The following is a 53,140-nucleotide window of genomic DNA, read 5'->3' as shown; positions in this document are numbered from 1 at the left end:
TAAGCTCTCTAGCGCTGATGGTACTTGGTGGGAAACTGCCTGGGAGAGTAGGACGTAGCCACGTAATCTTTTTTTGTGTAAATTTATAAAAAATAAAAAATTTTTATTTTTTGTGTTTAGACATGGCAAATTTGGGACATAATATAATTGTAAAACTTAATAGCAAAAATAAATTACTCAATCTCCCCCACTTAAAGGCCTCTATCCCCCATAGAGGTCTTTTTTATTATGTCTAATTTTCTATATCCGTTATTTTATTTATTTTCATTCTATCTTATAGTCAGTATATTTATTTAAGTTTAGTATAATTTAACAGAAAATATATGTGATTTAACATTTATTTTAATAAATTTACTATATGTTCACTTTGACTTAATATATCCTTTACAAATAAAGAGTATTATTAATTTATAAGTAAATCGTATAACTAAACAAAGTATTTTGAGGAGGATAAAAAATGGCAGATATAAGACTAGAAAATGTCACAAAATCTTATGATAAAAAGAACACTGTTATAGAAAACTTGAACCTTACTATAGAAGATGGTTCTTTTACGGTATTGGTAGGCCCAAGTGGTTGTGGAAAATCTACTACACTAAGAATGATTGCTGGGCTTGAAGATATAACTTCAGGCAATTTGAAAATTGAAGAAAATGATGTAACAAGAACTGATGCAAGTAAGAGAGATATAGCTATGGTATTTCAGAATTATGCATTATATTCGCATATGACTGTTAGAGAAAATATAGAATTTGGTCTAAAGAATAAAAAAGTTCCAAAAGAAAAGAGAGAAGAACTTATAACAGAGGTTATTGATATAGTTGGATTACAAGAATATTTAAATGTAAAGCCAGGAAATTTGTCTGGAGGACAAAGACAGAGAGTAGCATTGGCTAGAGCGATGGTTAAAAATCCAAAGGTATTTTTAATGGATGAACCATTATCAAATTTGGATGCAAAACTAAGAAATCAGATGAGAACAGAATTAATACAGTTACATCAAAAGTTAAAATCTACATTTGTTTATGTAACTCATGACCAAGTTGAAGCAATGTCAATGGCGGATAAGATAGTTATAATGAATAAAGGAGAGATAATGCAAATAGGTTCTCCAAAGAAAATATATCAAGACCCTAAAAATTTGTTTGTGGCACAATTTATCGGAAATCCTTGTATGAACATATTAAATATGAAGGATAATATCAAACTTGGATTTAGACCTGAAAAAGCGGTACTAGAAAGTATAAATATAGATATAAAAAATGATGATGCTTTTAATTTGTTTGGAAAGGTTATAACTAAAGAAGTATTAGGAAACGAAACTATATACTGTTTATCTGTTCTTAACAGTGAAGTAAGGGTTAAAACAGAAAATGATATATTTGATATAGGGAAGACTTTGAAAGTAACTGTATTAGAAAAGGATTTATATTATTTTGATAAAGATGGGCAAAGAATAGATGATATAAAAGAATGTAAGAATATGTATTCTAAAATCAAAGGAGATATTTATGAAAAAGCAATTTAATAAAGCATATTTGTACATAACACCTGCAATTATAGGAACTTTACTGTTTATAGTATATCCAATACTTAAGACAATATCACTGAGTTTCAAATCAGGAAGTCTTCTTAGTTCAACTTTTGAAAATGTAGGATTAAACAATTACACAGAGCTTTTAAAAAATCCAGAGTTTATACAAACTATAACAAATACAGCAATTTATACTTTTTTTATGGTAATTATATCTATATCACTAGCTATAGTACTTGCTACTTGGTTAAACAAAAACTCTATAATACACAATTTAACACAAAGTATAATCTTTACACCACATGTAATTTCACTTGTATCTGTGGCTGTATTATGGCTTTGGATTATGGAACCTCAATATGGTTTTTTAAACTGGGTACTGTCAGTATTACACTTACCAACATCAAAATGGCTTTCAAGTGAAAGTTCAGCATTGATGTCATTGATTTTAATAGGCATATGGAAAACTCTGGGATATAATATTTTAATAGTTTTATCAGGTCTTAAATCGATACCAAATTATATATATGAGGCATCTAAGCTAGACAATGCAAACAAGATAACTAATTTCTTTAAGGTAACATTACCACTATTATCGCCAACAATATTTTTTCTCATGATAACAACAACAACAGCATCATTTCAAGTATTTGATGAAATAAGCATAATGACACAAGGTGGTCCATTAGGTTCAACCAACATGTTATCTTATTATATATATGAGTCTGGATTTATATATTACGATATAGGGCAAGCAAGTGCAGCAAGTATGTTTTTATTAGCTATAGTTATGATTGCTACATATGCTAATTTCAGACTATTATCAAAAAAAGTTCATTATCAATAAAGAAAAATATATATTATGAGGCGTATTAAAAAGGAGGACAAAATGGATATTATAAGACCTATTAAAAAAGATAAAGCTGATATAAAGAAAATAGTATCAAAATCAATAGAAGTATTAATTCTAGTACTTTTATCTGCAATATTTATATTCCCTTTTATATGGATGTTGTCGACATCTTTTAAAAACCCACAAGAAATGATGCAACTACCACCTACAATAATACCAAATGATATAGTACTAGGAAATTATACTACAGCATGGAATTCAGGGCCATTTTTTAGATATTTATTAAATAGTATCTTTGTGACAGGTAGTATTTTAATCATACAGTTTTTAGTGATGGTTCCTGCAGCTTATGCATTTTCTAAGATTAAATTTAGAGGTGAAAAGGTATTGTTTGGACTATTACTCATAGGACTTATGATTCCTCCACAAGTAACTTTTTTACCTGTATATATGATGATGAGTAAATTTGGATTTATAAATACATATGTGCCACTTATAATTCCATTTATGACATCTTCATTTGGTATATTTTTGCTTAGACAAAATTTTATGCAGATATCAGATGAGATTATTGAAGCAGCTAAATTAGACAATACTTCGGACTTAAAAATAATGTTTAAAATAATGGTTCCTATGGCAAAACCAGCAGTAATAACATTTATATTATTTAATTTTATATATCACTGGAATAACTATTTCTGGCCTTTAGTAATGACAAATACAGATGCAATAAGAACTTTACCAATCGGAGTAGCTCTTCTTAAATCTTCAGAAGGAATTACTGCATGGAATGTAATAATGGCAGGAAATATAATTTTAATTTTACCAATAATTCTTGTTTATATATTTGCAAATAAAAAAGTAAAAGAAGCTTTTATGTATTCAGGAATAAAATAAAAAGTCAAAAACTAAATTTGGAGGATGGAAATGAAGCTTAAAAGAAAATTAGCAACAGGATTAGCAATAACATTATTAGTAGGTTCTTTAGTTGGGTGTTCAAATTCTAATGACTCAAATACATCTAAAGGAGAAAAGACAGATAGCAATATTACAAAGATAGATTTCTGGGCACCTTTGGGTGGAACTAATGGTGAAACTGCACAAAAAATGGTTGACCAGTTTAATAGTGAGCATAAAGATATACAAGTGAATATGCTAAAACAAAAAGATTACTATGAAAATGCAACAAAATTACAAGCTGCATTAACTTCTAAAGACCAACCAGATGTAACATTATTAGAAATAACTCAAACAGGTACATTTGCATCAGCAGGAGCTTTAGTAGATATGAGTAAATACTTTGATAAGGCATACCAAGAAAGATTCTTTTCTGGTCTTCTAACAAATTCATATTATGAAAATAAATTTGTTGGGATGCCATTTAATAGAAGCACACCGATATTATACATAAATAAAGACATGGCAGTTAAAGCAGGTCTTGACCCTTCAGGGCCAAAGTCATGGGAAGAACTTAAAACATATGCTAGTAAAATGACAAATAAATCAGAAGATACTTATGGATTTGAAACTCCAATAGATATTTGGTTCTATGAAGCGATGGTAATGCAAAGTGGAGGAGAAATAACTGATGGAAAAAAAGTAGCATTTAATAATGAAGCAGGTCAAGCACCAGTTAAATTCTGGCAAGATATGATGAAATCTGGAGTAATGAAAATGCCACCTGGTGAAGATTATAATGCTTGGGATGTAGCAAAGCAAGATTTTGTAAATGGTAAAGTTGGTATGATATTTACATCGACAGCAGATTTAGCAGGTCTTATGCAACAAACAGATGGTAAGTTTGAAATATCAACAGCATTTTTACCAAAAAATCAAAAATATGCAACTCCTACAGGTGGAGCAAACTTAGTTATGCTTGAAGGTGGAACAGATAAAGAGAAAGATGCAAGTGCAGAATTTATAGAATGGATGACTCAAACAGATAAAATAGTTCAATTTAGTTCATCAACAGGATATCTACCAACAACTGAAGATGCAACTAAATCAGAAAAATTACAAACATTGTATAAAGAAAAGCCACAATATAAAGTTGCAACTGACCAATTACAATATGCTGTTGCCCTTCCAATGCTAAATGGATATAAAGAAGCAACTGACAAGTTAATGGATGAGATTAAAAAAGGTCTTACTGATTTAAATGTGGCGCCAAAAGATGCAGTAAATAAAGGAACTTCTGCAATGCAAGCAGTAATAGACAAGACTAATAAATAATTATAGAGATGTATAAAATGTTGATAAAATATTATTTGTAACATATATAGATTATAGCTTGATTGAAAGTATTCAATAATATATGAATGAAGAGGTAATGTAAATGACAAAAGTTATAGTATTATCAGTAGATTCTTTATTTGAAAAAGATTTAGAATTTGTAAAGAATCTACCAAATTTTAAATCTATCTTAGAAAATTGTTCTATGGTGAAAAATATAAATTGTGTATATCCAACTTTAACATATCCTTGTCATACAAGTATGGTCACAGGGGTATATCCTAAAAAACATGGAATATATCATAATGAAAAATTTGACCCAAATAAAGAAAATAAAGATTGGTATTGGCATTCAAAAGATATAAAAGTAAAGACAATTATAGATGTAGCAAAGGAAAATAATTTGACCACTTCTAGTATCTTATGGCCTGTAATGGGTGCAAATCCAAATATAGATTATAACATTGCAGAGATATGGGCTCCTAATAGAGAAGATGACCCAAGAGAAACCTTTGAAAAAAGTTCAAGTAAGGTTATAATGGATAGTATTTATGATAGACATTGCCATTATATTGATTGGAAATTAGAGCCTAATATGGATTTATTTGGAGTAAATTGTGCGGTAGATGTAATAAAAGAATATAATCCAGATTTAATGTTAATACATCTAGCAACTTTGGACCATACACGACATAATCATGGTTTGTTTAATGAAGAAGTAAATGAAGCCCTGAAAATGAATGATAAATGGTTAGGAGATATAATTCAGGCTACAAAGGATGCGGGTACATATGAAGATACCAATTTTATAATACTTGGAGACCATGGCCATCTTAGAGTTGATAAAGTCGTAAATCCAAATGTTTTACTTAAATCACATGGATTTATAACAGTAGAAAATGATGAGGTTAAGAATTTTGATGCCTATGTAAATTCATCAGGCATATCAGCACAGATAATAGTAAATAACTCAAATAGACTAGAAGAGTTAAGAGCATTGCTTGAAGAGTTTAAAGAAGAATTATTTATAGAGAATATATTTACCAGAGAAGAAGCATCCAATCTTGGACTTGAAGGCGATTTTGAACTGGTAATTGAAGGAATTGAAGGAATTTCATTTGGAAATGATTTAGAAGGAAATATTATAAAGGATTCCGATATAAAAGATTACAAGTTTGCTGTGGCTACACATGGTCATTTACCTACTAAGGGTAATAGACCTCCATTTATAGCTTTTGGACCTAAAATAAAAACAGGTGTAGTAGAGGAAGAAGGCGACTTAAGAGCTCATGCAGCAACTATATTAAAACTATTCAATTTGAAACTAGACGGAGTTGAAAAAGAAGCATTTGACTTCATTATATAAACTTGATAAAGTATTTATTTTCCATTACTTATAGACTTCTATTATAAAGATAGAAGTCTTTTTTTATATTTTAGATTTAAGTAAAATTTAAATGGGTAAAATATTTAAAATAACTGAAACAATTCTAGAAAGGTATGATATAATAATACATGTTAGGAACTAATGTTCGAAAAGAAGGAGTGATACTATGGATTTTAAACTAAAGTCAGACTTCAAACCAACAGGTGACCAACCAGAAGCTATTAAATCAATAGTGGATTCTATAAATAGAAATGAAAAATTTTCGACATTGTTAGGTGTAACGGGTTCAGGAAAAACATTCACAATGGCAAATATAATACAACAAGTTAAAAAACCTACCCTAATAATGGCTCATAATAAAACACTAGCAGCACAACTTTATAGTGAGTTTAAAGAATTTTTCCCAGACAATGCAGTTGAATATTTTGTAAGTTACTATGATTACTATCAACCAGAGGCATATGTAGCTCACAGTGACACTTATATAGAAAAAGATGCAAGTATAAATGACGAAATAGACAAACTTCGACATTCTGCTACAGCATCTATTTTAGAGAGAAGAGATACAATAATAATATCTTCAGTATCTTGTATATATGGTTTGGGAGACCCAAAAGATTATAAAGAACTTATGTTATCTATAAGACCTGGTATGCAAAGAGATAGAGATGATGTAATAAAAAAGTTAATAGAGATACAATATGAAAGAAATGATATAAATTTTACAAGAGGGACTTTTAGGGTTAGAGGGGATATATTAGAAATATTTCCAGCTAGTAATGATGAAAAAGCAATAAGAATAGAGTTTTTTGGTGATGAGATAGATAGAATAACAGAAATTGATTATGTAACAGGAAAGATTGTTGGGACAAGAAATCATGTTGTTATCTTCCCCGCATCTCACTATGTAACAACACCAGAAAGAATTGAAAACGCAATTGTTCAAATTGAAGATGAACTTCAACAACAAATCGAGAATTTTAAAGAAAATGATAGACTTTTAGAAGCTCAAAGAATTGAGCAAAGAACAAAGTATGATATAGAAATGTTAAAGGAAATAGGATTTTGTCAGGGAATAGAAAACTATTCAAGACATATTACTGGAAGAGAAGAAGGAGAAAGACCATATACACTAATGGATTTCTTTCCAGATGATTATTTGATAATTGTGGATGAAGCACATGTTACTATTCCACAGGTAAGAGGAATGTATGCAGGAGATAGGTCAAGAAAAACTTCTCTTATAGAAAATGGATTCAGATTACCTTCTGCACTTGATAACAGACCACTAAATTTTCAAGAATTTGAAGGAAATATAAATCAAATGTTGTTTGTAAGTGCTACACCAGGTCCTTATGAAATTCAACATTCCGAAACTATAGCAGAACAAATAATAAGACCAACAGGTCTTTTAGATCCAATTATAGAAGTAAGACCTATAAATAATCAGATAGACAATTTGGTAGGAGAAATAACTAAAATAATAGAAAAAAATGAAAGAGTGCTTATAACCACTTTGACTAAAAAAATGAGTGAAGACTTAACTAATTACCTTAAAGAAATAGGAATAAAAGTTAAATATCTACATTCAGATATAGTTACATTAGAAAGAACAGAGATAATAAGAGACTTAAGACTAGGAAAATTTGATGTACTTGTAGGAATAAATTTACTTAGAGAAGGTCTAGATATACCAGAGGTTTCACTTATAGCGATTTTAGATGCAGATAAAGAAGGTTTCTTACGTTCCGAAACAGCGTTAATACAAACTATTGGACGTGCAGCTAGAAATGAAAATGGAAGAGTTATTATGTATGCTGATAGGATAACTGATTCAATGCAAAATGCTATTGATGAGACAAAAAGAAGAAGAGCTATACAGAATTTATATAATGAAGAACACAACATAACTCCTAAGACTATACAAAAAAGTGTAAGAGATAGTATAGAGGCAACTAAGGTAGCAGAGGAAGAAGTTGTATATGGAATAACTGATACAGATGATAAAGAAGAGATAAAAGATAATATAGAAAAATTAAAATCAGAGATGATGGAAGCTGCTCAAAACTTACAATTTGAGAGAGCGGCCGAATTAAGAGATAAGGTAAAACAGTTGGAAGAAAAATTGGAAAAATAGAAAGGTAAAAACAAGGTTATGGAAGATAAAATTATAATAAGAGGAGCAAAAGAGCATAATTTAAAAAATGTAGATTTAGATTTACCAAGAGATAAGTTTATAGTTTTTACAGGATTGTCTGGTTCTGGAAAGTCATCTTTGGCGTTTGATACGATATATGCAGAAGGCCAAAGAAGATATGTAGAGAGTTTGTCTGCTTATGCTAGACAGTTTTTAGGGCAAATGGAAAAGCCAAATGTAGAGTATATTGAAGGTTTATCACCAGCTATTTCAATAGACCAGAAGACTACTTCAAAGAATCCACGTTCTACAGTTGGAACAGTAACAGAAATATATGATTATTTGAGATTATTATTTGCAAGAGTAGGTGATGTGTATTGTCCTACTTGTGGTGAAAAAATAAGTCAAATGACTATTCAAGAAATAGTTGATAAAATGCTAGATTTTCCAGATAGAACGAAGCTGCAAATACTTTCACCAATTGTTAGAGGTCAAAAAGGTACACATAAAAAGGTCTTAGATAATATTAAAAAAGAAGGATTTGTAAGAGTTAGAGTTGATGGCGAAAACTATGAAGTAAGTGATGATATTGTTTTAACTAAAAACCAAAAACACAGTATAGAAGTAGTAGTAGATAGAATAGTAGTTAAAGATGGAATAGAATCTAGACTTGCAGATTCAATTGAAACTGCGGTTAAACTATCTGATGGTCTTGTAATAGCTCAGATAATAGATGGAGAAGAGATTCTTTTCTCAACTAAATTTGCATGTCCAGAACATGGAATTGGGATAGAAGAATTATCTCCAAGAATGTTTTCATTTAATGCTCCTTTTGGTGCTTGTGATGTTTGTAATGGTCTTGGAGAAAGTAAAGAAGTTGACCCAGAACTAGTTGTACCAAATAAAGATTTATCAATAAAACAAGGTGCAGTGGCTGCATGGGGCTCAACAGGTGTCAACGACGATACTTATTATAGCAAAATGATAAAAAGTTTAGCAGAGCATTTTAATGTATCTTTGACAACTCCATTTAAAGATTTACCAGAAGATTTTGTTCAAGAGTTACTTTATGGTAAGGATAATATAATGGTAGAGTTTGTTTATGAATCAAAATTTGGAGGAACTAGAAATTATAAATCATATTTTGAAGGTGTAGTAGTAAACTTAGAGAGAAGATACAAAGAAACTAACTCAGAGTATATGAGAGATAAAATTGAAGAGTATATGGCAGAAAGACCTTGTCCAAAATGTAAGGGATTGAGACTTAAAAAAGAGGTTTTATCTGTTTTAGTTGATGGAAAAAATATAATGGAAGTAACAAACTTATCTGTTAATGAATTGATAGATTTTATGGAAAATATAACTCTTACAGAAAAGCAAAGATTTATAGCTCATGAGATTATAAAAGAGATAAAGGGAAGAGCTAAGTTTTTAAGAGATGTTGGTCTTGATTATTTGAATTTATCAAGAAAAGCTGGAACACTTTCAGGAGGAGAAGCACAACGTATAAGGTTAGCAACTCAAATAGGTTCAGCATTAGTTGGAGTGTTATATGTGCTTGATGAGCCAAGTATAGGTCTTCATCAAAGAGATAATGACAGACTCATAGGCACTCTTAGACATCTAACAGATTTAGGAAATACTTTAATTGTCGTAGAACATGATGAAGATACAATGAGAGAAGCTGATTATGTCATAGATATTGGTCCTGGTGCAGGTATACATGGTGGTGAGATAGTTGCACAAGGGACTTTAGATGAAATAATAGAAAATGAAAACTCAATAACAGGTCAGTATTTAAGTGGAAAAAAACAAATATTAGTTCCTGAGACTACTAGAGAAGGAAATGGAAGTTTTATAGAAGTAGTCAAAGCATCAGAAAATAACCTAAAAAATATTGATGTAAAATTGCCATTAGGTAAGTTTACATGCATAACAGGTGTTTCAGGTTCTGGGAAAAGTACACTAATAAATGACATACTTTATAAAGGTGTTGCAAGTAAAGTAAATAGACTTAAACAAAGAGCTGGTAAGCACAAAGAAATAAAAGGAATTGAAAATATAGATAAGGTTATAAATATTGACCAAAGTCCAATTGGAAGAACACCTCGTTCAAATCCAGCCACTTATACAGGGGTATTTGACTTTATAAGGGATATCTTTGCAGCTACTAATGAAGCGAAAGCAAGAGGCTATAAAAAAGGAAGATTTAGTTTTAATGTAAAAGGTGGTAGATGTGAAGCTTGTAAAGGTGATGGAATAATAAAAATAGAGATGCACTTTTTACCAGATGTATATGTTCCTTGTGAAGTTTGTAAGGGTGAAAGATACAATAGGGAAACATTACAAGTAAAATACAAAGATAAAACTATATCTGATATACTAGATATGAATGTAGAAGAAGCTGTTGAGTTTTTTGAAAATATACCAAACATAAAAAGAAAACTAGATACATTAATGGATGTAGGTCTTTCATATATTAAATTGGGACAGCCTTCAACTCAATTGTCTGGAGGAGAAGCACAACGTATAAAATTAGCATCAGAACTTAGTAAAAGACCAACAGGAAAGACTTTATATATATTAGATGAACCTACTACAGGACTTCATATGGCAGATGTAGATAAGTTAATTCACGTATTACAAAGATTAGCAGATACAGGAAATACAATTATAGTCATAGAACATAATCTAGATGTTATAAAGACTTGTGATTATGTAATAGACTTAGGGCCAGAGGGTGGAGATAAAGGTGGAACTATAGTTGCAACTGGAACACCAGAAGAAGTATCTAAAGTTGAAGGTTCTTATACAGGTCAATTTTTAAAGAAATATTTCTCTTAGGTTGTACAAACTGTGTAAAATTTTAACTGTAAATATATAAAAATAAATTGTAGATAATTACCAAACATAAAGTCCATATTGTTCTTCGTATTTGAGATTGCTTTTAAATCAATTATAGAAGATGATATGGACTTTAACTTGTGTACAATGCTGGAAATTGAATAACTTTTTAATTTTCATATTTTAGGGTATAATTTTAATATAAAATTTAATGTTTTGGAGGGCGAGATGTTTGATATACAAGACCACTTAAAAAAATTACCTTCTGAGCCTGGCGTATATTTAATGAAGGATAAATACGACCACATAATATATGTGGGAAAAGCTATATCTCTAAAAAATAGAGTAAGGCAGTATTTTCAATCTTCAAAAAACCATACATCTAAAGTCAAATCTATGGTTAAGAATATATATAAATTTGAATATATTATAACGGATTCAGAGTTGGAAGCATTAATACTTGAATGTAATTTAATAAAAAGATATAGACCAAAGTATAATGTGCTACTTAGGGATGATAAAACTTACCCATATATTAAAGTAACTACAAATGAAGATTATCCAAGAATTTTAAAGGTTAGAAGAGTGCTTAAAGATAAAGCAAAGTATTTTGGACCATATACCAATATAACTGCGGTAAATGATACTTTAGACCTTATAAATAGTACCTATCCAATAAGAAGTTGTAAAATAGATATAGAAAAAGCAATAAAAAATAAAACAAGACCTTGTTTAAACTTACACATAAATAAATGCTTGGGGCCTTGTACAGGAAAAGTATCTAAAGAAGAATATGGAAAGATGATAGAAGAAATTATAATGTGTCTATCTGGGAAAGAAGAAAAGTTGATGGAGCTCTTAAAAGAAAAGATGAATGAGAGTTCTATGAATTTTAGATTTGAAGAAGCAGCTATATATAGAGATAAAATAAAGGGTCTTGAAGAAATGATACAAAAACAAAAAATAGATGCTACTGTAACCGATTTAAATCAGGATGTAGTTGCCATGGCAAGAGCTCATAATGAAGCCTGTGTACAAGTATTTTTTATTAGAAATGGTAAGATTGTTGGGAGAGAACACTTTATCCTAGAAGGGGTAATGGATAGTCCAAGAGCTTCTATATTAAGTTCATTTGTAAAACAATTTTACAATGAACAAGAGTATATACCTAAAGAACTAATTATAGAAGATGAGATAGAAGACAGTTGTATATTAGAAGAATGGCTATCGTCTAAAAAAGGACAAAAAGTAACAATAAGAGTACCACAAAAAGGAGAGAAAAAAAGTCTAGTTGAAATGGTTAGAAAAAATGCAGTAGAGTACCTTGAAAAATTTTCTGATATGAACAAAAGAAAATATGAAAAAAGTATTGGAGCATTAGAAGAATTAAAACGATTGTTAAACTTAGAAAAATTGCCGATAAGAATAGAGTCTTTTGATATATCAAATATACAAGGAGTAGATTCAATTGGTTCTATGGTAGTCTATACAAATGCTAAAAAAGATAAAAAAGAGTATAGAAGATATAAAATAAAAACGGTTATTGGACCCAATGATTATGATTCTATGGCTGAAATTGTAGATAGAAGATTGAAACATGGAAATTTACCTGACCTTATATTGTTGGATGGAGGAAAGGGACAGGTTAGTGCTGTAAAAAAAGTATTAGAACTTAATGATGTAGACATACCACTTTGGGGAATGTACAAAGACGATAAGCATAGAACTAAAGGGTTAATATGTAAAGAAAAAGAAATCGAGTTGGATAAAACAACTAGTTTATATAGATTTATTGCTAGTATACAAGAAGAAGTTCATAATTATGCAATAACATATCATAGAAGTCTAAGAAATAAAGCTTTGACAAAATCTATCTTAGATGATATACAAGGGATAGGTGAAAAAAGGAAAAAAGCACTACTGAGTCATTTTAAAGATGTAGAAGCTATAAAAGAAGCTACCTTTGAAGAACTTTTAGAAGTGGAAGGAATGAATAAAAGCATTGCAGAGAATGTTTATAATTTTTTTAGGAAGGAAGAAAATTAATGGAAACTAGCAATAAAGTATCAATAAGAGAAATAATAAAAGATTTAAAACTTAAAGTAGTATACATGCCTGATGATGTAGATTATTATGTCTACTCTCAAGATATAAATAGACCAGGTTTACAATTTGCAGGGTATTTTGATTACTTTGCATATGAGAGAATACAAATAGTTGGAAAGACAGAATATAATTTCTTTGGATTGATGGATAATGAAATTAGAGAAGAGGTACTAAATAGATTTTTTTCATATGAAATACCAGCTTTAATAATTTCTAGAGATTTAGAAATAAAGCCAGATGTAATAGAAAAGGCTAAAAAGTATAAGAGAATACTCTTAAGTACAAACAGAAATACAACTAGACTTATAAATAGATTATCAAATTATTTAGATAATAAGTTAGCACCACATACAACGATTCATGGAGTTTTAGTTGATATTTATGGTATAGGTGTTTTGATAAAGGGAGAGAGTAGTATAGGAAAGTCAGAAACAGCATTAGAATTAATTCAGAGAGGTAATAGATTAGTTGCAGATGATGCTGTAGAAATAAGAAAACTAGATGAAAGTATGTTGATGGGTCAGTCTCCTGAATTAATAAGACATTTCCTAGAGATAAGAGGAATAGGTATAATAGATGTCAGAAGCCTATACGGTGTAGGAGCTATCAAAAATTCTAAAATGATAGATTTAGTAGTACATTTAGAAGCTTGGGATGAAAATAAGTACTATGATAGACTTGGATTAGATAAAGAATATGAAGAAATACTTGGTGTTAATGTAGAGAAGTTAGTTGTTCCTGTCAAGCCTGGAAGAAATACTGCTATGATACTAGAAGTAGCAGCAATGAATTTTAGACAAAGAGGAATGGGGTATGATGCAGCCCAAGAATTTACTAAGAAACTATCAAAACTGATTGATACTAAGTAATAGAAAATGTATATAAAATAAAATTGTATAGAATATTTATAAAATATATATTATATAAACCGAGTTTAAATTAACGTTTAAAGTTATTAGATTAAATTTAATACTATATTTAAATTTATTATATGATAAGGAAGTTGGAGTCTTTATGGGAATAAACTATTTTAGTAAGCTTTTAGAAAGTACTACTGAAAAAGAATTGCTCTTAAATAAAAAATCAAATAATGTAAGTACAGCTAGGTTAATATCTTTTTTAATATTGATAGCAGGATTTGCTATTGGATTTTACAATAAAAATACAATAGGTATTTTTGTTGGAATTGTGGCATTGATTCTATTTATTTCACTTTTAGTTATTCATAATAAAATAAAAGATGAAGAATCGTATTTTAAGAGTAAGGGTGAAGTGCTAGATAAGTATGTTAAAAGATTTGGTGATGAGTGGAAAGAGTTCAAAATAGATGGCAAAGAGTATATACAAGAAGAAAATTCACAAGCAAAAGATTTAGACCTATTTGGAAGAGCATCACTATATCAGTATATTTGTGTGGCTAATACATCCTATGGAAAGCAGTCTTTAGCTAAGTCTTTATGGAATGAAAATCCAGATGATAAGATAATCTTAGAAAGACAAACAGCAGTAAAAGAGCTCTTATCAAAACAGGATTTTTCTATTCATATTCAGACATTAAGTAATATAATTGGTAAAGAGCAAAAAACCAACTCTGATAGAAGTATAGAGTCATTTATAGAGTATGGAGAAGATAAAAATGTATATATACCTAAGTGGATGCATATTTTTACTTGGGGTTTACCTACTGCAACAATATTATCTTTTATATTTTTTATATTAGGTTTTTTGCCTGTGTTACCTGTTTTTTTACTTTTTGTACTTCAGTTAGGATTTGGAGGTTTTGGACATACAAAGCTTATGCAGACCTTATCTCCATTATTCTCGTTTAGTAGAAGTATACAAGTATATGAAAAAATGTTTGAAGTTTTAGAGAAAGAGACATTCGAAAGCCCATATTTAAAAGAATTACAAGCAAAACTTTCTAAAGGTAATGGTGTTTCAAAAGGTATTAAACAATTGAACTCAATAGGTAATGCCGTAAACCTAAGATATAATCAAATAGTGTATATAGTTGCTTGTGGTGTTCTTATGTGGAATTATCACTGTGCAGAATCTCTAGAAAGATGGAAAGGTGTATATGGAAATCAAATTAGAGGATGGCTTGAATCTATTGGAGAGTTTGAAGCTTTAATAAGTTTAACTATTATTGGTCAAGTAAAGGAAAATATCTGCTTTCCAATAATAAAAAATGAAAGTATTCCAAGGTTAGACGTTGAAGAAGTATATCATCCATTAATAGCAGAGAAAAGTGTTATAGCAAACTCGATAAAATTAAATTCTCAAACCTGTATCATTACAGGTTCAAATATGTCAGGGAAGACGACCTTTTTAAGAAGTATTGGTGTAAACCTAGTATTGGCGTATGCAGGTGCTCCTGTATGTGCTAAAAGTTTTGATGCAACATGTATGGCTATATTTACATCTATGAGAATACAAGATGATGTAAGTCAAGGTATATCAACTTTTTATGCTGAAATTCTCAGAATAAAATCAATGATTCAATATAGCATAAAAGAATTACCTATGTTGGTTTTAGTTGATGAGATTTTTAAAGGAACTAACTCTGCTGATAGAATTATTGGAGCAAGTGAGGCAGTAAAGAAACTATCAAAGCCATGGGTCATAAGTATGGTTACAACACATGATTTTGAGTTATGTGACCTTTCAAGTGGTGGAGATGTAGAGATTGTAAACTACCATTTTTCAGAGTACTATGTTGATGATAAAATCTATTTTGACTATACCATAAAAGATGGAAGATGTAAGACTACAAATGCAAAACAGCTTATGAAAATGGCAGGAATACTTTAACCAAGATAAGTGTAGAAAAGTAGGTTATCTATGATTAAATTAGAAAGGATTGTATAAAGTACTTAAAAGCACTTTATACAATCCTTTTATTTGAGAATATTTTAGTTTCTCAATTTATTAAAATTTATTTAGCTTCTTCACAAGCACATTCTTTTGGACATTCTTCATAAATACAACTCTTATCAAAGTAATGAGTATGAAGGTATTTGTGAGCTACATCGCTATTTGGATCTCCAAAGAAGTCTTTATAAATAGCTTGTAAGTCAGGATTTTCATGAGACTTACGAATAGCCTTGTTTCTATCTATTTCATATAATGCATTTGCACGTCTATCAATTATTTCAGTATTACCATGATGGTAAGGTTGACCAGCTCCTCCAACACATCCACCAGGACATGCCATAACTTCTATGATATGGTACTTACACTCTCCACTTCTAACCTTATCCATCATCTTTCTAGCATTTTTAAGTGTATTTACAATACATACATTAACTGTAGTTCCATCAACATCTATACTTGCTTCTCTGATTCCTTTAAGCCCTCTAACATTAGTAAAGTTTACATTATCTAAAGTTTTGTTAGTTATCTTTTCATATGAAGTACGTAGAGCAGCTTCTAAAACTCCACCACTTGCTCCAAATATAGAAGCAGCACCAGTAGATTTTCCTAATGGATTATCAAAATCCTGGTCTTGAAGATTAGGTAAATCGATAGCAGCTTCTTTTATCATCTTAGCTAGCTCTCTAGTAGTTATAGAAAGGTCAACATCTAATATTCCAGATTCACTTAATTCTTCTCTTGAAGCTTCATACTTCTTAGCTACACAAGGCATTACAGATACAACATAAAGGTCATCTGGATTAATTCCTAGTATTTTAGGTGCATAGTAGTTCTTAGCTATAGAACCAAACATACCTTGAGGAGATTTACAGCTAGATGCTAGATTTAATTGGTCTGGATAATTGTGTTCTAAGAAGTTTACCCATGCAGGGCAACAACTTGTTAATATAGGTAGATTTTCACCTTTTTGAATTCTTTCTATAAATTCAGTAGCTTCTTCCATTATAGTGAAGTCTGCACCGAAGTTTGTATCAAATACATGCTCAAACCCAAGTGCTTTTAAAGCAGCAACCATTTTTCCTGTAGATATTGAACCTGGCTCTAATCCAAACTCTTCACCAATAGCAACTCTTACAGCAGGAGCAACTTGCACTACTATAGTTTTTTCTTTTTTATTTAAAACATCCCATAGTTTAGGCACATTATCTACTTCTGTTAATGCTCCAGTTGGACAGACAGATATACATTGGCCACAGAATGTACACTCTGTTTCAACCATATCAGCATTGAAAAATGTACTAACTAAAGTATTAAATCCACGATTAACTCCAGATAATGCTCCTACTGTTTGGATATCATTACATACAGTTTCACATCTTCTGCATAATATACATTTAGAATGGTCTTTAACTAAAGATTTAGTAGAGGTATCTTTACCTGCAAAAGACTTAGAACCTTGATATCTTATCTTTCTTACTCCTAAATCAGCAGCTATAGTTTGTAATTCACAGTCTCCATTTTTTTCACATATAAAACAATCTTGTGGATGGTCTGATAATAGTAATTCAACAATAGTTCTACGAGCATTTAATGCTCTAGCACTATTAGTTTGAACTCTCATACCTTCCTTTATAACTGTTCCACAAGCTGGAACTAAACCTCTCTCTGTCTCAACCATACAAACACGACAAGAAGCGCAAGTGTCAAGCTTATCTATTTCATTCATATGTAAATGACAAAGGTTATGTATTTTTATATTTATTAGTTTTGCAGCATCTAAGATAGAAGTTCCACTAGGTGCTGAAACATGTTTGCCATTGATAGTTAAATTAACTAAACTCATTGTTATTCCTCCTCCAAATAAGTTATTTCTTGATTATAGCATTAAATGTACAATTATCTATACAAGCACCACATTTTAGACACTTAGAAGTATCTATTGCATGTTGTTCTTTAACAGAACCTGTTATACAACCAGCAGGACACACTCTAGAACATTTTGTACAACCCTTACAAGCATCTGTTATGAAGTAAGAAAGTAAGTTTTGACATTTGCCAGCAGGACATTTCTTATCGACAACATGAGCTATATACTCATCTTTAAAATATTGAAGAGTACTTAAAACAGGGTTTGGAGCAGCTTTACCAAGACCACATAATGAAGCAGTTTGTATAGTTTCAGCAAGGTTTTCTAGGTCGTCTAAATCTTGTAGAGTACCATTACCTTCTGTAATTTTAGTTAATATTTCTAATAATCTTGTAGTACCTATACGACAAGGTGTACATTTACCACAAGATTCTTCAACAGTAAACTCAAGGAAGAATTTGGCTATATCTACCATACAGTCAGATTCATCAAGAACAAGCATACCACCAGAGCCCATCATTGAGCCTATAGAGCTTAATGAACCAAAGTCTATAGGTATATCTAAATGTTCAGTTGGTATACATCCACCAGATGGTCCACCTGTTTGAACTGCCTTGAAGTTCTTACCTTCAGGAATTCCTCCACCAATTTCAAATACAATATCTCTTAAAGTAGTACCCATTGCAACCTCAACAAGACCTACATTTTCTACTTTTCCACCAAGAGCAAAAACTTTAGTACCACTAGAATCATCAGTACCTAAGTTAGCAAACCAGTCTCCACCCTTAAGTATGATTGCTGGAATATTAGCAAAAGTTTCAACATTGTTTAAGCAAGTAGGAGATTTCCATAATCCACTCTTAGAAGAACTATAAGTCTTCATTCTAGGTTCACCACGTCTACCTTCAATTGAATGCATTAAAGCTGTACCTTCACCACAAACGAAAGCTCCTGCACCATATTTTAATTCTAATTTGAAGTTAAATCCAGTACCTAAAATATTTTCACCAAGTAAGCCATGTGCTTCAGCTTGAGCTATAGCTACTTTTAGTCTTTCTATAGATTTTGGATATTCAGCTCTTATATATATGTATCCTGTATCAGAACCTATAGCATATCCACATATTGCCATAGCTTCTAGTACACTATGAGGGTCTCCTTCAAGTACAGATCTATCCATGAATGCACCAGGGTCTCCTTCATCAGCATTACAGACAACGAATTTTTTATCAGTTGGGCCAGCAGGATTCTTTGAAGCAGCTTCCCATTTAGAACCTGTAGGGAATCCAGCTCCTCCTCTACCACGAAGACCAGAAGTCTTTACTTCTGCAATAACTTCTTGAGGAGTAAGAGATGTTAAACATTTACCTAGAGCTAAATAACCATCATTAGCAATATAATCCTCTAAACTATCTGGGTCTATAAGCCCACAATTCTTTAGAGCTATACGTAATTGTTTTTTGTAGAAAGACATTTCTTCTTGTGCTTCTACTTTTTTATTTAAAGATTCTTCTTCATATAATAATTCCTCAACAACTGTATTTCTAATTAAGTGATTTTGAACTATCTTTTCAGCATCAGATGGTTCAACTTTCACATAGAAAACGTTATCAGGATAAACTTTTACGATAGGACCTTGAGCACAGAAACCAAAACAACCTGTTAAGCGAACATCAACTTTGTCTTGTATTCCTGATTTTTTTATTTCATTTTCTAATTCACTAACTATTTCCATACTGTTTGAAGATGTACATCCAGTATCACAACAAACAAGTAATTCTCTTCTTAATACATTTTCCTTAGAATAATTTTTTCTTAGGCTAAGACTAGGTTTTAGCTCATCAGCTAAAACTTTTAATTCATCAAATGAATTTACTTTACGCATTATTTATTCACCCCTCTTAACAATTCAATTCTAATTCTCTATAAGTATCTAATATTTCGCTTACTTGATCTGGTTTTACTTTACCATAAACTTTACCATTTACAGTAACAACTGGAGCTAAACCACATGCCCCCAAACATCTTAAACCTTCTAAAGAAAATTTAAAATCACTAGTAGTTTCTCCAACTTTTATACCAAGCTGTTTTTCAAAAGCACTTAATATCTTATCAGCACCTTTTACAAAACATACAGTACCTAGACAGACACTTATTTTATACTTACCTACAGGTTCTGTAGTGAAATAAGAATAGAATGTAACAACCCCATATACCTTTGCAGGAGCTACTCCAAGTCTTTTAGCAACATGAAGTTGTACTTCTTTTGGAAGATATCCAAATATACCTTGAGCTTCATGTAGAACTTGTATCAAAGCACCTTCTTTTGTTGCAAGAGAGTCAATAAATATATCTAATTCGTCAAATAACTGCTTGTTGTGTGAAATAAAATCGCACATAACAAATCCCCCTTTTCTTTTTAAAGTTATTATTTTTCATAAAATAATTAACCATGCGTTGACACCAATATTATGTTGGTGAACAAAACCAAAACAATAAAGAAAGAATAATATACAACAATTTCTTTATTCATAAAAACAATGCAAAAAAGTTACCTATTAAAAAAAAACTATACTAGTCTATTATAATATAAAATAATTCAGAATAGTTAAAAAAAATAAAAAAAATGGACTGAATTCAATAAAAAAAAAATAATATATATAAAAAACTTTAAAAAATAAACCAAAAGGTAAAATTTTTATAGAATAAAAGATTTATAAAACTGATGATAATAGTCGAGAAATTGATTCCTTGATTTTTATATAAGTAGACCTAGAATTATATACATCTAATGTTATTTCTTTTGAATCTAAAATATCATTTTCAAATATAACTCTTTGCTCTAGTGCTTTTTTTGAAGAGTACATAAAGGCATTTACTTCAAAATTAAGCTCAAAGCTTCTTATATCCATATTAGCTGTTCCTATAGAACATATAGAGTCATCTATAACTATTGTCTTAGCATGTAAAAATGCATTTTCACCATAAGTGTAGATTTTAGCTCCAAATTTTAAAAGTTCTCCAGCATATGAATATGATGCCCAGTATACAAAAGGATGGTCAGGTTTAGAAGGAATCATAATTCTTACATCAACACCAGATAAACAAGCTATTTTTAAAGTATCTATAAATGTTGAGTCAAGTATTAAATAAGGACTCTGTATATATATATACTTTCTAGCTTTCTGAATCATTTTAAGGTAACCATATTTAATTTCATCGAGCTCTGATATATCTGGACCACTTGATACTATTTGAATCCCAATATTTTCAGAAGGACAATCAGAAGGTGTTTCACTTTCTGCGAAGTACTTTTCTAAATCTAAATCTTCTTTAGTTGTATATCTCCAATCAAGGATAAATCTCATATTTAGGTCAATTACACAATCACCAGTAAGTTTAGTATGTGTATCTCTCCATAGACCAAATTTTGGATTTCTACCTAGATATTCGTCTCCAACATTGTATCCACCTACAAATCCTACTTTTCCATCAATGACAACAATTTTTCGGTGGTTTCTGTAGTTTAAGTTAAAGTTTACAATTTTTAAGAATGATGGAAAGAAACTTCCAACTTTAACACCACTTTCTTTTAATCTAGAAAGTGTACTATTTTTTAGTGTTCTACCACCAACGGCGTCAAATAAAAGTCTTACTTCTACACCTTCTTTGGCCTTATCTACTAGAATGTCAATTATTTCAGTTCCAATTTTGTCATCTTTGAAAATGTAAAACTGTATATTTATATATTTCTTTGCTTTCTTAAGTTCTTCAAGAAGAGTGTTAAAAAATTGACTAGACTCAGCGTAAATCCACACATCATTATTATTGGTATAATGAGCATTATTTGAATTAGCTAATGCATAAATCATATCCTTATGTTGATGTATTTCTGAATCAATTTCAGATGTAGATTGTAATTTAACTTGAGTATCTAGTATATTGCTTTTGATTATCTTATCGTCCTTTTCTTTTACTCTAAACATATTGTTTTTTGAAATATTTCTACCAAAAGCCATATAAAGTATAAATCCAAGAGCTGGTATTAATACTAATATAAGAAGCCATGTTAGAGTTGTGTTTATATTTCTCTTTTCTCTAAAAATGAGATTTAGTATAACCATGAAATTAATTACATATATTGTAGTAACTGTTATTTCATATATTGACATTTCGAAAAATGATATATTAAACATAAAATTTCCTCCTTTTGGGTATTTAGTAAAATCAGTAATTATATATAATAACTCGAACATATATCTATTATATATAATACCTCAATAATAAAAAAGTAAAATAAATAATCAAAAGGTAAATTTTTCAATTTAAATATAATTATTTCGAAATTAACAAAGTTAGTATATAATAAATAATATAATTATATAGACATAAGTATATATAAGCATATAGAAAATTTTTTATATTAATAAAATTTATTATATATCATATTGTTATTATATAATTATTGCCATAAAAAGACAAGGAAAAGTATAATTTTTAAGGGGGAAGGATTTATGAGTAAAGGATTCTTGACACCTGGGGAAACTGCACAAGCAACTATAAGTGCAGGTATTAAAAAAGCGAATATTTCAACACAAAATGCAATTTTATTAGGTTTATTTGGAGGAGCATTTATAGGTTTTGGGGGATTGGGGAGTATAATAGTTAGCCAGACTTTTGGTAAGATAGACGCAGGAATAGCTAGTTTTTTAAGTGCTATGGTCTTTCCAGTAGGTCTTATGCTTGTAGTGGTAGCAGGAGCAGAGTTATTCACTGGAAATACTTTAATGCTTATTCCGCTTATGGACAAAAAAATAACATTGGGAAAAATGCTAAGAAACTGGGGACTAGTTTATTTTGCCAATCTAGTAGGTTCACTACTTTTAGTGGCACTTGTATACTATTCTTCTACATTAACAGGGGATGCAGCTACAAAAGCCATAGCTGTAGCAGAAGCTAAAGTTAATTCAACGATAGTTTCAATGTTTTTAAAAGCAATACTTTGTAACATTTTAGTAGTTTTAGCTGTATGGATGGCTACAGCATCTCAAGATATAGTATCTAAGTTAGCTTCATGTTGGACAGTAATAATGTTATTTGTTTTATGTGGATTCCAACATAGTGTTGCAAATATGTTTTTTATACCAATGGGAATGGCATTAGGAGCAGATATTACTATGGTTCAATTAATAACTAATTTGGTATTTGTAACGCTTGGAAATGTAGTTGGAGGTTCTATAATAGTTGGAGGAATTTATTATCTTTGCTATGTGAAAAATAGTTAGATAAATAATACGAATTAAATAGCCTTTTAAAGCATTGATATCAGCGATATTGATGCTTTTTTTAAATTATTTATGTTCTTTTATATGTTGTTATTTTTTTTTTTTTACTTTATTATATATTTATTGAATATAGTTTGGAATTAAAAAACTTAAAAATATGAAATCTGTATGATAAGCAAAATCATATATTATTGAATATAGTTAATACTATACATTAATATAATTTAGACAATACTGACAACTGAAGTTTAGTATAATTTGGGAGGAAATACAATGAATAATCAAGATATATATGAAAATTTATTAAATATATTAAGCAAAGATGATATAAAAATAGATGAACCTATGAAAAAACATATCTCATTTAGAGTTGGAGGTCCAGCAGATATATTGGTTAGACCTAGAACTGAAGAACAGCTAAAAAATGTACTTCAGTTAGTGAAAAAAGAATCTATGCCATATTTAATAATTGGAAATGGTTCGAATATTCTAATTAAAGATGGTGGAATAAGAGGCATAGTAATAGAACTTGCAGACAACTTTAATTCTTATGAGATAAAGGGTACTAAAATAATTGCTCAGTCAGGAGCTTTATTATCTGTTTTAGGTAAAGCTCTACAAAAACAAGAACTAAAAGGATTTGAGTTTGCCTCAGGTATACCTGGAACATTAGGTGGAGCATTAGCCATGAATGCAGGAGCATATGGTGGTGAAATGAAAGATATAGTAAAATCAGTAAGATTAATAGATATGGAAGGCAATATCTTTGAACTGTCAAATGAACAGATGGAATTTGGGTATAGAAAAAGTATAATAGCGAAAAATGGATATATAGCTTTATCAGCAGAAATAGATTTGCAAAAAGGAAATTATGATGAAATAAAAAGTTTAATGGATGATTTAACAACAAGAAGAACAACTAAGCAACCATTAAATTTTGCTAGTGCAGGAAGTACATTTAAAAGACCAACAGGATATTTTGCAGGTAAGTTAATAGAAGAAACTGGATTAAGAGGACTTACTTTGAGAGGTGCTCAAGTATCTGAGAAGCATTGTGGATTTGTGGTTAATTTAGGAGAAGCAAGTGCTAAAGATATTTTAGATTTAATATATGTTATAAAAAGTTCTGTATATGCCAAGTTTGGGGTTATGTTGGAAGAAGAAGTCAAAATACTTGGAGAGGATTAACAAATGAAGATATTGGCTGATTATCATACACATACATTATATAGTCATGGTAAGGGAACTATTGAAGATAATGTAAAGGTGGCCATTGCTAAAGGGATAAAGACAATAGGAATATCAGACCATAGTTATAAGCATATTGCATATGGTGTAAAGACGAAAGATATTCATAAAATGAGAGAAGACGTAAATTCTTTGAATGATAAATATAGTGATATAAATATACTTTTGGGTATGGAGTGTAACATATTAGATGATAAAGGTAATATAGACATGGATGACAAATTTATAAAAGAACTTGACTATATCATGGCTGGATACCATTTTGGTTCTACTCCTACATCATTTGGAAGTTTATTAAATCATTGTAATAATTATATTTTTAAAACTGAAAAAGCAAAAGAGTATAATACAAAAGCTGTAATAAATGCTATGAATAATAATGATATTTTTGTAATTACACATCCTGGTGATAAAGGTGATGTATATATAGAAGAAGTAGCAAAGGTAGCAAAAAAGACAGATACGAGGCTTGAAATAAATAGTAGCCATTCTTTTTTAAATGTAAAACAAATAAACGAAATAAAAGAAATAGGAAATAAATTTATAATAGGGTCAGATGCACATTGCCCAGAAAGAGTGGGTGATTTTAAACGAGCTATGAAAGCTGTATATGATTCAAATATGGATATATCATTAGTAGAAAATATTATAGTGTAATAAACAAAAGATAAAAGTGTAATAGACTGAAGATAAAAAGGAGGAGTTAGCAATGAAATTTGTTATAGTTACAGGTCTTTCAGGGTCTGGAAAAAGTGAAACAATGAGAGCTTTAGAGGATATGGGATTTTATTGTGTAGATAATCTACCTCCTGCTTTGATAACTAAATTTGCAGAATTATGTTATCAACCAAACTCAAGTATTGATAAAGTTGCTTTAGGTATAGATATAAGAGGAAGAAAGTTTTTTGAAGCTCTTCATGAGAGTTTAAACTACTTGGAAAAAGAAAATTATGAATATGAAATGGTGTATTTAGATTGTAATGATGATGTATTGTTAAAGAGATATAAAATGACAAGGAGAAATCACCCATTGGCGAAAGACATGCAAATTCCAGAAGGTATAAAAATGGAAAGAAAAATAATGGAGCCTTTAAAGGGATTTTCTACATGCATAATTGACACAACTAATATGAAACCGAAAGACCTTAAGGAAGAAATAAAGAAAATATACTCTTCTGGTGAAGAGAATCCTAATCTAACTATATCTGTAGTATCTTTTGGATTTAAACATGGTATACTTGCTGACGCAGATTTAGTATTCGATGTAAGATTTCTTCCTAATCCATATTATATTGAAGAATTGAGATCTAAAACTGGTGACGATAAAGAAGTCAGAGATTATGTCATGAATTCTAAAATTAGTGAAGAATTTTATGTGAAGCTTTTAGATATGATTCATTTCTTAGTACCTCAATATATAGAAGAAGGAAAACAACATCTAGTAATTGGTGTTGGATGTACAGGTGGAAGACATAGGTCAGTTACTATAACAAATCTTATAGCGGAGGATTTATCTAATAAAGGATATAGAGTTGTAAAAAAACACAGAGACTCTATGTTACGATAATGGAGGCAAACATGGCTAAATTACTTATTATTGTAGGAATTTTAGGTTGGATTGCATTAATTGTATCGTTATTTATATATAAGAAAGCAAAAAATGAAAAAGTAAGGTTATTTCAGAGGTCTGTTATCGAAAATAGAGACCCCAATGTAGTAGTAATAGGTGGAGGAACTGGTCAATCAGTGTTTCTGAGGGGGCTTAAACACTCTACACAGAATATAACTGCGATTGTTACTGTTGCTGATGATGGTGGAGGTTCAGGAGTATTAAGAGAAGACTTAGGAATGCTTCCACCAGGAGATATAAGAAATTGCCTATTAGCACTTGCAAATATAGAACCAACTATGAATGAAGTTATGCAATATAGGTTTACAGAAGGACTTTTAAAAGGTCAAAGTTTTGGAAATCTATTTTTAGCTGCTATGAATGGATTATATGGAAACTTTGAAAAAGCTGTGTATAAATTAAGTGAGATTTTTGCTATAACAGGTAGGGTTTTGCCAGTAACACTAGAAGATGTAAACTTAGTTGCTAAATTAAAAAATGGTGAAATAGTAAATGGTGAATCTAGTATACCTGAAGAATCAAAGAATCAAAAAAGTTCTATTGATGAAATTTTCTTAAATCCTAAAGATGTTAAACCATTGGGAGATGTTATTGCATCTATTTATGATGCTGATATTATAATTATGGGTCCTGGAAGTTTATATACGAGTATAATACCAAATCTACTTGTAGATGGTGTTGTAGACGCCATTAAAGCCTCTTTAGCACCAAAAGTGTATATATCAAATATAATGACTCAGCCAGGGGAAACAGAAGGATATAATGTATTAGAACATGTTAATGCGATAATAAAGCATACTGACAATAATTTGATAGATTATGTGATAGCAAATAACGAAATATTGCCAGAAGGAATGCTTGATTTATATAAACAAGATGGAGCAGAACAGGTTTTACTAGATAAAAAACAAAAAGATAAGTTAAAAGAGATGGGTATAAAAACTGTAGAAAAAAATTTGATTGAAATAAAAAATAATTATATAAGACATGATGCAAAATATATATCTAACATAGTTATTGAGTTAGCCCTAAGTCATAATTACAACAAAAGTTAGTAAAAAAGGATTTTAAAAAAAAGTGTAGAAATCCTTATCATTATGTTAGTTTTAAGGAGTGAACATCGATGAGAGAAGAGGTTAGTGCTGGTGGTGTAGTCCTGTTTGGCAATACAATTCTTTTACTAAGGAAGTTCAATGGAGATTGGGTGCTACCCAAAGGAAAAGTAGAAGAAGGGGAAAATAACCAAGAGGCAGCGTTACGTGAAGTAAGTGAAGAAACTGGAGTAAAAGCAGATATATTGAAATATTTAGGTGAAATACACTATACATTCAAAGAAAACTGGGATGAAAATAGAGCAGTTCATAAAACAGTTTTTTGGTACTTAATGCAAGCGAAAAATATGGATACTATTCCACAAAAAGAGGAAGGCTTTATTGATGCTAAATTTATCCATCTAGATAGAGTGGTAGACCTAGCTAGGTATGATGATGAAAAGGAGATAATAAAGGTTGCCTTACAAGAAATAAAAAAAAGGTTAAAGAAAAATTAGTTAATGGGTGATATATATGTCTTTTTCAACTGAAACCAAAAATGAACTAGCGAGAATTGTATCTGAGAATGAATGTTGTAATATAGCTGAACTGTCAGCTCTAGTTAAATCAGGGGGAAGTATACAAATTGTTGGATATAAAAAACTAAATTTAAAAATAACAACAGAATTAAACTCAATAGCCCGTAAAGTCTTTAAGTTATTAAAAAAGAATTTCAGCATAAATACTACAATTTCTGTAAATAAAAATCAAATGTTAAAGAGAAATAATAGTTATGTGTTAATGGTAACAAGTGAAATGGGTTCAGAAATGTTATTAAAAAAGTTAGGTGTATTGGAAGAAAAAGAGGGATTTTTTACTATAAATATAGTTCCAGAAAGTTTAGTTAAACATGATGGATGTAAAAGAGCCTTTATAAGAGGAGCTTTTCTTGGTGCAGGTTCTATAAGTGACCCAGAAAAAAACTATCATATGGAATTTGTAACGAACAATGAGGATTTTGCAGATTCATTAAAAGAACTTATAAATTCTTTAGGCTTTAATAGTAAAATTGTGGCTAGAAAAAATAACTATGTTGTTTATCTTAAAGAGAGTGAACAAATATCAGATTTGTTAAGTATTATAGGAGGACACCACGCTCTTTTAAGTCTCCAAAATACTAAAATAGTAAAAGAAATGAGAAACAATGTAAACAGAATAGTAAATTGCGAGACAGCTAACCTTTCTAAAACAGTAAATGCAGCCGTAAGACAAGTAGAAAATATTAGACTAATACAAGAAACTATAGGGATTAGTAGCTTACCAGAAAATTTACAAGAAATAGCCAAGATTAGAATTGAGTATGAAGATATGACTCTCAAGGAGCTTGGAGAGATGTTAGACCCGCCAATAGGAAAATCTGGTGTCAATCATAGACTTAGAAAAATAGAAGAAATCGCAACAGACTTGAAAAAAAAATCATTATAATAAATTTGAGGGGACAATCTCAAAATAAGAATTAATTTCAACATATAGGGCTATAGGTGGAAGTTAATTCCTATTTTGAGATAAAAGTCTCTGTTTTTGTTTTAAGATGTGTATTTGTGGTAAAATTAAATTTATAAAACAGGAGGTGATTTAATGGAAAAAGATTTTGCTCATCTTCATGTACATACTGAGTATAGTTTACTTGATGGATTTTCGAGGGTGAAAAAACTTATAAAAAGAGCTAAAGAATTAAATATGAGTTCAATTGCTATTACTGACCATGGCTGTATGTTTGGTGTTATAGATTTTTATAAAACAGCTATAGAAGAAGGAATAAAACCAATTATAGGGTGTGAAGTTTATACAGCTGCGCGTGGATTAAGAGATAAAGACCCTAATTATGATAAATATCAAGGACATTTAGTTTTATTAGCTAAGAATATGGAAGGCTATAAAAATTTGATAAAAATAGTATCGACTTCATATGTAGAAGGCTTTTACTATAAGCCTAGAGTCGATATGGAAGAACTTAGAAAGCATTGTGAAGGGATTATAGCACTTTCTGCATGTCTTGCAGGAGATGTTGCACGTGCTTTGATGAATAGAAATTATGAAAAAGCAAAAAAGTTTGCCATTGATTACAGAGATATATTTGGTGAAGAAAATTTCTTCTTAGAAATTCAAGACCATAATTTACCAGAACAGAGAGAAGTGAATTCTGGTTTGGTGAAATTATCCAAAGAACTTGGTATTCCATTAGTTGCTACTAATGATGTCCACTATGTAAATAAAGAGGATTCAAAAATACATGATGTTCTTATGTGTATTCAAATGGGTAAAACAGTAAATGACCCAAATAGAATGAGATTTGGAAGTGATGAGTTTTATCTGAAATCAAGAGAAGAGATGGAAGAATTATTCCCATATGCACTAGAGGCTATTGATAATACTGTAAAAATAGCTGATATGTGTAATGTAGAGTTTGATTTTAATACTATACATCTTCCTAAATACGATGTACCAGATGGATATACACCAGAAACTTATTTAAGAGAATTGTGTTTTAATGGATTAAAAGAGAGATATGATAATCCTGATAGTGAGATACTAGATAGATTAAATTATGAATTAGATGTAATTGAAAAAATGGGTTATGTGGAATACTTTTTAATAGTTTGGGACTTTATAAATTTTTCTAAAGAAAATAATATTATAGTAGGACCAGGTAGAGGTAGTGCGGCAGGTTCAATAGTAGCATATACACTTAAGATAACTGATATAGACCCAATAAAATATTCTCTCCTATTTGAACGTTTTCTAAATCCAGAACGTATATCTATGCCAGATATAGATATAGATTTTTGCTATGAAAGAAGAGAAGAAGTTATAGACTATGTAAAGCGAAAATATGGTGATGACCATGTTGCACAAATAATAACTTTTGGAACAATGGGTGCAAAAGCTGCAATAAGAGATGTCGGAAGAGTATTAGATATAGGCTACAATAAGGTTGATAAGATAGCCAAAGAAATACCATTTGCTTTAGGAATGACGATAGATAAGGCATTAGATACAAATCCAAACCTTAAGGATTTATATGACCAAGACCCTGAAACAAAAGAGATAATCAATATATCAAAGCAAATAGAGGGAATGTTAAGACATGCTTCCACTCATGCAGCAGGAGTTGTTATATCCAAAAATCCTGTAGACGAGTATGTACCTCTATACAAGCATCAAGATGCAATCACAACTCAATTTACTATGACAACACTTGAAGAACTTGGTCTTTTAAAGATGGACTTTCTTGGATTAAGAACACTTACAGTTATAAGAGATGCACTTGATTTAATAGAAAAGAATAGAACAATAAAAAATTATACTGAAAATATAGATTTTTCAAAGATGGACTATGATGATCCAAAAGTATATGAAATGCTTTCATCTGGAAATACTTTAGGAGTATTCCAGTTAGAAAGTGCTGGTATGAGAAGTTTTATGAAACAGCTGAAGCCAGATAATTTTGAAGATATTGTAGCGGGTATATCTCTATTTAGACCAGGTCCTATGGACTCTATACCAGCATATATAAAAAATAAAAGTAATCCAAAAGATGTAACATACTTACATGAGAAATTAAAACCAATAATGGAAGTTACATATGGATGTTTGGTATATCAAGAACAAGTTATGCAAGTTGTTAGAGATTTAGGTGGATATAGTTATGGTCGTAGTGACTTGGTTAGAAGAGCCATGAGTAAGAAAAAAATGGATGTAATGGAAGAAGAAAGACAATATTTTATTCATGGGAAATTTGATGAAGATGGTAACATAGAAATTGCAGGATGTGTTAGAAATGGTGTAGAAGAGGAAATAGCCAATAAAATATTTGATGATATGATAGATTTTGCTCGTTATGCATTTAATAAATCACATGCAGCTGCATATGGAGTTTTAGCATATGAGACAGCTTATTTAAAAACATATTATCCTGTTGAGTTTATGGCAGCTTTAATAACTAGTGTTATGGGAAATACTGATAAGGTAGTTGAATATATAAGAGAATGTAAAGCATTAGATATAGATGTGTTGCCACCAGACATAAATAAAAGTTTTTCAAAATTCTCGGTTGAAGGTGACAACATAAGGTTTGGCCTGGCTGCTGTAAAAAATGTTGGTGTGAATATAATAAACAATATAATTGATGAAAGAGAGTCTAATGGATTATTTATAGACTTAGTTGATTTAGTTAAGAGATTAGACCAAAAAGATACAAATAAGAGAGTAATAGAAAGTTTAATAAAATGTGGAGCTTTTGATAATATAAGTGAAAATAGAGCTAGTTTGATGGCTGGTTATGAAACTTTACTAGAAAGTGTATCTATGGACAGAAAGAAAAATGTTCAAGGTCAAATTTCATTATTTGATGCTTTTGGAGATAGTGAAGAAGATAGCGACTTTCAACAAATATATAATCTACCTAAAAGACCAGAATATGAAGAAAGAGAGAGACTTAATCTTGAAAAAGAAGTTCTGGGAATGTATGTAAGTGGGCATCCTTTATCGCAATTTGAAAAAGAATTACAAGAAAAAACATCTATAGATAATGGAAAGTTAAATTCATTAAAAGAGGATGAAGAGTCATATATACAAATGAATGAAACAGATGCAATAATGGGTGGGATGATTGTAAATAAAACGATAAAAACCACAAAAAGAAATGAAATTATGGCATTTATTGAGTTGGAAGATTTATATGGTGCAATAGAAATAATAGTTTTTCCTCAGTTATTACAAAAATATAATGTTATTTTGAATGAAGACAATATAATTTATGTAAAAGGAACATTAAGTATAAAAGAAGGCGAAAATGCAAAACTTATAGCTAGAGAAATAAAAGATATAAAAGACAATACTGATTTTGAAGCTAAAAAATATAATTCAGTAAGAACTAAAAATGTACAAAATGTTAAATTAGAAAGTGGTAAAAAACTGTATTTAAAAATAGATAGTATGTCTGATACAGATACAACTTACAGTATTATAGAAATAGCAAAACAATATCCAGGTAATGACAGTATATACTTATATCCTATGGATGAAAATATAAATGGTAAGCGCAAAGCATATAAAATGACAGGAGTATCGACTTTTATATGTGATGAATTTGTAAACAATTTAGAAAGATTACTTCCTAAGGATAACATAAAGATAAAAGCTTAATTTTTTGGATAAAAATCTAAATATATTATAATAATATGAAAAATATTGTCCGTTTTGTGATATAATATCACAAAATGGACATTTAAGGACATTTAATTTTTTTAGTCTTAATGGGATTGAAAAATGATATAGGGACGAAAAAAGTCCATTAAGATATGATAAGAATGATTATAATAAAAATTTGACATAAAATCCAAGGAGGTAAAAAATGAAAACTATAGGATTACTAACAAGTGGAGGAGATGCTCCAGGAATGAATGCTGCAATTAGAGCGGTTGTAAGGTCAGCAATATATTATGGATGCAAAGTATATGGAATCAATAGAGGATATAAGGGATTATTAGAAGAAGATTTAACTGAAATGAACTTATCTTCTGTTGGAGATATTATACACAGAGGAGGAACTATATTAAAATCTTCTAGATGTGAAGAATTCAAAACAGAAGAAGGTAGATTAAAGGCAGTAAAAATTCTTAAAAAGTATAAAATTGACTGCTTAGTTGTAATTGGAGGAGACGGTTCATTTACAGGAGCTCAAAAACTTAGTGACTTAGGATTTCCAGCTATAGGTATACCAGGAACTATAGATAATGACTTAGCGTATACAGATTATACTATAGGATTTGACACTGCAATGAATACTATTATAGATGCTATAGGTAAAATAAGAGATACATCATCATCTCATGAAAGAGTTAATATAGTAGAAGTTATGGGAAGACACTGTGGAGATTTAGCTTTATATGCAGGTCTTGCAGGGGGAGCTGAAACTATAATAGTACCAGAAGTAGAGATTAAAGTAGATGAAGTTGCTTTAAGATTAAAGACTACTCAAAAAAGAGGTAAGAGACACAGTATAATCGTGTTGGCAGAAGGAGTTGGAAGTGCTAGCGATTTAGAGAAGGAGCTTAAAAAGGAATCAGGAGCAGACTTAAGAGTAACTGTATTAGGTCATGTTCAAAGAGGAGGAAGCCCAACTGTATTTGATAGAATACTAGCAAGCAGACTTGGTGTAAGAGCTGTAGAATTATTACTAGATGGAAAGTCGGCTAGAGTTGTCGGAATAAAAGAAAACAAAATAATTGACTTAGAAATAAGTGAAGCTTTATCTCAAAAGAAAGTTTTTGATAAAGAAGCTTATGAAATGGCAAAAATATTATCTATATAAATTTTAGTATTTAAAATAAATCTGTGAAATAATATTTCAGGAGGAGCAAATATGTTAAATAATGTAAAGAAAACAAAAATTGTTTGTACGCTAGGGCCAGCGTCACAAAGTGAAGAAGTTTTAACTCAACTTATGCAAAATGGTCTTAATGTGTGCAGATTTAACTTTTCCCATGGTTCACATGAAGAACACAAGGAAAGAATAGATATGGCAAAAAAAGTTAGAGAAAAACTAAATAAACCAGTTGCTATATTATTAGATACTAAAGGTCCAGAAATTAGAACAGGTAATTTTGCAGACCCAGAGGTATCTTTAGAAGAAGGACAAAAATTTACTATAACTATGAAAGATGTTGTAGGAACTAAAGAAATATGTACAGTAAGTTATAAAGGTCTTGCTGAAGATGTTAAAGTAGGAGATTCTATACTAATAGATGATGGTTTAGTTGGTTTAAGAGTAAAAGAAATAAAAGGTGAAGATATAATATGTATCGTTGAAAATTCTGGAATAGTAAAAAATCATAAAGGAGTAAATGTGCCTGGTGTAAAAATAAATTTACCAGCAATAACTCCTAAAGATATAAGCGACATAGAATTTGGAATAAGTCAAGGTATAGACTATATAGCTGCTTCATTTGTAAGAAAAGCATCGGATGTACTAGCAATAAGAGAAATCTTAGAGAATAACAATGCAACTGATATACAAATTATATCTAAGATAGAAAATCAAGAAGGTGTAGAAAACTTAGATGAAATATTAAAAGTCTCTGATGGTATAATGGTAGCTAGAGGTGATTTAGGTGTTGAAATACCTACTGAAGAAATGCCAATAGTTCAGAAAATGATGATAAAAAAATGTAATGAATTAGCAAAACCAGTTGTAACTGCTACACAAATGCTTGATTCTATGATAAGAAATCCAAGACCAACAAGAGCAGAAGTTACAGACGTAGCTAATGCTATATATGATGGAACAGATGCAATAATGTTATCTGGAGAAACTGCTGCTGGGAAATATCCTGTAGAAGCTGTAAAGATGATGGCTACAATAGCAAAAAGAACAGAAGAAACTTTGGATTATGATAGATTGTTAAAGGAAAATGGTACTAATAATGTTACAGTAACAGATGCAATAAGTCATGCTACTTGTACAACAGCTGTAGATTTAAATGCATCAGCTATAATAACATCTACTTCTTCAGGTTATACTGCTAGAATGGTGTCTAAATTTAGACCAAAATCTCCAATAATAGCTACTACAAATAATGAAAAAACTATGAATAAACTAGCTCTTACATGGGGAGTTTATCCAGTTAAATCTTCTGTTGCAGGAAATACAGATGAAGTTATAGAAAAGGCAATAGAAGCAGCTAGACAAGCGGATTATATAGATAATGGAGAACTAGTAGTTATAACTGCTGGAGTACCAGTAGGAGTGAGCGGAACTACTAACTTAATAAAAGTTCATGTAATAAGTGAAGAAATTGTTCAAGGGATAGGTGTAGGTAATCAAACAGTAGAAGGTAAAGTTCGTATAATAAAAAATGGAGATACTTGTGTAGACTTCAATAAAGGAGATATATTAGTTTCTACAACTACTGATGCTGAAATGAACAATTATATAGAAAAAGCAGGAGCTGTAGTAACTGAAAATGGTGGAATGACATCGCATACAGCTATTGTAGGAATAAATTTAGATATACCAGTTGTTGTGTCTGCAAATGATATAACTAATCTAGTAACAGATGGAGAAGTTGTAACAGTAGATGCATCAAGAGGTGTAATATATAGAGGTTCAACTAGAGTTTTATAAGAAAATAATAAATTTATTTTGTCAAGGGGCTTTATAAGCTCCTTTTTTTTTGGTAAAATAAAATATTGTAGCTTAGTAAAAAATATAGTTTAGTTAATAGCACGATTTTAATATAAATTTAAAGAAAAAAATTTGTAAGGGTTTAAATTTAATATGGTGATTGGAGGGTGATTTATGCTTTCAAAAAACGAGATGTATATTGTAGATATAGTAGACATTGGACAAGGTGGAGTAGGCGTTGGAAAGTACAATGGTATTACAGTTTTTGTAGAGGGCGGATTAATACAAGATAAAGTTAAAGTTAAAATTAATAAGGTCAAGAAAAATTATGCAGTAGGAGACATTGTTGAAATAATAGAGAAGTCTCCATTTAGAGTAAAAAGAGTGTGTAGTGACAATCTTAAGGATTGTGGAGGGTGCCAAATACAAGATTTAGACTATAATAAACAACTTGAAATGAAAACAAATGAAGTTAAACAAGTACTTACAAGAATAGGTAAGTTGGATGATGTGATAGTTCATGATACTATAGGCATGGAGAAGCCATATAGATATAGAAATAAAGCTCAATTTCCAATACAAAAGAACAATGGAGTTCCTATTATTGGTTTTTACAAAAAGAAGACTCACGATGTAATATCGACAGAAAAATGCGTAATACAACATGAACTAAATGATAAAATTGTTAAGATAATAAAAACATATATAAGAGCTTATAAGGTAAGCATATATGATGAAAAGGCTCAGACTGGAGTAATTAGACATTTGGTGACAAAAATTGGATTTACGACTAAAGAAGTAATGGTTGTATTAGTTGCTAATGGAAATAGACTTCCATATCTTAAAGAATTAGCTTCAGTATTAGAGGAAAATATACCTGGATTTAAGACTTTAGTTGTAAATATAAATGAAAAAAATACGAATGCCATTCTTGGAAAAGAGAATATAGTTGTGTATGGAGATGGTAAAATAAATGATTATATAGGAGATTTAGTATTTGAGATTTCTCCATTATCATTTTTCCAAGTAAATCCTATACAAACTAAGGTATTATATGATAAAGCTCTTGAATATGCAGATTTAAAGGATACTGATACTGTTTTTGATATTTATTGTGGTATAGGTACAATATCTTTATTTTTAGCACAAAAGGCTAAAAAAGTTTATGGAATAGAAATTATAGAAGATGCTATAAAAGATGCTAAAGTAAATGCTAGGTTAAACAATATACATAATGCTGAATTTTATGTGGGTAAGGCAGAAGAGGTTGTCCCTAAGATGTATAGTGAGGGTAAGGCTGCTAATGTTGTAGTTGTAGACCCACCTAGAAAGGGTTGTGACGAAAAGGTTTTAGAGACAATTATTTCAATGAATCCTGAGAGAATTGTTTATGTTTCTTGTAATCCTTCTACTTTAGCAAGGGATTTAGATTATCTAAATATGCATGGATTTAAATGTATTGAGGCACAGCCTGTAGATATGTTCCCTCATTCTACACATGTGGAAACTGTAGCTAAGATAATCAAGCAATAGTAACGTTTATATTAAGATTTAAACAATAAAAACAGGAAAGGCTCTTTAGGGAGCCTTTTTTCTATTTCATAATTCAATAATGAACAAAATTAAAGTTCTGTTTTTTAATAATGAACATACATTGTAATTATTATTCTCTGCAAGTATGATATTTCTAGGAGGATTACTAAAGATGCAGATAAAAAAAGAAGAAATAAAAAAGAAAATTGCAGAAGTTGCAACAAATGAATTTTTAAAAAAAGGTTATGAAAATTCTTCTATGAGAACTATAGCAAAAAAAGCTCATACATCTATTGGAAATATGTATAATTACTATCCTAATAAGGAAGCACTTTTGAAATTTATAATAATGCCAACTATCAATGTAGTTGAGGAAAATCTATCAAATCACATTTGCTTAGAAGAAAATAAAGTGTTAACAAAGGAATCAGCTTTACTATATCTAGAGGATTTAAACAACTTTTTAGAAAAAAGTGGATTTAAATATTTTCTAAATAAAAATATGATTATTCTTCTTAAGTTAGAAAGCACTAATTTAGTAGTTTACAAAGAAAGAATTATTAATGATTTATGTAAGCATTTACAATGGCATTTAAACATAGAAGATTTTCATTATTCTAAAATGATAATTAATATGTTAATAGATTGTATGAAATACATACTCATTGAGTATGAGGACTCATATGAAGCATACTTGCAGTTTTCTAAAATATTTCGCATACTTTGTACGGGATTAATTGGACAAATATAACAATATTGTCTAAAAATAAAATATCATTAATTAAAATGAGAGGAGCATAGTAAAATATGCAATATTATTACAATCAAACAGAATGGAAATTAGTTCAACCATATTTACCTTTAAATAATCAGTTAAGAGAAAAAAATTTACCTAACGAATATTTTATAAAATGGGAAGGAATAAACATTCATATTGACCACTATAAAGTTGATAATCACAAGGGTACTGTTATTGTATTTCATGGGGTTGGTGGGAATGGGCGATTGCTTTCAAGTCTTTCTCTACCTTTAGTAGAAGCAGGATATGAAGTGATTTGCCCTGATTTGCCACTTTATGGGAATACAGAAATATTAAGTGTTTTGGAAATTACTTATGATACATGGGTTGATTGTGGAACTTTTTTGGTTAACTACTTTCAAGATAAAGGTAAAAAAATATCATTATTTGGACTAAGTGCAGGCGGATTTTTAGCATATCAAGTGGCCTGTAATTGTAAAAATATATATGCATTAATGGCTTCTTGCTTTTTAGACCAACGTATTCCAATAATAATTGAACAAACAGCTATTTCACCACTCATAGGAAAAGTAAGCAAAAAATGCTTACCTATAGCAAATAAATTATTTCCCAATTTCAAGATACCAATTAAACTAGTTGGCAATATGAAAAAAATTGCAAATAATAAAAACTTAGCTAAAATTCTTATCAAGGATAAAAAATCTTCTGGAAGTAAGGTAACAATCTCTTTTTTATATGGGATGCTGAACCCTTCTGTTAGTATAGAGCCAGAAAATTTTAATGATTGTCCAGTATTATTAGTTCATCCTGAAAATGATTGTTGGACAGATATATCATTAAGTAAACTGTTTTTTGACCGATTAACAGGCGATAAAAGGATTACTATGCTTGAAGGTGCAGGGCATTTTCCAATAGAAGAAAATGGATTGAATAAAATGAGTAGTACTTGTATTATATTTTTGGAACACTGTTATAAAATAACAAATTTATAGAATTATATTTATTCTCTCTATCTATTATCATAAGAAAAAATATAAAAACACTTAATATAAAAAATTAATATTGAGTGAATATTAGATTTGAAAAAGCCCCTAAATGCTATAGAATAAAGAAATTAGACAAACCTAAATATATGAGTACATTAAATTATACTTGAATATAAAAATATTTTGTGGTAAAATATCAGCAATAATATTAGTAAAGGAGTGTCTTGCTTTATGTCAGAGTTATATATAATGGTAACCAACAAATAAATAGTTGGAGACACATATGTATTCTGTTTAATCAGAATTTTTAAGTGTATTTTTGATACATTTAATTGTTGTGTCTTACTCTGCCTTTATAGATAACTAACATATGACAACAAATAATAATATTATTATATATTACTTTGTTAAATTATGGTGTAGTGGGCTTTAATCTGCTACACCGTTATTAATTTTACATAGTGTTATTTTGAATATAATTATGTTGAAATAGAAAAGATTAAATTTTCTAGTCCACAGGAGTTTTCTGTTTTTGTGTAGGTAAATATGTATACTACATAAAAAGGCAGATATAAATACCTGTGGATTTTTTTTGTGGAAAATACAAGATATGGAGGATTTAAAAATGAATTATACAAATAGAAAGCGAGCTTATTATCAGGATAACACTTGTCTAGATAATTTTATTTGCAAAAAGTGTGGTTGCCTTGTAGTTCCAGAAGGCTCTGGGACACAGCATAGAAATCACTGTCCTCATTGCCTACACAGTCTTCATGTGGATATTATTCCTGGTGACCGTGTCGCAGATTGTGATGGTGATATGGAACCCATTGGAGTATGGGTAAGAAAAAATGGTGAGTGGGCAATCATTCATCGTTGTACACGCTGTGGTCATCTTAGCTCTAACCGAGTGGCAGCAGATGACAATCCAATGAAATTAATGTCGATTGCATTAAAGCCATTAGCACAGCCACCTTTCCCTTTGGAAAAATTCACTGAAATCATGGAGAAGGAGGAAGAAAAATGAAGAGCACAGAGCAGATTGATTTGAGAGAATATGGTCTGGATGACAGTTTTATTGCTCAGATTGTCGAATATCCTGATTTGTACCTTGCACGAATTGTGTCACAGGAAAAGAGTATATATCAGGCTATCTGTGCAAATGGTGAACTTTTTGCAGAAGTTTCAGGAAAACTACGTTTTGAGGCTACCATACCATCTGACTTTCCAGCTGTTGGCGATTTCGTTATGTTGGATCGTTGCACTGACAAAAATGGTAATGCTATTATTCATCATGTGCTCCGCAGAAAAAACCTGTTCGTGCGTAAGGCTTCTGGAAAGACAAATGAGGAGCAGGTGGTTGCAGCTAACATTGACATTGTTTTTCTGTGCATGTCATTGAACAAGGATTTCAATCTTCATCGATTGGAGAGGTATCTGTCTCTAGCATGGGAAAGTGGGGCTATTCCAGTAGTGATACTCACTAAAGCGGACCTGTGTGACAACTTGCTTCGCAAGCTACAGGTAATTGATTCTGTAGCTTTTGGTGTGGATGTAGTCGTTACCTCATCTATAGAGCCATATGGATGGCAACAGATTTTCAAGTATATCAAACCTGGATGTACTGTTGCTCTGCTTGGCTCCTCAGGAGTCGGAAAGTCTTCATTAATTAATTGTCTGTTGGGTGAGGAACGACTGAATACAAAGGAAATTCGCATAGATGATGATAAGGGGCGACATGCCACGACTAGAAGGGAGTTGTTTCTAATCTCAGGTGGGGGTATAGTTATTGACACACCAGGTATGCGAGAGTTAGGAATGTGGGATGTTTCAAATGGACTGGATAAAAGCTTTACAGATGTGGAAGTTTATTTCGGAAAATGTCGTTTCCGCAACTGTACCCATACCTCAGAACCAGGCTGTGCTATTTGGTCAGCCATTGAGCAGGGTAAACTTTCGCCTAAAAGGTGGGAATCTTATCGTAGGCTGAAAACCGAAGCAGTCTTTGCAGAAGATAAGGGCAACTATTTGGCAGAAAAGGAAAAGAAATTCAAAAACATTGCAAAAATAAATAAAACAATTCAAAAATATTTAAAAAATAAATAAGATAATTCAAACCTGAGTGTAGTCATTTTTACCTATTTATTCATTCGTTGATGGATTGAAAAGCTACTTATTTATTGAAGTTTTAGTTATCTGAGAGCTAGAGGAACAGACACAGAGCCGATGAACTTGTGAGTAGTAGCAGTTATCGGCTCTGTGTCTAGATACTTTTTATGTTCTTTTAGTATCCATTTACAAATACATCAAATAATGCTTAAAAAGCAGTTGTTGCATTTACTTATCTAACAAAAGGCGTTTGTGGTTGTAATCACCAATAGGATTCTTACTATAGATGTATCAGTTTAAATAAAGATAGAATAAAGCAATAACATACCAGTTAGGAGGTTATTTTATACATCTGAAATTCTTTAATCTTAAAACCAACTAAAATTTCCTTTGTTGTTTCGTTTTGTATAATATAGAGCATAATCAGATTGTTTATATAAAGATTGAAAAGTATCTAAATTACTTTCTAGTTTTGATATACCTATAGAGCAAGAATTGCTATCAGAACATAACTTTGCAACTTTTTTTGCCTTATTTTCAACATCTTCCTTAGACTGATTGATATATTCAAATACAGCAAATTCATCTCCTCCAAGCCTTCCAATAATAGCATCATTGGCAAACACTTTAGTCAAAATATTAGCAAATTGTATTAATATTTCATCTCCTCTAACATGGCCAAATATATCATTTATTTGCTTAAAATTATCTAAATCAAAAATATAAAAATACCCACATGAAGTAGTTTCTAGCATTTCTTTTATATGTACTTCAAAAAAATGACGATTATATAATCCAGTCATAAGGTCTTTTTCTGATTTTAACTTAAACTCATGAGCCATAGCTAGAGCTTCCTTTGCTTTTTCAGTTATTGTTTTAGGATAGTATTCATCTTTTGCTTGCTCAAAGTTTGGAATAGAATGGTGTACATGGAGCAGTGTGATTTTACCATCTATAACTTTGTATACCATAGTAAATCTAGTATCCATTTCTATATATATGTCTTTTTCTAAGTACTCTTCTTCTATTACCCATAGCGTTCCATATACTATAAAAGTTTCATTTGTAACTTTAGTACATGAGTACCATTCATCTATAATTTTAAAATTTATTTCTTCTGATTCTTGTTGGTCTTTTTCAAGATTTATAATGAAGTTTTCTAATGATGTATAGAATTCATGCTTTCCTGTTCCAAACAATGTAAAATTATCATCTAATAAAGAAATGATAAATTGTACGCCATCATCATCTGGATTTAAAGTATAAATGTGCCAGATTTTTTTTGATAAATCACATAATTGTTCTTGTACTGTATTATTTTCCATAGAGTAACCCCTTAAGATTTTTAGTTTATAATTCTTTTAGTTAGTACTATTTATTTGGAAGCTTGTGACAATATTATAATATAAAATTAAAAAAATTGCATCTGATTTGTATAATAGTGTACTTTGGAAGAAGGGAGTATAGGAGTGTTATTTCTAATATAAATACTGTATTTTTAAATTTTGCTTAAACTAATTAATGAAATTAAATTTCAATTGTAAATAAATAAGATAAATATATGAGTATCTTAAATTATACTTGAACATAGAAAAGTTTTATGATAGAATATCAACAATAATATTAGTAAAGGAGTGTCTTAATGTCGGAGTTATATATAATGGTAACCAACAAATAAATAAATAGTTGGAGACGCATATGTATTCTGTTTAATCAGAATTTTTAAGTGTATTTTTGATACATTTAATTGTTGTGTCTTGCTCTGCCTTTATAGATAACTAACATATGACAACAAATAATAATATTATTATATATTACTTTGTTAAATTGTGGTGTAGTGGGCTTTAATCTGCTACACCTTTATTAATTTTACATAGTGTTATTTTGAATATAATTATGTTGAAATAGAAAAGATTAAATTTTCTAGTCCACAGGAGTTTTCTGTTTTTGTGTAGGTAAATATGTATACCACATAAAAAGGCAGATATAAATACCTGTGGACTTTTTTTTGTAGAAAATACAAGATATGGAGGCAATAAAAATGAGTATTATTGAACTTAATGAACTGACTAAATCTTATAGAAGATTTGAGAAAGAGCCAGGACTTATGGGAAGCATAAAATCTTTATTTAATAGAAAATATACAGAAAAAACAGCTATATCATCCCTTGATTTAAAAATAGAAAAAGGAGAATTTGTCGGATTAATAGGTCAAAATGGAGCTGGAAAAACAACTCTTGTTAAGATGATGACTGGAATTATTGCGCCATCATCTGGAAAAATTTCTGTCATGGGTTATTATCCAAATAAGTTAGAAAATAATTTTAAAAAACAATATGCTGTTGTTATGGGGCAAAAAAGTCAGCTATTTTTTGAATTGACACCAGCAGATACATTTCTATTGTTTAAAGAACTATATGATATATCTGATGAAGAGTATAAAAAGAATTTGGATTACTTTATAGAGTTGTTTGAAGTATCTGATTATCTAAATGTTCAAGTTAGAACACTTTCTTTAGGAGAAAGAATGAAAATGGAGCTTATTGTAGCACTTCTTCATAATCCTAAAATTTTATTTTTAGATGAACCAACAATAGGTCTAGATGCAGTGGCACAAAAACAAATTAGGTATTTTCTGAAAGAAGTAAATGAGAAAAAAGGTACTACAATAATGCTTACATCTCATTATATGGAAGATATTAAGAGCCTTTGTAGTCGAAGTATTGTCATAGAAAATAGTCATAAAATATATGATGGCTCTACAGATGAATTATTTAATCATTTTCAAAAATATAAGAAAATAACAGTTAGCTTTACTGATGAAACCAAAATTTTATTTCCAAAAGACTGTAAGATTATTGAGCAAACAAAACATAAAACATCAGTAATTGTGCCAAAAGAAAAGGGGAATGAAACTGTTAAATGGATTTTTGATAAGTATGATGTTGAGGATGTAACAATTGAAGAAGAAGATATAGGGAATGTTGTAGAACGAATATACAAAGAAGGATGTGAAGAGTATTATGAACAACTATAATGAAGCATATTCAAGACAATCATGGTTTTATAAATTTAAACAAAATATAAGAAAGTACTATGAAATAGCTAAAATTAATTTCAAAGTACAACTTATTTGGAGGTTTGATGTAGTAGTTAACATGATGTTTACTATTATAAAAATTTTATTTGTTTATATTTTGTGGAAGGCAATTTTTGGTGAAAATGACATAGTTTCTGGCTTTACATTTAATTCAATGTTGTCTTATTATATAATAAGTTCATTTTTATCAGGTATTGATATGTCAAGAAGTACAAGTGAGGAGATATGCAATCGTGTAAAGTTGGGTACATTTTCAAAATACATGATTATTCCGATTGATACACAAAATTATTTTTTTGCTAAAAATTTAGGAATGACTTTTTTTTACTTAGTATTTAATCTAATTTCTGCTTTTGTATGGATTTTTATATTTAAAATAGATTTTGCTTTTACATCAAATCCAATACAAATTTTAATTTCAATTTTGATGATTTTCTTAGGGCTTGTTTTTATGATTCAGCTTCATTTCTTTATTGGAATTTTATCATTTAAATTTCTAGAGATTGGTTTTTTTAGAATGATAATCGATAATATAACTGAATTTGTTACAGGAACAATGATACCACTTGTACTTTTACCAGAAGTTGTAGTAACTATTATGAAGTTCTTTCCATTTTATTACACAACCTATTTACCATCTATGTTATTAATAGGTAGAAATAGTAATGAGGCAGTGCAAGGACTGATTATTATAGCATTATGGGTCTTATTCTTTTTTATATTAAATAAAATTGTCTATAAAAGGATGAGAATACTATTTGATGGGGTGGGGATATAATGAAAAAAATTTTTAAAATAATATTTATGTTACTAAAAATGAAATTATCAAAAATGATGGTGTTTAGATTTGATTTTTTTGGAGCATTTTTTGTAGATAGTTCATTATTTATATTACAATTGTTAATGTTCAATGGTATTTATTCTCATGTAGATTCAATAGGAGGTTGGCAGCGTGGAGATATGCTAATATTTATAGGAACTTTTTCATTAATAAATGCTATAAATATGACCATTTTCTGTTTTGGAATTTATGATATTCCACGCAAAATTCAAGAAGGAGAATTAGATTATTATATTACAAAGCCAATAGACCCATTGTTTAGATTGACATTTGAGAATATTAATATTGGTTCATCACCTTTAATTTTGGCAAGTGTATTTATAGTTGTATATGGAATATCTGAATTAAATTCAGAAATAACTTTTATTATGATAATAGCATATATATGTATGGTTTTATTGATGACATTGCTTTTTTATGATGTGTGTATTATATTTCGAACAATTTCATTTTTTGTTATATCATCCTCTGCTATAATGAGATTAGAAGGTAATTTACTACCAATGAATATGAAAATTCCAGGTGTAATTTATGAAGGTATTTTTAAACTACTATTTTATTTGATTTTACCATATGGAATTATGTCAACAATCCCAACTCAAATTTTGTCTGGGACATTAAAAATAAAAGGGTTAATCTACTCAATTGGTATTGCATTTGTTTTTACAGTATTTATGTGGAGATTTTGGAAACTAGGAATGAAATATTATAAAAGTGCAAGTAGTTAATAAGTTTTCAGTTTTGAGGTGACAAGGAATGAAAAATATAGCAAATATTATTACTATACTTAGAATTATTTTATCAATAGCTTTGCTCAAAATAGATATGTTTTCTTCTTTATTTTTTACAGTCTATATTATGTGTGGAGTAAGTGATTTTCTTGATGGATATATAGCTAGAAAAATGAATATGACAAGTAAGTTTGGTTCAAGGCTTGATAGTATAGCTGATATATGTTTAGTAATATCAATGTTTATTATTATGCTTCCAGTAATAAATATTTCAAAGTATATAGTATTATGGATATTAATAATTGTCCTTATTCGAATTACATCAATAATTGTGGTGATTCGTAAATACAATACATTTGCTATATTACATACATATGGAAATAAATTATCTGGGTTTATGTTATTTTGTTTACCTTTATTTTATAACATTATGAATATAAATTTACTTGGAAGTATAGTTTGTGTTGTAGCAAGTATCTCAGCCATTGAAGAAGTAATAATACATATATTATCTAAAGAGTTGAAAATAGATATTAGTAGTATTATAGAAGTACTTATTCATAAATCTGTTTCATATGATACTAGACGATAGAAACTAAAATTTACATCAGTATTGACTCAAAGACTCAAAATAATTAGATTAAAGATTAAGAAATTATCCTTATCGTATATGGCGTCATAATAGCAAGATATATTAAAACTCTATTTAAATAATTAGATATAATTTTTATGCAGAGAGGAGGTTCGTAAATGCATAATAATTTAAGTATTATTTTAAATAGAATTAATATACAGAATAATGATGTTAATGAGTGATATATTATATTCTAAAAATCAAAAAGAAGATAATATTTATGTGAAGGATAATTTACTTGCGCAGAGATTTAATTTATTTTCTTTATTAAAATTTGCATTTCCTACTATATTCATGATGATTTTTATGGGACTATATACGATTGTAGATACTATATTTGTATCTAGATTTGTAGATACAAATGCTTTATCCGCAATTAATATTGTCTGTCCTATTATTAATATTATTGTTGGACTTGGAACTATGCTTGCTACTGGAGGAAGTGCTATTGTAGCTTGCAAGATGGGGAATGATGATACGGATGGAGCAAAGAAAATTTTTACTTTGACTATATTATCTGGAGCTATAATTGGAATATTAATTACCAGTATAGGTCTTATATTTATGGACAATATTATTATATGGCTAGGAGCAAGTGATATTTTGATTCAATATTGTCGTTCGTATCTTTTTATTATCTTGATTTTTGCTTCTGCTAATATATTACAGGTATTATTTCAAAGTCTATTTGTAACAGCTGGTAAACCTCAATTTGGATTATGGTTAGTGCTTGGAGCGGGATGCACTAATATAATTCTAGATTATGTGTTTATTGTACCACTACAAATGGGTATTGGTGGAGCGGCACTTGCAACTGGTATAGGATATTTAATCCCAACTATTGCAGGTATAGTTTTCTTTTCGAAAAATAAAGGGGTACTTAGATTTTGCATACCTAAATTAGATAAAAAAGTATTATTTGAGATTTGTTTTAATGGTTCTTCTGAGATGGTGGGTCAATTATCAACAGCAGTTACTACTTTTTTATTTAATATTATGATGATGAGATTGATTGGTGAGGATGGAGTTGCAGCTATTACAATAATTATTTATTCTCAGTTTCTTTTAACCTCACTTTATATTGGTTTTTCAATGGGAGTTGCTCCAATAATAAGCTATAATTATGGAAGTAGAAATAATATCCAGTTAAAATACATTTTTAAAATTTGTATATTATTTATCTCAGTGGCTTCATTACTGGTATTTGTGTTTTCTATGGTATGTTCACCAACTATTGTAGAGGTTTTTTCTCAAAAAGGAAGCAACGTTTATGAGATTACAAGGTCTGGATTCTATATATTTTCTTTTAGTTTCCTTTTTTGTGGATACAATATTTTTACATCATCTATGTTTACAGCATTATCAAATGGAAAGATATCTGCAATACTATCTTTTTTACGTACATTTGGTTTTATAACTATAGGTTTGTTGACATTACCAAATGTATTGAATATAGATGGAATATGGTTAGCAGTGCCAATTGCTGAGTTTTTAACCTTATTTTTAACAGTTAGTTTTATATATAGATATAATAATAAGTATAACTATATATAAATACAATAATAAATATAATTAACATATATCTTTTTTGACTGTATATCATTTAGCCCATAAGTAATGCTTTTTCATTTATTTATGGGCTTTTATTGTTTTTTTTCTTTTGGATTCATTTCTTCATTTACAAATCTTTTCTTAACAGCAGTACAATTTTAACTTTATTTTATCATTTTGTTATCCATATACTGAATAATCAAATCAGCACCAAATTCATTACCGCCTGCATTTCTAATTTCTTTTTGCATAAGCAATATACTTTGAGTTATGGTCGAATCATTAAGAACAGTTAGAGTAGACTTTTTAAGAATATCACTTGTAATGTGTTTGTGCGAAATCTTTTTTCCTAAATTTAAGCGTTCAACTTGCTGGGCATTAGTTGGTTGATCTGCCATAAACGGAATAACCACCATAGGAACTCCAAAATAAAGAGATTCCATAACACTATTTAAGCCACCATGAGTGATAAAAACATTTGCTTTTTCTAATATTTCAAGTTGTGGGACAAAGGAGTAAATATAAAAATTCTTTGGTATCTCACCTAATTCTGATATATTTATCGAATTACCAACAGACATAATGACAGTTACATTTTCATCTTTAAACGCAGTGATACATTTTTTATAAAATGACATTGCTTTATTTACAATTGTACCTAGAGAAATATAAACTAAATTATTTTTCAATTCTGGCAATAGAAACTCATTCTTTTTATTGCGATGGTAAATAGAAGTACCAAGAAATTTAAACTTCTTTTCTGAAAAATCTTCTGCACATGGTTGAAATCTTTTTGTAGTATATACAAGATTAAGTTCTGGAGGATTTTCAGTAATTTCTTTTAACCAGGAATCAGTCTTTAACTTAACTCCGTTTGATACTTTTTTAGTCCATCTGCGACACACCCATTTGAAACGAAATACTCTTAATGTTCCGCCAGAGTTAATAAATTCTTTCATCAGAATTTCATTAGTAGCTGGTGACGTAATAACTCTAATAACAGGTTTATTAAATCTTTCTGCTATATGCTTTCCTAAAAAGAAAAGATGTTCATAAATAATTAAGTCAAATTCATGTGCTACTTTTATAGATATTTGATAGGCATTTTTCATTTGAATAGAAAATTTTTTGCTATCTTCATAACAAATGAAATCAGCTCCCATTTCTAAGACTTTATCTTTCCATTCTTCAGTTAGTAAGTATGTTACAGAATTACCTCTATGCACTAATTTTTCCACTAACCCAAGGGTAGGGTATACATGTCCAGAGAAAGGTAAATTTATAAATAAAATTTTCATAATCTAACCTCCTTAAAGTGTTTTTATCATGTATTCATTGTAAATATAAGAGGTGGAACTTTTAACGTTCTACCTAAAAATTCAGAAATAATTGTATGTTGTTCACTTTTATTTAATTTTGGGAAACGTTCACTATGTAACAAGCCACTTATTCCATTCAAGGTATATTGTGTTAAAAAATCCAAATCCAGCACATTATCATTTTCTGTTTTTAAATATACTAATTCAATAAAAGATTTTATTGTAGGTAGCATAGTCTTTATGGTGATACCATGTAAGGCATACAATATAGTCCAATGGACTTTATTATCAACTAATTTGTGAAATTGTGAAATGCTCTGTTCGTAGTAATCTAGTATTCTATTAATTATTTCATAAAATGATAAAGTGTCTTCATTTTGAATTAGTAGTTGTGCAAAGTTTTCACTTTGTTTCTTCATAAAATGCTCTAAGGACTTATCAAATAGTTCTTGTTTAGAACTAAAATAATGATAAAACATTCCAACTTCTCCATTAACTTCATTTAATATCATGCGAACAGAAGTGCTTTCATACCCATATTTTAAAAATAATCGAATAGCAGCATCTAGTATTTCCTCTCTTTTTCCTCCTTCTAAAACAGGTTTTCTTGCCATAAACTTACCTCCTTATTTAAACAAACAGAATATTGTTCTGTTTATATCTTATAATACTTTTTAATTAAAGTCAATTATAAACAGAAGATTGTTCTTATAATATGAAATGTTAAGACTTGTACATATGTCAGAATGATACAAGTATTTAATCAGTTATCCTAAAATATTCCACACCTTATCTTTAAAACTATAGTTGTTTTCTTATCAATATCATAAAGTCTATATAAAATTAATTTTCTAAAGTTCCCAAAATATTATTACTGTGATTTTGAAGCTGTTACTTTAGTTTTCTAGTGCTTGATTTTATCTATTAGGAATGTTACTATTAGTAATATAAAAGGAGAGTAAATAAAATGGATAAAATTATTTTGGGATTACTTATACTTAAGAAGTTGACAATTTATGAACTGAGAAGTGTTATAGAAATGAATTTTGCTTCTATGTGTAGCAACAGTATGGGAAGTATTCAAGCAGCAATAAAAAAGCTACTTGAAAAGAAGATGATAGTGTATGAAGAGTTTGTTGAAAATAGTGTCAATAAGAAATTTTATGTACTAACAGATAAAGGAAAAGCATGTTTTTTAGAATGGGTACAGACATCTATGGTTGCAGGGAAAGTAAAGGATATGGAGTTAAGCAAATTATTTTTTATGGGCTTTGTTCCAACACAAAAAAGATTGTCACTAATTGAATCTTATATTGTTGGCCTCAAAAAGGAAAGAGAGCAGTTGGAGAATATCAAAAGACAAGACATCGATGTTGCAAAATTACAGTACATTGCCTATATAGAAGAAAATCAAGAACAGTTTAATCACTTTTTACAAGATACTGAACATTCCAATATGCAAAGAGATGTTCAAGATATAATTGATTTTGAGTTATTGACCTTACAGTTTGGAATTGATAGGACAAATTTTGAAATAGCATGGTTTGAAAATTTAAATAAGAAACTAATTAATGAGTACCTAAACAATAGTCAGAATCAAGAAAAAGGGGGTAGCTAACATGAAAGGAACTGTAATAATAACAGGAGCTAATTCAGGAATAGGAAAGGCAGCAGCATTTAAGTTTGCATCAGAGGGTTATAGAGTTATAATGGCATGTCGTAATATTCAGATTAGTGAACCCGTGTGTCAGGAAATCATAGCCAAAACTAAAAATATTAATGTGGATTTGCTTCAACTGGATATTTCATCGAGGCAATCCATTTGTAGTTTTTGTGAGACATATAAGAAAAAATACGGTGTATTGGATATCTTAATCCATAATGCTGGACATTTTAAACATGGAGAAAAAAACTTTCAACAAAGTATTGATGGTATAGAATTAACATTTGCTACCAATCTATTTGGGCCAGTTCTTATGACCGATTTATTATTGGATGTACTTGCTAAATCAAAAAATCCTAAAATTCTAAATGTATGTAGTACAAATATAAAGCATTTTTTTGATGAAAGAAGAAAAATTAATTTTGGAGTTTTAAGTGGTGAAACTGTAGAAGATAAAGAATATAATTCCTATAAAATTTATGGAGATTCCAAAATAGCTTTACTTATGGTTACAAGTATGATGAAACAAGAATACAAGCCTTATAATATAAGTGTAAATGCAATTATGGTTCCAGCAACAAAAATGAGTAAAGAAACAATTAAGAAATTTAATTCGTATTGGAAAGTACTTGCATTTTTACAAAACATTATTATACTAAAATCAGAAATTATTGGAGAGGCTTACTTTTCGATTTGCACTTCTAATGTTTATACAGGTATTACTGGAAAACTAATAAATCACCAAGGAAAGATTGTTAAAATGGCTAATAACTCAATATCATTTATAAAAAGCATTACAAGCACAGAGGTTTATCCACCTTATGTCAATAACAAAGAGACAATAGAGAAAGTGTGGGCTATATGTAAACAATATGTTGAAAATGCTAAATATAATTTGCTAGCATAACACATATAATTCATGAGGTTATTATATCAACAACATAATCTTATTGATATTGCTAAAAGGATATAGTATTTTTGCTAATTCTGTTCAGTTTTTATTTTATTGTTTGAATTAATATGAGAAAAATTACAATTAACTATAATTTAATTTATAATTGATATATACTTGATTTTATTTAATTATTTGAATATACTTTAAGCAGAATACACAGAGTTAAAGAATTGATAAATAAAAGATAATAACTCTTTATTAGGAGTGATTTTACTATGGAAACATACTTTAATAAGAAAATATTACTTGTTGATGATGAAAAAGATATAATAAATTTAACCTATAATGGCGAAATTCCTCTTCCTCGCCATAGGAGGTGGAGGATGTAAGCCTAACCGATAGGCTATTTATTTTACTTGATTTTCAAAAATGTATTGTATTATAAAATCAGTAGTAAAAACTGAAAGGAAGTAATTATAATGAAATTAGATAGTAATAATCATTCAGTATTTTTGTTACACTATCACTTAGTTATGTGTATAAAATATAGAAGAAAAGTAATAGATAACTCTATATCAGATAGACTAAAAGATATATTTGTAGATATCGCCCCAAATTATGGAGTGGAGTTGCTAGAATGGAATCATGATATTGACCATGTGCACTTGTTATTCAAAGCAAAACCAAATACAGAGATATCTAAACTGCTAAATGCTTATAAATCAGCATCAAGTAGAAGAATAAAGAATGAATTTCCAAGTATTCGTAAGTCCTTATGGAAAGAATACTTTTGGAGCAAAAGTTATTGTCTAGTAACAACTGGTGGAGCTCCATTGGATGTTGCAAAACAATACATAGAAAATCAAGGAAAGTAGGGATAATATGCTAAGAGCATATAAATATAGATTATATCCAAATAGCGAACAAAAAGAATATTTTGCTAAAACTTTTGGATGTAGCAGACTTATATATAATCTTATGTTATCCGATAGGATTAAAGCATATGAGGAAAACAAGGACTTAGATATTAAGAAAACAAAATATCCTACACCTGCACAGTACAAAAAGGAGTATGAGTTCCTAAAAGAAGTTGATAGTTTAGCACTAGCAAATGAACAAATGAATTTAGATAAAGCCTACAAAAACTTTTTTAGAGATAAATCAGTAGGTTTTCCTAAATTCAAATCTAAGAAAATAAACTATCATAGTTATACTACTAACAACCAAAAAGGTACTGTAAGGATTGAAAATGGATATATAAAATTACCTAAACTAAAATCGATGGTTAGGATAAAACAACATAGAATGTTTGATGGAGAAATAAAGAGTTGTACTATATCGAGAACACCAGGTAATAGATATTATATTTCTATATTAGCAGAAACTGAAATAGAGAAACTAAAAACTATTGATAAGAAAATAGGTGTAGATGTTGGATTGAAGGAATTTGCAATATGTAGCGATGGATTTAGAGTAGATAATCCTAAACACTTTAGAAAATCAGAGAAAAGATTAACTAAACTACAAAAGGACTTATCAAGAAAACAAAAAGGAAGCAATAATAGATATAAAGCAAGATTGAAGGTAGCAAGGTTGCATCAAAAGATATCAGACCAAAGAGCAGATTTCCTAAATAAGTTATCAACTAAACTAATACACGAAAACCAAGTTATAGTTATTGAGGACTTGAAGGTAAAGAATATGGTGAAAAATCATAAGTTAGCGAAAGCTATAAGCGAAGCAAGTTGGTCGGAGTTCAGAAGAATGTTAGAATATAAAGCTAATTGGTATGGTAGAGAAAT

The 53,140-nt window shown here is 29.6% G+C and carries 41 protein-coding genes; 34 read left to right on the top strand and 7 right to left on the bottom strand.

Going from position 1 to position 53,140, the window contains the following annotated elements; translation table 11 throughout:
- Window positions 1-457 precede the first annotated feature (457 nt).
- The 10 genes from KGF41_RS18500 (at window position 458) to KGF41_RS18455 (ending at window position 15,904) form a co-directional block, all read left to right on the top strand.
- Window positions 458-1,528: an ATP-binding cassette domain-containing protein gene (locus tag KGF41_RS18500; RefSeq protein ID WP_227857047.1), complete on the top strand. Its 1,071-nt coding sequence runs from the start codon at window positions 458-460 to the stop codon at window positions 1,526-1,528.
- Window positions 1,512-2,381, top strand: coding sequence for a carbohydrate ABC transporter permease (locus KGF41_RS18495; protein ID WP_227830045.1), 870 nt, complete (start codon window positions 1,512-1,514; stop codon window positions 2,379-2,381). The genes KGF41_RS18500 and KGF41_RS18495 overlap by 17 nt, the downstream gene beginning before the upstream one ends.
- Window positions 2,382-2,423: 42 nt before the next feature.
- The gene (locus KGF41_RS18490; RefSeq protein WP_227840595.1) at window positions 2,424-3,284 is read left to right on the top strand and encodes a carbohydrate ABC transporter permease; all 861 of its coding nucleotides are present in this window, start codon (window positions 2,424-2,426) and stop codon (window positions 3,282-3,284) included.
- Between the two features lie 30 nt (window positions 3,285-3,314).
- Complete coding sequence (locus KGF41_RS18485; RefSeq protein WP_227830043.1) at window positions 3,315-4,619, top strand: extracellular solute-binding protein; 1,305 nt, start codon at window positions 3,315-3,317, stop codon at window positions 4,617-4,619.
- Between the two features lie 103 nt (window positions 4,620-4,722).
- A complete protein-coding gene (locus KGF41_RS18480) occupies window positions 4,723-5,985 on the top strand; it encodes an ectonucleotide pyrophosphatase/phosphodiesterase (protein ID WP_227830042.1) in 1,263 nt (420 codons plus the stop codon).
- A gap of 187 nt (window positions 5,986-6,172) precedes the next feature.
- A complete protein-coding gene (uvrB, locus tag KGF41_RS18475) occupies window positions 6,173-8,143 on the top strand; it encodes an excinuclease ABC subunit UvrB (RefSeq protein ID WP_227830041.1) in 1,971 nt (656 codons plus the stop codon).
- A gap of 18 nt (window positions 8,144-8,161) precedes the next feature.
- Window positions 8,162-10,987: an excinuclease ABC subunit UvrA gene (gene uvrA, locus KGF41_RS18470; protein WP_227830040.1), complete on the top strand. Its 2,826-nt coding sequence runs from the start codon at window positions 8,162-8,164 to the stop codon at window positions 10,985-10,987.
- Window positions 10,988-11,215: 228 nt separating this feature from the next.
- Window positions 11,216-13,033: an excinuclease ABC subunit UvrC gene (gene uvrC, locus KGF41_RS18465; RefSeq protein ID WP_227830039.1), complete on the top strand. Its 1,818-nt coding sequence runs from the start codon at window positions 11,216-11,218 to the stop codon at window positions 13,031-13,033.
- Window positions 13,033-13,962: an HPr(Ser) kinase/phosphatase gene (gene hprK, locus KGF41_RS18460; protein WP_227435572.1), complete on the top strand. Its 930-nt coding sequence runs from the start codon at window positions 13,033-13,035 to the stop codon at window positions 13,960-13,962. The genes uvrC and hprK overlap by 1 nt, the downstream gene beginning before the upstream one ends.
- A 145-nt stretch (window positions 13,963-14,107) precedes the next feature.
- Window positions 14,108-15,904 carry a MutS-related protein gene (locus tag KGF41_RS18455; protein WP_227857046.1) on the top strand — a complete coding sequence of 599 codons (1,797 nt, stop codon included), beginning with the start codon at window positions 14,108-14,110 and terminating at the stop codon, window positions 15,902-15,904.
- Between the two features lie 124 nt (window positions 15,905-16,028).
- On the opposite strand, the gene KGF41_RS18450 is transcribed toward KGF41_RS18455, so the two are convergent.
- From KGF41_RS18450 to cls, 4 genes are all read right to left on the bottom strand, one after another.
- Window positions 16,029-17,810: an NADH-dependent [FeFe] hydrogenase, group A6 gene (locus KGF41_RS18450; RefSeq protein WP_227830037.1), complete on the bottom strand. Its 1,782-nt coding sequence runs from the start codon at window positions 17,808-17,810 to the stop codon at window positions 16,029-16,031.
- 22 nt (window positions 17,811-17,832) lie between these two features.
- On the bottom strand, window positions 17,833-19,719 hold the full coding sequence (locus KGF41_RS18445) for an NADH-quinone oxidoreductase subunit NuoF (RefSeq protein ID WP_227830036.1): 1,887 nt from the start codon (window positions 19,717-19,719) through the stop codon (window positions 17,833-17,835).
- Between the two features lie 16 nt (window positions 19,720-19,735).
- Window positions 19,736-20,233, bottom strand: a complete 498-nt coding sequence (locus KGF41_RS18440; RefSeq protein ID WP_227435580.1) for a complex I 24 kDa subunit family protein — start codon at window positions 20,231-20,233, stop codon at window positions 19,736-19,738.
- 315 nt (window positions 20,234-20,548) lie between these two features.
- A complete protein-coding gene (gene cls / locus KGF41_RS18435) occupies window positions 20,549-22,030 on the bottom strand; it encodes a cardiolipin synthase (RefSeq protein ID WP_227830035.1) in 1,482 nt (493 codons plus the stop codon).
- 318 nt (window positions 22,031-22,348) lie between these two features.
- On the opposite strand from cls, the gene KGF41_RS18430 reads away from it, so the two are divergent.
- The 15 genes from KGF41_RS18430 to rsgA all read left to right on the top strand — a co-directional run bounded on the left by KGF41_RS18430 (window position 22,349) and on the right by rsgA (window position 40,601).
- Window positions 22,349-23,119 carry a formate/nitrite transporter family protein gene (locus KGF41_RS18430; RefSeq protein WP_227830034.1) on the top strand — a complete coding sequence of 257 codons (771 nt, stop codon included), beginning with the start codon at window positions 22,349-22,351 and terminating at the stop codon, window positions 23,117-23,119.
- Between the two features lie 273 nt (window positions 23,120-23,392).
- Window positions 23,393-24,307 (top strand): UDP-N-acetylmuramate dehydrogenase, encoded by a 915-nt coding sequence (gene murB, locus KGF41_RS18425; protein ID WP_227830033.1) that lies wholly within the window; start codon window positions 23,393-23,395, stop codon window positions 24,305-24,307.
- Between the two features lie 3 nt (window positions 24,308-24,310).
- On the top strand, window positions 24,311-25,024 hold the full coding sequence (locus KGF41_RS18420; RefSeq protein ID WP_227830032.1) for a PHP domain-containing protein: 714 nt from the start codon (window positions 24,311-24,313) through the stop codon (window positions 25,022-25,024).
- Between the two features lie 52 nt (window positions 25,025-25,076).
- Window positions 25,077-25,934: an RNase adapter RapZ gene (rapZ, locus tag KGF41_RS18415; RefSeq protein WP_227830031.1), complete on the top strand. Its 858-nt coding sequence runs from the start codon at window positions 25,077-25,079 to the stop codon at window positions 25,932-25,934.
- Window positions 25,935-25,945: 11 nt separating this feature from the next.
- A complete protein-coding gene (locus tag KGF41_RS18410) occupies window positions 25,946-27,052 on the top strand; it encodes a gluconeogenesis factor YvcK family protein (protein ID WP_227830030.1) in 1,107 nt (368 codons plus the stop codon).
- 68 nt (window positions 27,053-27,120) lie between these two features.
- Complete coding sequence (locus KGF41_RS18405) at window positions 27,121-27,546, top strand: NUDIX hydrolase (RefSeq protein ID WP_003416968.1); 426 nt, start codon at window positions 27,121-27,123, stop codon at window positions 27,544-27,546.
- A 16-nt stretch (window positions 27,547-27,562) separates the two neighbouring features.
- Complete coding sequence (whiA, locus tag KGF41_RS18400) at window positions 27,563-28,513, top strand: DNA-binding protein WhiA (RefSeq protein WP_227830029.1); 951 nt, start codon at window positions 27,563-27,565, stop codon at window positions 28,511-28,513.
- 153 nt (window positions 28,514-28,666) lie between these two features.
- Window positions 28,667-32,236, top strand: a complete 3,570-nt coding sequence (locus tag KGF41_RS18395) for a DNA polymerase III subunit alpha (RefSeq protein ID WP_227830028.1) — start codon at window positions 28,667-28,669, stop codon at window positions 32,234-32,236.
- Window positions 32,237-32,444: 208 nt separating this feature from the next.
- On the top strand, window positions 32,445-33,404 hold the full coding sequence (pfkA, locus tag KGF41_RS18390) for a 6-phosphofructokinase (RefSeq protein ID WP_227830027.1): 960 nt from the start codon (window positions 32,445-32,447) through the stop codon (window positions 33,402-33,404).
- Between the two features lie 51 nt (window positions 33,405-33,455).
- On the top strand, window positions 33,456-35,216 hold the full coding sequence (gene pyk / locus KGF41_RS18385) for a pyruvate kinase (protein ID WP_227830026.1): 1,761 nt from the start codon (window positions 33,456-33,458) through the stop codon (window positions 35,214-35,216).
- Window positions 35,217-35,390: 174 nt separating this feature from the next.
- Window positions 35,391-36,749: a 23S rRNA (uracil(1939)-C(5))-methyltransferase RlmD gene (gene rlmD, locus KGF41_RS18380; protein WP_227857045.1), complete on the top strand. Its 1,359-nt coding sequence runs from the start codon at window positions 35,391-35,393 to the stop codon at window positions 36,747-36,749.
- 172 nt (window positions 36,750-36,921) lie between these two features.
- The gene (locus KGF41_RS18375) at window positions 36,922-37,500 is read left to right on the top strand and encodes a TetR/AcrR family transcriptional regulator (RefSeq protein WP_227857044.1); all 579 of its coding nucleotides are present in this window, start codon (window positions 36,922-36,924) and stop codon (window positions 37,498-37,500) included.
- Window positions 37,501-37,556: 56 nt separating this feature from the next.
- On the top strand, window positions 37,557-38,501 hold the full coding sequence (locus KGF41_RS18370; protein ID WP_227857043.1) for an alpha/beta fold hydrolase: 945 nt from the start codon (window positions 37,557-37,559) through the stop codon (window positions 38,499-38,501).
- 619 nt (window positions 38,502-39,120) lie between these two features.
- A complete protein-coding gene (locus KGF41_RS18365; protein WP_227857042.1) occupies window positions 39,121-39,522 on the top strand; it encodes an RNHCP domain-containing protein in 402 nt (133 codons plus the stop codon).
- A complete protein-coding gene (gene rsgA, locus KGF41_RS18360; protein WP_227857041.1) occupies window positions 39,519-40,601 on the top strand; it encodes a ribosome small subunit-dependent GTPase A in 1,083 nt (360 codons plus the stop codon). The genes KGF41_RS18365 and rsgA overlap by 4 nt, the downstream gene beginning before the upstream one ends.
- Before the next feature lie 371 nt (window positions 40,602-40,972).
- Here rsgA and KGF41_RS18355 read toward each other — a convergent pair whose 3' ends face one another.
- Complete coding sequence (locus KGF41_RS18355) at window positions 40,973-41,929, bottom strand: diguanylate cyclase domain-containing protein (RefSeq protein ID WP_227830020.1); 957 nt, start codon at window positions 41,927-41,929, stop codon at window positions 40,973-40,975.
- Window positions 41,930-42,645: 716 nt separating this feature from the next.
- Between KGF41_RS18355 and KGF41_RS18350 the strand changes: the two genes are divergently transcribed.
- The 5 genes from KGF41_RS18350 (at window position 42,646) to KGF41_RS18330 (ending at window position 47,464) form a co-directional block, all read left to right on the top strand.
- The gene (locus KGF41_RS18350) at window positions 42,646-43,641 is read left to right on the top strand and encodes an ATP-binding cassette domain-containing protein (RefSeq protein ID WP_227857040.1); all 996 of its coding nucleotides are present in this window, start codon (window positions 42,646-42,648) and stop codon (window positions 43,639-43,641) included.
- Window positions 43,628-44,482: an ABC-2 family transporter protein gene (locus KGF41_RS18345; protein ID WP_227830018.1), complete on the top strand. Its 855-nt coding sequence runs from the start codon at window positions 43,628-43,630 to the stop codon at window positions 44,480-44,482. The genes KGF41_RS18350 and KGF41_RS18345 overlap by 14 nt, the downstream gene beginning before the upstream one ends.
- Window positions 44,482-45,273, top strand: coding sequence for an ABC-2 family transporter protein (locus KGF41_RS18340; RefSeq protein ID WP_227857039.1), 792 nt, complete (start codon window positions 44,482-44,484; stop codon window positions 45,271-45,273). The genes KGF41_RS18345 and KGF41_RS18340 overlap by 1 nt, the downstream gene beginning before the upstream one ends.
- Before the next feature lie 28 nt (window positions 45,274-45,301).
- Window positions 45,302-45,868 (top strand): CDP-alcohol phosphatidyltransferase family protein, encoded by a 567-nt coding sequence (locus tag KGF41_RS18335; protein ID WP_227857038.1) that lies wholly within the window; start codon window positions 45,302-45,304, stop codon window positions 45,866-45,868.
- A 216-nt stretch (window positions 45,869-46,084) separates the two neighbouring features.
- Window positions 46,085-47,464, top strand: coding sequence for an MATE family efflux transporter (locus KGF41_RS18330; protein WP_227830015.1), 1,380 nt, complete (start codon window positions 46,085-46,087; stop codon window positions 47,462-47,464).
- A 161-nt stretch (window positions 47,465-47,625) separates the two neighbouring features.
- Here KGF41_RS18330 and KGF41_RS18325 read toward each other — a convergent pair whose 3' ends face one another.
- Window positions 47,626-48,759, bottom strand: a complete 1,134-nt coding sequence (locus tag KGF41_RS18325) for a macrolide family glycosyltransferase (protein ID WP_227830014.1) — start codon at window positions 48,757-48,759, stop codon at window positions 47,626-47,628.
- A 26-nt stretch (window positions 48,760-48,785) separates the two neighbouring features.
- On the bottom strand, window positions 48,786-49,394 hold the full coding sequence (locus KGF41_RS18320; protein WP_227830013.1) for a TetR/AcrR family transcriptional regulator: 609 nt from the start codon (window positions 49,392-49,394) through the stop codon (window positions 48,786-48,788).
- A 353-nt stretch (window positions 49,395-49,747) separates the two neighbouring features.
- On the opposite strand from KGF41_RS18320, the gene KGF41_RS18315 reads away from it, so the two are divergent.
- From KGF41_RS18315 to KGF41_RS18300, 4 genes are all read left to right on the top strand, one after another.
- Window positions 49,748-50,398 carry a helix-turn-helix transcriptional regulator gene (locus KGF41_RS18315; RefSeq protein ID WP_227857037.1) on the top strand — a complete coding sequence of 217 codons (651 nt, stop codon included), beginning with the start codon at window positions 49,748-49,750 and terminating at the stop codon, window positions 50,396-50,398.
- A 1-nt stretch (window position 50,399) separates the two neighbouring features.
- The gene (locus KGF41_RS18310; protein ID WP_227850735.1) at window positions 50,400-51,350 is read left to right on the top strand and encodes an SDR family NAD(P)-dependent oxidoreductase; all 951 of its coding nucleotides are present in this window, start codon (window positions 50,400-50,402) and stop codon (window positions 51,348-51,350) included.
- A gap of 467 nt (window positions 51,351-51,817) precedes the next feature.
- A complete protein-coding gene (tnpA, locus tag KGF41_RS18305) occupies window positions 51,818-52,213 on the top strand; it encodes an IS200/IS605 family transposase (RefSeq protein ID WP_227857036.1) in 396 nt (131 codons plus the stop codon).
- Between the two features lie 7 nt (window positions 52,214-52,220).
- Window positions 52,221-53,140 (top strand): transposase (locus tag KGF41_RS18300; RefSeq protein WP_227857035.1); only part of this gene is annotated, 920 nt, incomplete at its 3' end.

This window comes from Clostridioides sp. ZZV14-6150 (assembly GCF_020657875.1).
Lineage (GTDB): Bacteria > Bacillota > Clostridia > Peptostreptococcales > Peptostreptococcaceae > Clostridioides.
Note: the sequence above shows the minus strand (reverse complement) of the source record. Positions and strands in the feature narration are given on the sequence as shown.

Excerpts from the sequence above, each read along its gene's own strand:
- KGF41_RS18500 (WP_227857047.1), top strand. The coding sequence starts at position 458 with ATGGCAGATATAAGACTAGAAAATGTCACAAAATCTTATGATAAAAAG.
- KGF41_RS18495 (WP_227830045.1), top strand. The coding sequence starts at position 1,512 with ATGAAAAAGCAATTTAATAAAGCATATTTGTACATAACACCTGCAATT.
- KGF41_RS18490 (WP_227840595.1), top strand. The coding sequence starts at position 2,424 with ATGGATATTATAAGACCTATTAAAAAAGATAAAGCTGATATAAAGAAA.
- KGF41_RS18485 (WP_227830043.1), top strand. The coding sequence starts at position 3,315 with ATGAAGCTTAAAAGAAAATTAGCAACAGGATTAGCAATAACATTATTA.
- KGF41_RS18480 (WP_227830042.1), top strand. The coding sequence starts at position 4,723 with ATGACAAAAGTTATAGTATTATCAGTAGATTCTTTATTTGAAAAAGAT.
- uvrB (WP_227830041.1), top strand. The coding sequence starts at position 6,173 with ATGGATTTTAAACTAAAGTCAGACTTCAAACCAACAGGTGACCAACCA.
- uvrA (WP_227830040.1), top strand. The coding sequence starts at position 8,162 with ATGGAAGATAAAATTATAATAAGAGGAGCAAAAGAGCATAATTTAAAA.
- uvrC (WP_227830039.1), top strand. The coding sequence starts at position 11,216 with ATGTTTGATATACAAGACCACTTAAAAAAATTACCTTCTGAGCCTGGC.
- hprK (WP_227435572.1), top strand. The coding sequence starts at position 13,033 with ATGGAAACTAGCAATAAAGTATCAATAAGAGAAATAATAAAAGATTTA.
- KGF41_RS18455 (WP_227857046.1), top strand. The coding sequence starts at position 14,108 with ATGGGAATAAACTATTTTAGTAAGCTTTTAGAAAGTACTACTGAAAAA.
- KGF41_RS18450 (WP_227830037.1), bottom strand. The coding sequence starts at position 17,810 with ATGAGTTTAGTTAATTTAACTATCAATGGCAAACATGTTTCAGCACCT.
- KGF41_RS18445 (WP_227830036.1), bottom strand. The coding sequence starts at position 19,719 with ATGCGTAAAGTAAATTCATTTGATGAATTAAAAGTTTTAGCTGATGAG.
- KGF41_RS18440 (WP_227435580.1), bottom strand. The coding sequence starts at position 20,233 with ATGTGCGATTTTATTTCACACAACAAGCAGTTATTTGACGAATTAGAT.
- cls (WP_227830035.1), bottom strand. The coding sequence starts at position 22,030 with ATGTTTAATATATCATTTTTCGAAATGTCAATATATGAAATAACAGTT.
- KGF41_RS18430 (WP_227830034.1), top strand. The coding sequence starts at position 22,349 with ATGAGTAAAGGATTCTTGACACCTGGGGAAACTGCACAAGCAACTATA.
- murB (WP_227830033.1), top strand. The coding sequence starts at position 23,393 with ATGAATAATCAAGATATATATGAAAATTTATTAAATATATTAAGCAAA.
- KGF41_RS18420 (WP_227830032.1), top strand. The coding sequence starts at position 24,311 with ATGAAGATATTGGCTGATTATCATACACATACATTATATAGTCATGGT.
- rapZ (WP_227830031.1), top strand. The coding sequence starts at position 25,077 with ATGAAATTTGTTATAGTTACAGGTCTTTCAGGGTCTGGAAAAAGTGAA.
- KGF41_RS18410 (WP_227830030.1), top strand. The coding sequence starts at position 25,946 with ATGGCTAAATTACTTATTATTGTAGGAATTTTAGGTTGGATTGCATTA.
- KGF41_RS18405 (WP_003416968.1), top strand. The coding sequence starts at position 27,121 with ATGAGAGAAGAGGTTAGTGCTGGTGGTGTAGTCCTGTTTGGCAATACA.
- whiA (WP_227830029.1), top strand. The coding sequence starts at position 27,563 with ATGTCTTTTTCAACTGAAACCAAAAATGAACTAGCGAGAATTGTATCT.
- KGF41_RS18395 (WP_227830028.1), top strand. The coding sequence starts at position 28,667 with ATGGAAAAAGATTTTGCTCATCTTCATGTACATACTGAGTATAGTTTA.
- pfkA (WP_227830027.1), top strand. The coding sequence starts at position 32,445 with ATGAAAACTATAGGATTACTAACAAGTGGAGGAGATGCTCCAGGAATG.
- pyk (WP_227830026.1), top strand. The coding sequence starts at position 33,456 with ATGTTAAATAATGTAAAGAAAACAAAAATTGTTTGTACGCTAGGGCCA.
- rlmD (WP_227857045.1), top strand. The coding sequence starts at position 35,391 with ATGCTTTCAAAAAACGAGATGTATATTGTAGATATAGTAGACATTGGA.
- KGF41_RS18375 (WP_227857044.1), top strand. The coding sequence starts at position 36,922 with ATGCAGATAAAAAAAGAAGAAATAAAAAAGAAAATTGCAGAAGTTGCA.
- KGF41_RS18370 (WP_227857043.1), top strand. The coding sequence starts at position 37,557 with ATGCAATATTATTACAATCAAACAGAATGGAAATTAGTTCAACCATAT.
- KGF41_RS18365 (WP_227857042.1), top strand. The coding sequence starts at position 39,121 with ATGAATTATACAAATAGAAAGCGAGCTTATTATCAGGATAACACTTGT.
- rsgA (WP_227857041.1), top strand. The coding sequence starts at position 39,519 with ATGAAGAGCACAGAGCAGATTGATTTGAGAGAATATGGTCTGGATGAC.
- KGF41_RS18355 (WP_227830020.1), bottom strand. The coding sequence starts at position 41,929 with ATGGAAAATAATACAGTACAAGAACAATTATGTGATTTATCAAAAAAA.
- KGF41_RS18350 (WP_227857040.1), top strand. The coding sequence starts at position 42,646 with ATGAGTATTATTGAACTTAATGAACTGACTAAATCTTATAGAAGATTT.
- KGF41_RS18345 (WP_227830018.1), top strand. The coding sequence starts at position 43,628 with ATGAACAACTATAATGAAGCATATTCAAGACAATCATGGTTTTATAAA.
- KGF41_RS18340 (WP_227857039.1), top strand. The coding sequence starts at position 44,482 with ATGAAAAAAATTTTTAAAATAATATTTATGTTACTAAAAATGAAATTA.
- KGF41_RS18335 (WP_227857038.1), top strand. The coding sequence starts at position 45,302 with ATGAAAAATATAGCAAATATTATTACTATACTTAGAATTATTTTATCA.
- KGF41_RS18330 (WP_227830015.1), top strand. The coding sequence starts at position 46,085 with ATGAGTGATATATTATATTCTAAAAATCAAAAAGAAGATAATATTTAT.
- KGF41_RS18325 (WP_227830014.1), bottom strand. The coding sequence starts at position 48,759 with ATGAAAATTTTATTTATAAATTTACCTTTCTCTGGACATGTATACCCT.
- KGF41_RS18320 (WP_227830013.1), bottom strand. The coding sequence starts at position 49,394 with ATGGCAAGAAAACCTGTTTTAGAAGGAGGAAAAAGAGAGGAAATACTA.
- KGF41_RS18315 (WP_227857037.1), top strand. The coding sequence starts at position 49,748 with ATGGATAAAATTATTTTGGGATTACTTATACTTAAGAAGTTGACAATT.
- KGF41_RS18310 (WP_227850735.1), top strand. The coding sequence starts at position 50,400 with ATGAAAGGAACTGTAATAATAACAGGAGCTAATTCAGGAATAGGAAAG.
- tnpA (WP_227857036.1), top strand. The coding sequence starts at position 51,818 with ATGAAATTAGATAGTAATAATCATTCAGTATTTTTGTTACACTATCAC.